We start from the raw sequence: 57,671 nt of genomic DNA, 5'->3' as shown, positions 1-57,671 counted from the left end.
CTTATGGTAAAGATCACCAAGTATTATGGTTAATTGACTAGCCCTCATGACTGTCTAATCCATCCGTTTCATTGTCTGGGAGTGAAAGCTGCTTGTTAGTTTTTGCTCCCATGACTCTTAACCGCTCCGCTCTTGTTAACAAATTACCTCGCCCAATCGTCAGCTTCTTCATTGCTTGCTCATGACTACGAGTCAGTGCGTCGATGCGTGTTCCAATCTCATCCATATCCTGTACAAAACCAGCGAACTTATCGTACATAGCGCCCGCTTGACGGGCGATCTCAAGTGCATTTTGACTTTGTTTTTCGTTACGCCAGATGTTTTGAACGGTACGCAATGTAGCAAGTAAGTTCGAGGGCCCAGTAATAATGATATTTTGCTCAAACGCCTCTGAAAACAAGCCATTTTCGCCTTGTAGCGCTAAAGCATAAGCGGCTTCGATTGGGATGAACATGATGACAAAGTCGAGTGACGTGATGCCGTTTAAATCGTGATAATTTTTCGCACCAAGCTCTTTGATATGACGACGTACTGCCTCTAAATGCTGACGTAAGGCTTGTTGCTTTTGTTGCTCATCTTCGGCTTCCACATAGGCAAGGTAGCTGACCAACACCATTTTTGAGTCGATGATGATTTGTTTGTTTTCAGGCAAGTAAACAATCACATCAGGCTGATAACGCTTCCCTTCTTCAGTAGTCAGTGAAACCTGAATCTCATATTCACGCCCTTTTTCTAATCCAGAACGCTCTAAAATACGCTCTAGTATAACCTCACCCCAACCACCTTGGACCTTATTCTGGCCTTTAAGAGCTTCGGTCAAGCTCATCGCATCATCGCTAATTCGCTGATTAAGCAATTGCAGATTTTTAATTTCCTTCACTAAAGAGAAACGCTCTCGTGCTTCTTGATCGTAGCTTTGCTCAACACGTTGCTGGAAATCATTGATTTTTTGTCCCAGCGGAGACAATAAAGCATGCAACTGACGCTCGTTTTCAGTCGCAAGGCGCGCACCTTGTTGCTGCACGATATCTTGAGCCAGCTGCTTAAACTGAACCTCATTTTGATGCTTTTGCTGTTCGAAAAAATGTTCTTTTTGTTGCCAAATATCCTGAGCGGCGGCGAACTGCTGCTCCAATGTTAGAGCTTCTTTTTCCAATTGATGCACTTCTTGCTGAGAACGTTGCAAAAGTTGCTGTGTTTGAATCAATTCCTGCACAGAATTTTCATGCTCAGCCTGCCACTTACGCTGGATTCTCTGTACAATACCCCCCGCGATGGCGGTCGTGATGACAACACCCAAAACACATCCCAAAGCAATCCAAACAGATTGTTGCATCCAGTCTGTCATTTATTTAAACCCGCCATTTTCGTTGAAAAAACAATCGCTAAGCGAAGTTTACATGGATTACTACCAGAGCCCAACACACGAACAACGCTTTGATCTGGAAATTAAAAATAGCCAGTTCATTACTACGATCCGGCGCACCCGTGGACGAGATGAAGCGAAAGCTTTTATTGCTGACATGAACATGCGCTATCCAGATGCCAATCATAACTGCTGGGCATTTGTGGCTGGGCCACCTAAGAATGTTCATTTATGGGATCAAAGTGATGATGGCGAGCCAAAAGGCACGGCTGGCAAACCCATGCTGAACGTTTTACAGCATTCAAATTTTGGTGAAATCACGGTCGTTGTAACGCGTTATTTTGGCGGCATTAAACTCGGTGCAGGTGGATTAGTCCGCGCCTACAGTCAGGCCGTTGTTGAAGCACTTGATCAATTAGAATGGCAAGAGATATACCCACGTCAAACGGTTTACATAAAAATCGCCTATCCTATGTTAGGTAAGGTTGAGTATTGGTTAGAAAACAGTGATATCGATGTTGAAGACAAACAGTTCTCAGAAAGCATTGATATTTCGCTTGCCGTCATTGAACGTACGTGGCCAGAACAGAAACAGGCTCTGATCGATTTATGTCAGGGTAATATTACGATTATTGAAAACGACAAAGAGTAGTTATGTACCAAATAGGACAACGTTGGAGTAGCCGAAACGAACCAGACTTAGGTATCGGCATGATCATTGAAAAACAGCCTAAATCCTTTGTCTTGTTTTTTTCAGATGCAGAAACTGAGCGAAATTACTCAGTGGAACAAACAAGTTTAGTTCGTCGTACACTCACACCAGGGGATGAGTTATTTTTTGAAGACGAATCCTACAAAGTAAAAGCCGTGCGCGAATATGATCTATTAATGGAATATAACATCGGCGACGAATGGGTGGACGAATCAGAGATTCAATTCCCACGTAACGATAAGAACGAACTGGATTCGATCCTCGCACTGTCGCCTGCTCGTCGCATGTGGTTTGATTTACGCCGTAAAACCCTTGAACATCAAGCTATTCATTCAGCGAGCCCTGTTCGTGGCTTAATGGGATTGAAAGCCGAGCTACTACCGCACCAAATGTATTTAGCTCATGACATTGCTAACCGCCCCGCTGCGCGAGCTTTGTTATGTGACGAAGTTGGTATGGGTAAGACTCTTGAAGCAGGTTTGATTCTTCATCATCGAGTTCTGAATGGACTATCGCGCAGAGCCTTGATTCTAACGCCCACAAACTTGCAGCATCAATGGTTAGTTGAAATGCTACGTCGCTTCCATCAGCCATTCTCGCTGATTAATGAAGCTGTATACGAAGACTACATGGATGGCGACGACAACCCATTTGACGCTCAAGCGTTTGTAATTGCCCCCATTGATTTTGTCTCAACCCATAGCAAAGCAGCACAACATATGCTGCAATCTGAATGGGATATGGTCATAGTAGATGAAGCACATCACTTAGCATGGGATCCAGAAACGCCAAGTATTGCTTACCAACTGGTTGAACGCTTGGCTGGGGCTTCTGAGTCAATATTGCTTTTAAGCGCGACTCCGGAGCAAACCGGTGAACGTGAGCATTTCTCACGTCTACAACTGATTGATCCTGAGCACTATCATAGCTTTGACGTCTATCAAGCTCAGCAACACGAATTCAAACAAGCCGCTGAATTAGCAGAAAAAATTCTGCCATTTACTGAAGTGGATCATGGGCTAACACAGCCTGATTGGCGCGCTGTTTTTGTCGACTATCTGCATGACGTGCAATCTAAAGAGTGGTTTGATAACCTAACGGCGGCCGACGAAGACAAGCAAGTCAACGCTGCACAAGATGCGATTAACTGGCTGATTGACCGCCATGGTACCGGTCGCGAAATGTTCCGTAACACGCGTGCCGCTATTGGCGGTTTCCCTGAGCGTAACTTAAACGTTTATCCACTTGCTGGTAACGACACATACGCAAGCGCAGCCCACCATGTTCTACCTGAATCCGGTATCGACCACGGTTTATGGGAAGCAGACCCGCGCTGGCATTGGCTAAAAGAGTTCTTGGGCGATCAAAAAGTTAAAACCAAAGTACTTGTCATTTGTCACACGGCCGACACCGCTCGTTGGTTGAACGATCAACTGACCTTTGCTGGATTCCAAAGTGCTGACTTCCATGAACAAATGCCTCTGATCCATCGTGACCGAGCAGCCGCCTACTTTGCCGATCCGAGCGGTGCTCAAGTGCTTGTCTGTTCCGAGATTGGCAGTGAAGGTCGCAACTTCCAGTTTAGCCACAATTTGGTGATGTTCGACTTACCTGAACACCCAGACTTACTAGAACAGCGTATTGGGCGCTTAGATCGTCTTGGCCAACGTAACATCGTTCAAGTTCATGTTCCTTATATTGAAGGCAGCGTGCAAGAGCGTTTGTATCAGTGGTATCACCTAGCATTGAATGCTTTTAACCGTACCACTGGGTCTGGCGATAAAGTGAATGCTGCGTTTAAAGAGCCATTGCATGCATTTCTATTTGGCAATGATGATGATCAGTCATTGTTAGATGAAGCACGTGTATATCACGAAGCTTTACTAAAACAAATGGAAGAAGGTCGTAACCGTCTATTGGAAATGTCTTCCTGTCGACCAAACATTGCTAAGTCGCTGATTGAGCAAATTAATGACCAAGCATCGCATGGTCTGCATGATTACATTGAACAAGTGACACACGCATTTAATATACATGCAGAGTGTCACAACGATGCTCCAGACCAAGCCGCATGGTTTATTCGCCCCTCGACGGACATGATGCTAGAAGCACTACCCGGCATTGAAGAGGAAGGCAAAATGCTAATGCTGGATCGCCTTCAAGCGAGTCAGCGTGAAGATGTGGCCTTTGCGACTTGGGAACACCCGTTGATCACCATGCTAATGGACGAAGTACAAGGTTTCGACTCGGGCAAATTAACCTCAGCCATTTTACCAATTGCTGCCCTACCGGAAGGTACGGTATTAGTCGAAAGCATGTTTGTCATTGAAACAGCCGGTCACCCGCGATTAAAGCTGGCTCAGTCACTGCCTATGACACCTATTTGGCAATTGTCTGATGCCAACGGAAAATTCCTTCACAATCAGTTCACTCCTGATAAATGGGCGGAAAAGCTAAAAGGTGTGCCTAATCGTGTAGCCGAGCAATGGGTCGCGGCCCTGCGCCCACAGCTGCTTGAGATTCTTCAAGCGCATCAACTAAGCGCTCAAAATCAAGCTCGTCCAACAGTACATGCGGCAAAAGATGCCTACCAGCGTAAGTGGCAGTCTGAAATTGATCGTCTGCGTGAGCTGCAACAGCAGAATTCAGCGGTAAAAGATGAGCACATAGAACTGTACGAACGCTATCTAGTAGAAGGCCTAACTCGTATCGATGATCACCAAATTCGTTTGGATGGCATCCGCATTATTTTGACCACTAAGCCAGAATAGTAGATAGATGCTAGAGATACTCTATGAAGATCAATGGCTGGTTGTTGTGAATAAACCAGCCAACACTTTGTCTGTGCCCGGTCGCGGGCCAGACAAATACGACTCTATTTTAACGCGAGCGGAGCAACTGTTTGGCGAAGCCCATGCCATTCATCGTTTAGATTGTGCCACGTCTGGCTTGATTTTGATCGCTAGAGATTTGGAGTGTCAAAAGCGCATGTATGCGCAATTTCGTGAGCGTCATGTTGAAAAAGAGTACCGAGCGATTATTCGCGGCAAACTTTTAGGACAGTGGGGAGAAGTGCGTAAACCGCTTCGCTGCGATTGGGATCGACGCCCTCGCCAGATGATTTGCACGCAGTGGGGCAAAGATTCTATCACTCAATGGACGCTTCTAAGCATTGAAGGCAGCCATACACGGGTGAGCTTAAAACCTATCACTGGCCGTTCCCATCAGCTACGCGTACACATGCAAAGCCTTGGTCATCCTATCTTAGGAGACGAGTTTTATGACTCTGTAGAAACATCAGAAAATGATCGATTGTTACTGCATGCGTATCGAATTGAATTTTTTCATCCTTTTACCAACGCTTGGGTGAAATTTGTTGCACCCTGCCCGTTTTAGTTGAATCTTCTTCTACGCATTTCTGACAGATACAAGCCTCACCTTTCAGAGTCTCTGGCACCCTAGCAAGCAAGTTATCTGAGACTAAAACAGTTGAGTCATGACACCAGCAACTGTCAGCGGAATGCCCTAACGTTATGGCACACTGATTTTCAGCTTTGCACAACGGACAAAAAACCACATCAATTCTGGATTGTAGATGACTCAATTATATTACCTCGTATTCAAATAATGACTGATGCAATATCGTCCTGTACTAAAAGAACGATGAGACGAAAAACCTCTATTTCTAAAAATAGAGGTTTTTCCCCTTGTCTATACTACTATCTTACTCAACAGAATCTTTTAAGAATTGACCTATTTTCGAATGATGCTGTATTGAAGAGATTGGTAAAATGTCTTCTGCAGGCCCCCAAGCAAACACATTGACTGGAGTGCTGGTATGCGTCCCAGTTCCCCAAACAGTATTTTGCGCTGTTGCTTGAACACGACCTAACAGATTTCCTCGATCGTTATATGGGAAAAAGGCGTCAAAATCATGGATCGCGGGAATCGTTTCTGCCCCTAGATAACTGTGGCCATGAGTGTGATAGGGGTTTTGCTTGTCATTCAAAACTTCTTCCGCTTGTGCAAGCGTAATATCGAAGTCAGAGTTCTTGTTCACTACTTTACGAAGATTCTCGGCGTTATGATCAGCTTCTGGTAACTTTTCAAATTCCGCTAAAATATTGTAATAACTTTTCTTCTGATTATACAACCCATCAAGAATGTCAAAGCTGCCGAAATTGAATTTTGGCGCGTAGTCCGCAGCTTGGAAAGCAACGCCTGGCTTCTCTTGTGGCGCAGGAATATTGTCAGATGAGTAACTGAAACCAAATGAGCCAGTTTCATGATCAGCTGTCACAACTACAATTGTGTCATCACGATCTTTCGCCCAGTCATAAACAACTTGAATGGCCTCATCAAACTTCAAAAGCTCATGCAACATAGTGCCGGCATCGTTTGAGTGAGCAGCCCAGTCAATCTGACCGCCTTCGATCATCAAGAAAAAGCCATCTTCGTCTTTCTCTAAAATAGAAAGTGCTTTTTCAGTCATTTCCTTTAAGGAAGGCTGAGTTCGTTCAGATGAGTCTTTCGAATTACTGTACTGAATACCGTCCATCATGCCTGAGTACGCAAATAGGCCAAGTAATTTGCCAGATTCTGATGCTTCTAATTGATCTTTATTAAACGCTAAACCATAACCTTTATCTTGCGCTTCTAATAATAGATTTCGCTCATCCTTACGCTTTGATTTCAGGTAGACATCACCACCCGTAAGTGTCTCTAGTGCTGTGTAAGTGTCGCCCTTTTCATTGGTAGATTCAGGTATCCAATAACGCAAACCACCAGACAGCATGACATCAGGACCGGTATTCAGCATGTCTACTGCAATCTCATTTTCTAAAGAACGATGAGGCTGATGTGCAGCAAAAGCGGCAGGTGTTGCATGTGTTAACCGGGTATCAGATACCAAACCTGTCGATTTACCTAAGCGCTTTGCTTTTTCTAATACGGTTTCAACAATATTACCATCTGCATCAATACCAATGACTTCTGAGCCGGTATGCACGCCCGTAGAAAGCTGAGTGGCAGAACAAGCGGAGTCAACGACGATTGCATCACTAGGGTACGTTAATGATGAACCGACAACACCATCATGCGCTAAATTGTGTAATGCGGTTGATCGACCTTGATAAACAGAATGAGGCGCTTTTTGTGCGTAGGTCTCGAGCATACCGACCTGTTGCGGCCCCATACCGTCGCCAATCATTAAGATAACGTTTTTAACTTCTGCTGCAACAGCACTGTATGACGCAAGACAAAGACCGCCCATAACAAGAGTTTTATTGAATATATTCATAGCATTCCTTTTTTTATTAAACGTTCAATTAAAAACGAAATGTTACACTAGCATTACAATCTTTGGAGTAAAAGGGCTTATTTGGCCGTCTTTGAAAGCATTTAAGCGGATATTAAGGGGAAAAAACGCTGTAAGCCGATTAATACAGGCGTTGACAGACAGAACTTAGAAATGAAAGTTTACACATTATCAGGGGATTTTTTCGTTATATGGAGTAAAACGGCGATGAAGGCTGTGGCTCCCTCGCCGCGGTGGCATTACTGCTTTAGCGTTGCGATAAAAGCATCTGACTCTTCAATCGCTTCACTCATTTCGTTAATTAAGCCAGAAATATCGGTTTTTAAACTGGCAAACTCGCCTTTGATTGCACTGATCGCTGACGCATTCAGATTGTGTTTAAGGTACAAAACATTATCATTTAATGTAGCTAAAACAGGCGCCATTTTCGCTTCTGCTTGATGCATGCTGCGTAATAGTTGACTGAATTGGCGTTGCGTCGCCTTCAATTTAGCTTCACTTGTACGACGTAATTTTTCGTTTGAATACTGCGATAACTCGTCTTCCCACTCATCAAACAGGTCATCTGCAACATCTTCCACATCATCAATCTTTTGCGTAACACGATCAGCCGCTTTTTTACTACTTTGATAATCGCTGTTCAACTGATCGTATACGTCTTCAAAATCACCACCATCAAAATCCGTTAGCACAACAAGACGCTGGTAGGCTGTTTGGAACTCTTCTTGGCTGTCTTTTTGACTGTCTCGAACATTCTCTACACGATCAACAAGGATATCTCGCTTATCAATACCAATTTTTTCCATCGCACCATAATAAGCAGTTTGACAACCTGCTAGTGTCATCAACGCCATTGCGCCAATTAACTTCAGTGAAAGAGCTTTCATAGGACTTCCTTTAAAAAATGTTTTAAGCATTGTTGCGTCTCAAGAACATGAATACAACCTTGATCTATGAATAAAGCGTGCATGCCTCACGCTTCACCTTTTCTGCCCCTTTTGGATGCTTAGACACTCGATCTAAGGCCATTAACTGATTAAAATAAGCGTTTATTAAATTAGAGAAGTTGCTACTCATGTCTTTACCACCCTGCCCTCAGTGCAAAGATCAGTATGTCTATCAAGATCATGATAATTTAATTTGCCCTATGTGCTCTTACGAATGGAATCCAGACGAGCCCGATAACAGTGATGATGCAATAATGGTAAAAGACGCCAACGGCTCTTTACTATCTGAAGGAGATAAAATCACGCTTGCGAGAGATGTAAAAGTAAAAGGCAGCTCGCAAGGCATCAAAATAGGCACAAAAGCCATCATTAAACGCATCAGGGAAGGTAAAGATCACCAACTGGACTGCAAAGTTGACGGTCATGGCGAAATGTATATTACGGCGAAGTTCGTAAAGAAAGCCTAATAAGCTTTTTCAGCTTTAAACTATAGAAATATAACTAATGACATTTCCTAGAATCAGAACGTTTGGTTGCAGTAATCATGTTATATTTAGGCCATTATTACATAGCACATTATTGTCAGGAAACATCTGCATGAAACCCGCTTTAAGGTCAATCTTACTTAGCTTGCTTTTTTTGTCGAGCTCTAGTTTCGCAGGAATTGATGCTATCTTCATGCGTGACACATTCTACAATTATGAGTTAGTGAGTGAACCAACACTTCGCAAGATGAAACGCGATAAATTGATGAGTATTCGAGCAACCTCAAAATCAGGACTTGTTAGATACAACAATATTTTACGTATGACTGAAGGCGAGAATTTTGATTTTACACTGCCGAAACTAAATGAATTAGTATTCTCAAAAAAAGACATTATCGAAGACATTGTTCTAGCGACCAAAGCTACGAACCAACTACTCTATCGTCTAAATAGTGTCATTCAAAAAAAGATGAAAGCTGAATCAAACGATGTTTCATTTGATATCATTATCAATGGGGGACATATCAAAAATCGCGGCCAGCAATGTAAGATTGGGCAGCAAACTCTCACTTTTACTCCAGGAGCACTGGCAGTTGTTCGCTTATATTGTGATCTTGACAATTTTGGTTTAGTTGAATCATATAGCACAATGGCGCTTGATTTAAGCTTGAGAGTTCACGTCAATAAAAACACCCATTTAACCTCTTCTGATCGTACCCTGCTGAGATTGAATTCCTATGAAATAGGGTCATATAGCGGGACAATAACTGAAACGTTCCTAAACTACTCTGTTCGACCCTCACAGTTATAGAGTTAAATCTCGAAGTGTAACTTATTTAGTTTATTATAAACGCCTATAGATTACTTTTAAGAGCCTTAAATGCAAAAAGTTGCACTGTTCGTCGACGTTCAAAATGTCTACTACACTACTCGCCAAGCTTATCAACGTAACTTTGATTACAACGCCTTTTGGGCGTTGGCAACCAAGGGGCGAGAGGTTGTTACGGCCATCGCTTATGCAACAGATCGAGGTGATCCAAAGCAAAAGCAATTTCAAAATATATTAAAAGCGATTGGCTTTGAAGTGAAGACCAAGCCTTTTATACAGCGTGCCGACGGTACTGCAAAAGGCGACTGGGATGTTGGTCTCACATTGGATGCAATTGAGTTTGCTGAGCATGCAGATGTTGTTGTTTTAGTATCAGGTGATGGCGACTTTGATTTACTGGCGAAGAAGATTCGTACCCACCTAGGCAAACAGATTGAAGTCTACGGCGTCCCTAAATTAACCGCTGCTGCGCTTGTAAACGCAGCAGATATTTATATCCCAATAGAGCATGAGCTACTCCTAAATTAGAAATTTTTGACCACCCTTTCAAAACATTAGAATTGCATAATATTATTTAGTGTGATCAATTTGTAAAGATAACGCATTAATGTTGCGATAATTTCTTTCATTAAGAATAAAACAACAAAGGATAGGCCGTGAAGTTCGAGAATATTTTTGGCAACTTGCCGTTAGATCCGTCTCAGGAACACTTTACTAAAATCACTAACACTGACTCGGTTCGAATCGAGCGAATCGTTTCGCCAGCTGGATGCGAGCTGGACGGGAAATGGTATGATCAAACAGAAAACGAATGGGTAACAGTGCTACAAGGATTTGGAGCCATTGTTTTTGAAGACGCAAGAGTTATATCCCTGAAACCCGGTGATCATATTTTGATACCTGCGCATGAGAAACACAGAGTTATTAAGACATCAAAGGAAGAAGCGACGGTATGGTTGGCGGTTTTCTACCCATAATCCGCATGCAATTTTAAACCTTTAAGTCAATCAAGGTGCCAAGCATGTCATCTGCGGCACCAATTACCTTTGCATTGGCTTTCGCATTTAGTTCACTGATCTTAATATCCACTAAACTTTCACGGATAACATCATCAGTATTCGCTCCCGTTGAATCTTTTAGAGATGCAATACTCGCATTAGCAATATTTGCACTGGCTTGTTCTAAACTGTTTTGACTTCGCTGCAAGCCCAATTGACCGTAACCAAAGCTGGCGTTATTTGATATCTGCATCGTGCTCACCTGTTCATTATGTAACCATAAATAGATTTTAGCGCTTTCTGCTAATCAATACATGAATTTTACAAAACTAAAACAAATGAATGATCTGAATGACACCCTGGAGTCGTATCTACCCTATGCGATAACTTAAGCCGAGTTATCTTTACAACGCCGAACACCCTTTACAGAGTGTTCGGCATCTTTTTATTGGCAAATACACAGTCTGCTGCTTGATGAAGTAGGCTATGACGAGCGGCCACTACACGGTTGTCGTGGTCATATCCGCCCCCAATAACACAAGCAATCGGTATGGCATGTGATGTGATTTGCTCTATGACATATTGATCTCGCTTAAAAATGCCTGCGTCGGTTAATTGAACGTAGCCTAACCGATCGTCTTGATGAACATCGACACCAGCGTCGTAAAGAACAAAATCAGGACAATGCTCATTCAAAAGCTTAGGTAAATGTTGCTCTAATAGCGTCATATAATGTGTATCTTGAGCACCCTTTGGGATAGCAATATTAATACCGGCAAGCTGTTTCTTAGGTGGAAAGTTCTCCTCACAATGGAACGATATCGTAACAACACTTGGATCATCCTCAAAAAATGCTGCCGTACCATCTCCTTGGTGAACATCGCAGTCAATGATCATCACCTTGCTTGCCTTACCCGAATACACAAGCTCTTTCGCTGTTACTGCCAAATCATTAAAGATACAAAAGCCAACACCGCGGTCAGGAAAAGCATGATGCGTTCCTCCCGCTAAATGACAAGCAAGTCCATACTGTAACGCTAGCTCTGCTGTAAGCAAGGTTCCTGAGACGGCACGCAATGTTCGCTCAACCAGCCAATCACTCCAAGGTAATCCGATCGCCTTTTCCTCATCTATCGTGAGTTGACCTCGAATAAAACGCTGTACATAAGTAGGTGCATGAGCCCTCATCAAAACACTAAGAGACAAAGGAGAAGGTTCATAACAGTTATCATCGGTTAACACACCTAGCTCACGTAAGTACTCAGCGAGAAACTTAAACTTTGCCATCGGGAAGCGATGGCGGCTCGGGAAAGGGATACTGTAATGCGGATGGTAAACAAGCGGTAATTTCAAAGCGACTCAATCTTTTACAAGCAACATAGCGCTACTTTAACGTTAACGTTGCCTTGCAACTAGCAGTTTTCTAACCGCACGATTAAAGGCATCTACCAAATGCGGAGGAATTCCTTTAGCGCTCTCAGAGTTCACTTTTTGAATCGCGCGCATGGCACTTTTCTTGTACTCATCGCCAGACTTTCCCCATACCACATCGATAAAACGTACAGCCATAGACAACACAAAAGCACCTTGCGGAATCATGCCACCGACTAGCCCCTCTGGATAACCGGACCCATCGAATCGCTCTTGATAACTAATCACCATATCAGACGCTTGATCCCAGCCTTCATGTTTACTAAGAAGTTGAGCTCCTACCATTGGGTGATTGTGCTCAGCTCGCTGCTTTGCCGCTTCGTCATCTCCACATTTTAGGGTCATTGCCATCCCCATATTGTGCATATAAGCAGCCGCAGATAGCTGAGTTTTATCAACAGGCTCTGTACACTCTTGATTGATCAGCTGACTAAGCTTCAGAATGCGCTCACCTCGCTCAGGAGAATACCCTAGCAGTTTATTCAGTCGATGACTCAGTTGTCGAAAGTGATCAATGTCTGCTTGCTGAGCATCGTCATACTCCACTTTCACCACTAAACTATCAGACTCTTCCTTGGCTTTTTCTTCCGCCGCGATGGCATCATCATTCATTTGTGCTAGAAAATACTCAGCTTGCTCTATTCGAGTTGCAGCGTCGTCCTCCGCATAGATTTTATCAAGATTTGACTGCATAAAATTAAGCAGTTTCGTATCCGCGCCATGGTGCTGGTGTAACTGTTTTAGCAGTAACAGGATTTGATCCAAGACTTGATTAATTAACTCACCAAGCACTGAATCATATGGAATATAGCCTCCACGCATGCCATCCACTATTTCTTCTAGACGATGTAATGCCCCCACAAGTGGATCAAGAAAACAAACTGAACAGTTTCCTTTCATGCTGTGCAAAGAACGAAACAGTGTATCGAGCTTTTCATGAGTAAAACCCGATGATTCGATATCGTTTACGATTGCTTCAATTTCTTGCTGAGCTTCTAGATAACACTCTAGCAAGTCATCTTTTAGTTCTTTGTCCAAAGCAGAAAAATCTTTACAAGCAAATTGCTCCATATTTCTTCCAACCACACCTTTACAAATGGACTATTCCATACAAGCATCTTAATTGTAGAGGCTATCCTTAGCTTAATGAACAAAATCTATGTATCTTTCTGCAAAATCAGCAACATTGTGACGAGGAAAAATGGCTATTTGGTTAATGAAATCGGAGCCGGATGCGTTTTCGATTAACGATTTGAAGCATCGCCAGCGTGAAAACTGGGACGGTGTTCGTAACTTTCAAGCGCGTAATTACATGCGTGAAATGGCAAAGGGCGATATTATTCTGTTCTACCATTCAAGTTGTAAAGTTCCAGCAATTGTAGGTACCGCAATTGTCTCAAAAACTGCACATCCTGATCCCAGTTGCTGGGACCCTAAAAGTCCATACTATGACCCTAAGTCTACAGCTGAAACACCACGCTGGGTCCAAGTGGAGCTCGCTTTTGAGTCAAAGCTAACAAAGCCGCTCACTCTAACATTACTAAAAAGTTGGCCAGAGTTAGACGGCTTTCCACTGACTAAAAAAGGCAGTCGATTAAGTGTCATGCCGGTTGATGAGCCCTACTGGCATATTCTCAAGCCACACATTCTCAGCCAAAGTTAGACATTAATGAAAGTTTCTATCGCGATTTTTAATCGTGATAGATCGATCAAAGTAGTAACGCATTTCCATACCAATGTAAGGAAATCCAGGTCCATTTCCATTACGCATAATTACACCAAAAGCGACTTGTTGATTATATTTTTCAGGTTGAGTTAAAGCTTCTAAGCGCCACCCCGTGCCACGTTCTTGCTCTTCTACATAGACACCAAAACGTTGCTGTATATCGGGATACCACAACATCCCAGCTTCCATCGTTACGGCACGCTCAAATTTGTTATTATAACCAGAATATTGCCAATCTAACGTTAGGTCTTCCCAATGATAGGCTGCGAGTAGATGGCCCACAAACTTGGATTCTTTACTAAACGAATCATCTCGTGATTTTTTCTGAATGTAGCCTAGACCAGCACCCAACCTCCAATTATCTTTTCGATAAAAGCCTAATGTATTAAATTCCGAAGTTGAGTAATCCTCAAAAGTGGGATCATCAAAGATATAATCACTGTCTAGATTGACTTGCCACGCGATCCTTTGATTGACAGGAATATTCACGGTTAAATCAATATTAAATGCTGGTTCATCTTTTGCCACCCCAGCGCCCAATGCTATCTCGAAGTTTGGCAGTTCAGACGCTGCTGAGGAATTCAGTGAAAAAGCTGCTAAGCCAGCAAATATAAAGGGGTTGACGTACTTCATAGGCAATTTTATTCATCAAGGTTTATGACGATAGGATAGGTTATTTATTCATATCAACCATCACGAATTCGTAATAGATTTTGAAAATCCTGCTCCTGCATTTCCACACCCTATGGGAATCAGACGAAAACCTCAATATAATGTGCGCCAAAGTCCCATGACTCACATTTTTACTAGGTTTACTTTTTACATGGCTAAAAAACTCTTTATCCAAACGCACGGCTGTCAGATGAACGAATACGACTCTTCTCGTATGGCAGACCTTCTCGGCGATTCTCATGAGATGGAACTTACTGACAATGCAGACGAAGCGGACGTATTACTGCTTAACACCTGCTCTATTCGTGAAAAAGCGCAGGACAAGGTGTACCACCAACTAGGCCGTTGGAAAAAATTAAAAGAGAAGAACCCAAATCTAAAAATTGGTGTGGGTGGCTGTGTTGCCTCTCAAGAAGGCGACAATATCCGTAAACGTGCTAAACACGTAGATATGATATTTGGCCCGCAAACGCTGCATAAGCTTCCTCAAATGGTCGATGCAGCCGCTAACTCTATTCCGATTACGGATGTTACATTCCCGGAAATTGAGAAATTTGATCACCTTCCTGCGCCACGCGTTGACGGTGCTGAAGCCTTTGTCTCGGTCATGGAAGGTTGCAGTAAATACTGTACATTCTGCGTTGTACCCTACACACGTGGTGAAGAAGTGAGCCGTCACTTTGAAGACATCATGGTGGAAGTGGCGCAACTTGCTGAGCAAGGCGTACGTGAGATTCACCTACTAGGCCAAAATGTAAATGCTTACCGTGGTGAAAACGCTGAAGGCGATGAAATGGATTTAGCGGATGTTATTCATGCGACAGCGCAAATACCTGGCGTTGAGCGTATTCGCTTCACAACATCTCACCCAGTTGAGTTCACGGATAGTTTAATCGAAGCATTCAGAACTGAGCCAAAGCTGGTAAGCCATCTTCATCTGCCGGTTCAAAGTGGTTCTGACAATGTTTTGTCTGGTATGAAGCGCGGCCATGATCGCCAATTCTACATTGATAAAATCAACCGTATTAAAGCAGCGCGACCGGGTCTAAGCCTATCGTCTGATTTTATTATCGGCTTCCCTGGCGAAACCGATGAAGATTTCATCGATACGATGAACCTGATCCAAGAGATCGGCTTTGATCATTCATTCAGTTTTGTCTACAGCCAGCGCCCTGGTACGCCAGCGTCTAACTTAGAAGACGATACACCAGAAGAGGTGAAGAAAGAGCGCCTAGCGATTCTTCAACGTCGTATTATCCAGCAGGCTTATGATATTAGCTTAAACATGGTGGGTAACATTGAACGTATTTTGGTAAGTGGCTACTCTCCTCGTGATCCAGGTCGACTTCAAGGTCGTACTGAAAACAACCGTATCGTCAACTTCCCTGCCGACGATACTAAACTGATTGGCAAATTTGCTGACGTAGTCATCACTGATGCCTACCCTAACTCATTACTCGGCGAATTCGTCGGCTCTGAGTTGGACGCAGATTTCGAATTAACTAAATAAGGTCTATTTTGGACACAACATCTGTAACATCACAACAAATTCGCTTGGAGCCTTCTGAGGCTCCAGCTCTTGCCGCTTTATGCGGTCAATTTGATGATCATTTAAAACAGATTGAGCAGCGCCTAGGTGTGACAATTTCTCGTCGTGGTGAGCTGTTTGAAATTTCTGGCGAAGACAGTGATCGTGTCGCTGCAACCAAAATGTTGCTGCAAAGCATTTACCGCGAAGCTTTAGCGCAAAAAGAGATCACCAAAGAAACGATTCATCTATACCTTCAAGAATCTGCCATTGAAGCGCTCTCAAAAGGTAAATCAGAAAGCGGTCAAGTTGTTATTAAAACCCGCAAGGCATTCATAAAACCAAAAGGCAAAAACCAACAAGGCTATGTTCAAGAGATCCGTAAAAATGATATCAATTTTGGCATTGGTCCTGCGGGTACTGGTAAAACCTACCTAGCGGTTGCCTGTGCTGTAGAAGCATTGGAAGCGGATCGAGTCGAACGCATCATGCTGGTTCGTCCTGCCGTAGAGGCTGGTGAAAAGCTTGGTTTTTTACCCGGTGACTTATCGCAAAAAATCGACCCTTATCTGCGCCCTCTTTACGATGCGCTATATGAAATGCTGGGATTTGAGTTGGTGGATAAGTTAATTGAAAAAAACGTTATCGAAATCGCACCATTGGCATTTATGCGTGGCCGCACTCTGAACAATTCTTTCATTATCTTAGATGAAAGTCAGAACACTACTCGCGAACAGATGAAGATGTTCTTAACCCGTATTGGTTTTGGTTCTACTGCGGTCATCACAGGCGATAGAACTCAGGTTGACTTACCGCGCGGCACTAACTCAGGCCTCGCGCACGCTCTACATGTGTTAGACAATGTGAAAGGCATCAGCATGACTCACTTTGACTCCTCTGACGTCGTTCGTCATCCATTGGTTCAACGCATCGTTGAAGCGTACGATAAATTCGATGAGGAAGCCGAAGCTGAGCGCAAAGAGAAAGAAGCTCAACATCGTGCCGAACGAGAAGCGCAACAGCAAAATGAGCAAGGTCAATAGTCGTGTCAGAATTCTATCTTGATTTGCAAACAGCAACAGAACAAGAGCAAGGCCTCCCCAGCGAAGATGATTTTCAACGCTGGGCAATCGCTGCTCTGCCTGAGAATGGTGAGTTTGAAATGACCATTCGCTTAGTTGATGAAGCGGAAAGTCACGAGTTAAACTCTGAATACCGTGGAAAAGACAGTGCTACTAACGTATTGTCTTTTCCATTTGAAGTACCAGAAGGTATTGAACTGCCCCTATTAGGAGATTTGGTGATTTGCCGCCAAGTAGTTGAACGTGAGGCAGAACAGCAACAAAAGCCACTACTGCACCATTGGGCGCATATGGTTGTTCACGGCGTATTGCATTTGCGCGGTTATGATCATATAAAAGACAATGAAGCAGAGGAAATGGAAGCTCTCGAAACACAAATTCTTGCAGCGCTTTCTATTCCTGACCCTTATATAGATAACGAGTGAGTTTCACCACTATGAGCGAAGACCGATCGGGAAGTTCTAACGATCAGCAGAAATCTTGGTTTGAGCGTTTGGCACAAGCCTTCCATGACGAGCCGCGTAGTCGTCAAGACATCATCGAACTGCTACAAACAGCAGTAAAATCTGAAGTTATTGACCGCGATGCCTTCAGTATTGCTGAAGGAGCTCTGGCTGTTTCCGAAGTGCAGGCACGCGACATTATGATCCCACCGTCTCAAATGGTGGTTATCAAGTCTGAAGATGACCCTAAAACCTCCATTCGAAAAGTGATTGACTCGTCTCACTCTCGCTTTCCTGTCGTGGGAGAAGACTCGGATGAGATTCTTGGTGTCTTGCTCGCAAAAGATCTACTGCCTTTGTTGTTTAAAGATGGTGATATTACCATCGAAGACATCTTGGATCGCTTACGTCCAGCGAACTTTATCCCTGAAAGCAAACGCCTAAACGTACTACTTAATGAGTTTCGTACTAAGCGTTACCATATGGCCATTGTTCTAGACGAGTATGGCAGTGTGTCAGGATTAGTCACCATTGAAGACGTACTTGAGCAGATTGTCGGTGAGATTGAAGACGAAACCGACCGTTTAGAGAATGAAGACATTCAATTAACTGCCGAAGAAGGCGTCTTCTCAGTTCCGGCGCTAGTCTCTGTTGAAGATTTCAACGAATATTTTAACTCTAGCATTAGTGAAGAAGAATTTGACACTATTGGTGGCATTATCGTGCAGCAGTTTGGGCATGTACCATCACGTGGAGAAGAACTAGCCTTTGAAAACTTTCACTTCAAAGTGGTTAAATCCGATGGGCGTCGTGTTAAAACCTTGCAAGTCTCAAAAGTCACGGAAGAATCTTCACAGTAATTATGAATATAAACGCCACCTTAACAACGAACGTAACGGGGTGGCGTTTACGCCTCCAAAAATCCTTTTCCAAACACCCTAGAAAACAATCAACCGCCCTATTTTTACTCGGTGCGCTGTCTACACTGAGCTTTGCTCCGTTTTATATTTGGCCAATTTATCTATTTGCGATGAGTTATCTGGCATTCGCATGGCAAGGCGCGCAGAGTAACAGGCAGTCTTTCGCATTTGGCTTATCGTTTGCGCTTGGGCTATTTGGCACAGGGATATCTTGGGTCTACGTCAGCATTGCGAATTTTGGCCAAGTAGGCTTGCCCATCGCCATCGGCATTACGTTAGCATTCATTACTACTGCCTCTTTGTATTGGGGCCTTGCCGGCCTCGCCTACTTCCAAACCATGAAACGCTTACCCAAGGTTTGGGCGATTCCCGTTTTCGTTTCCATGATTATGGTATTTGAATGGTTACGCAGTACTCTTTTTACAGGCTTCCCATGGCTATTACCTGGGTATATTAGTGAACAGAACTGGTTATTCGAATTACTACCTATTGGCGGTATTTGGCTAGTCAGTACAGTAGCCGTATTATCTGCCGCGACCTTTGCCAACGTAATATTTTTAAAACAACATTATCGATTTGCTTCGTTTACTTTGCTCTTATGGGTGATAGCTGGGTACCTTAGTTTCATGCCACCTAGCTATGTCACACGAGAAGATCTACACACAGTCACACTAGTACAAGGCAATATTTCACAAGATGAAAAGTGGTTAGCAGAGAATGCTGCACCTACCTTGTCCTACTATCAACAAGCAACAATCGAAAATATTAACAGTGATATTGTTGTCTGGCCTGAAACTGCGATTACCTATGTACTTCATCAGGTTAAACCCTACTTAAAGCCCTTTTCTGAAGACCTTTCGGAACAAAATACCACTCTAATAACAGGCGTACCCGTTTGGGACGAGCAACGAAATAGCTACTTTAATGGCGTTTGGGCAACAGGTAATGGCTTTGGCCTGTACGAAAAACAAAAACTGGTTCCCTTTGGTGAATACGTTCCATTAGCAAAATGGTTTGGTCCAATCTTCGACTTATTTGGCATGCCTATGTCACAATTTCGCAAAGGCCCAACTAATCAGCCAACACTCCAAGCCGGAGAGTTAAGCATCTCACCGTTTATCTGTTATGAAGTGGTGTACCCAGACTTAGTACGATCGATGGTACGAGACAGCGACATATTGCTGACTATTAGTAACGATGGCTGGTTTGGTGATTCCATTGGTCCATTACAACATTTGCAGATCGCCCAATTTCGAGCAAAAGAATCTGGCCGCTATATGATTCGCGCCACCAACACTGGCGTCAGCGCCATTATTAATGAACAGGGGCAGATTACCAGCCAGTTACCACAGTTTGTTCGTGCGACACTAACCAGTGAAATATATACCGTTTCAGGTAATACACCGTATATCATGCACGGTAATCTTAGCCTTTTCGGATTGCTGCTTCTTCTATTTGGCTTAGTACTTTTACCTTGTCGCCGCTCCCAAACCTGATGGCTGAGAGCATGCGAATAGACAGATATTACTCACCTTGGAAATATAAAAGACCATAATGACAGACTTCACAAGGGTTCAAAGGGCCGCCCTGATGGCTATTTTCATGGCCGCAGTCCATACATATATATCGGCCTGCACGTACACCTTGGCCAACGACCGAGCATTTCTCTAAAGGCACGGGGTTGTTATTGGCATGATTAATCAGCCATAGCAAAGCAATGTCTTCTTTTTTATCTAAGTCCACAGCCAGCCCTTCACCCTCATCTTTGACTAAGTGCCAATTAGCATCCACCCACGCTTCGGTGTAGCCCATTTGGTCATGCCAATAGGCTTTCATTAATTCAACATCCTCCAAAAACCAATTCTTGGCCCCCTCAAGGGTTTTTTTCGCTTCTTCGACCAAATCTAGGTCTTGATCAGTATCTTTTTTCATAGATTGTACAACTCCATCGTTATGCGCCTTCTATTGTGCGCCCCATCTATATAAAATAGCGGATATTTCATTTTTATGTTGGCGAAACTCGCTTCAAAGCGATGTACAGTATAATCGTCGCCAAACAAACTTAACGCCTATTACGGGATGATCAAAGCACATGCAAGAACAATATAGTCCGCAGCAGATTGAAGCTGCTGCACAACGCTATTGGGACGAAAACAAAGTATTTAAAGCAGTAGCCGATAACACCAAAGAAAAGTACTACTGCCTATCCATGTTCCCTTACCCAAGTGGCCGTCTCCACATGGGTCACGTGCGTAACTATACCATCGGTGATGTGATTTCCCGCTATCAGCGTATGCTGGGTAAAAACGTAATGCAACCAATGGGTTGGGACGCATTCGGCATGCCGGCAGAAAACGCAGCAATCAAAAACAAAACAGCTCCTGCCAAGTGGACCGATGAAAACATCGCCTACATGAAAGGCCAGCTACAAAAGCTTGGTTTTGGCTATGACTGGGACCGCGAAATTGCCACGTGCAAACCAGAATACTATAAGTGGGAACAATGGTTCTTCACTCAGTTGGTTGAAAAAGGTCTAGCATACAAAAAAACCTCTGCTGTTAACTGGTGTCCAGAAGACCAAACCGTACTGGCTAACGAGCAAGTTGAAGACGGTGGTTGTTGGCGCTGTGGCACACAAGTTGTGCGCAAACACATTCCACAATGGTTCATTAAAATCACCGACTATGCAGAAGAGCTACTAAACGACCTAGATCAACTAGACGGCTGGCCTGAAAAAGTAAAAGCCATGCAGCGCAACTGGATTGGTCGTTCTGAAGGCCTTGAATTTAGCTTCGGTGTCGAAGGCAAAGGCGAGCGCCTATCCGTTTACACGACACGTCCAGACACTATCATGGGGGTGACGTATGTTGCTGTAGCAGCGACACACCCTCTTGCACTTGAAGCGGCAGAAACCAATGCTGACCTTGCGGCATTTGTTGACGAGAGCAAAAATACGTCTACCACTGAAGCAGACCTTGCAACGGTTGAGAAAAAAGGCATGGATACTGGCTTCAAAGCTATCCACCCTGTTACCGGTGAAGCCGTACCAGTCTTTGCAGCAAACTTTGTTTTGATGGATTACGGTTCAGGTGCCGTTATGTCGGTACCAGCCCACGACCAACGTGACTTTGAGTTTGCCGAAAAGTACGGTCTACCCGTTAAGCAAGTTATTCAACCGGCTAACGACGAAGCCATTGACCTCAGCGCCGCTGCTTTCACTGAAAAAGGTATTCTGTGCAATTCCGGCGAATTTGACGGGTTAGAGTTTGCTGCGGCATTTGATGCGATTTCGGCGTTCATGACTGAAAAAGGCATTGGTGAGCGTAAAGTTAACTACCGTCTACGTGACTGGGGGGTTAGCCGTCAACGTTACTGGGGAACGCCTATCCCGACGATCAACCTTGCAGACGGCTCAGTTGTCACAACACCACACGACCAGTTACCCGTTGAACTGCCAACAGATGTTGTTATGGATGGTGTGAACTCACCTATCAAGAACAATCCTGAGTTCTCTGCAACAACATACAACGGTCAGCCTGCTGAGCGCGAAACAGATACATTTGACACCTTTATGGAATCTTCTTGGTACTTCGCGCGTTACTGCTGTCCAGATTCTGATGATGCCATGCTAACTGAAGAAGCAAACTACTGGCTTCCAGTTGACCAATACATCGGTGGTGTTGAACACGCTATCTTGCATCTATTGTACGCACGCTTCTTCCATAAATTGCTGCGTGATGCAGGCTTGGTAACCTCTGACGAACCCTTCAAGCGTCTACTAACGCAAGGTATGGTAAACAAAGACGGTACTAAGATGTCGAAATCTAAGGGCAACACAGTTGACCCTCAAGAGATGATTGAAAAATATGGTGCCGACACCGTTCGCCTGTTCATCATGTTCACTGCGCCACCAGAGCAATCTCTAGAGTGGAACGATGCTGGCGTAGACGGAGCATCTCGTTTCCTACGTCGCCTATGGGCACTTGCTTACCGTCATAACAATGCTGGCACACCGGGCAAACTGGATGTTGAAGCATTGAATGGCGACCAGAAAGCTCTGCGCCGTAAAACGCACGAAACCATTAGTAAAGTAAGCGATGATATTGAGCGCCGCCAAACCTTCAATACGGCAATCGCCGCAGTAATGGAACTTTGTAATGAGGTGAGCAAGTTCGAAGATCAATCTGAGCTTGGCCTTGCAGTAGAACGTGAAGCACTTGAAGCAGCGACGCTTCTACTTGCACCGATCGTACCTCATATTTCACACCAGCTTTGGAGTGAACTCGGTTACGAAGGTAACGTGGTAGATGCTGGCTGGCCTTCAGTCGATGAAGCCGCATTAATTAAAGATGAACTGACTATCGTAGTCCAAGTATTGGGTAAGAAGCGTGCTGAAATTACGGTTTCTGCTAACGCAGACAGTAAAGATGTCGAAGCTCAAGCCCTTGCTAACCCTAACGTTCAGAAATTTATCGACGGTAAAACCGTCCGTAAAGTAATTGTTGTACCGGGACGCTTGGTAAACATCGTCGCAAACTAAGTGACTCAAGGGGTGGCTTAGGCCATCCCTTTTTTATGGGAATTATATGTCTTTGCAACTCCGCTCACTTTGGTTCATTCCAATACTCGTTGTAACTCTGCTGTTGCCTGCATGTGGTTTTCAACTACGTGGCGAACTTAATGTCCCTGCGCAACTGCAAACCTTAGTTGTATCACTAAGTGATCATTCTCAAGACTTCAACCGAGATTTACGTATTGCTTTGGCACAAGCAGGTATCGAGACCATTGATGCCGAACCTAGCGCTAATTTATACGAATTGAAAGTCAATCCATTGAACACCGAAGACACCGTCATGGCTCGCGCCACAGATAATGACATCACCCAAGTCCAACGAAGAATCATTGCAACTTACTTCATTCGCAATGAAACAGGTAAAGCCCTATGGGGTCCTCGTACAGTCAGTACGTCTATCATGTTGAATAACCAAGATGCGGAACAAAGTATTAAGGCCGCTTACAATGCCGAACAAATGCAACGCGTCAGCAGTCAGCTTGCCGAAGAACTGGTATACGACTTAAATTACGCGCCGTTCTAATATGAAAATTCGTCCTGATCAGCTTAACCAGTCTTTAGAAAAAGGGCTGCAGCCTATTTATATTATCTCGGGTGACGAAGTATTACTGTGCCAAGAGGCCTGTGACAGCGTACGTCTGTATGCAACACAACACGGCATAGAAGAGCGCCTAAGATTCGTCGCAGACGCCCAGTTTGACTGGCAAGATGTGATCAATGAAATGCAGGCTTTATCTTTGTTCTCCACAAGACGTTTGTTTGATATCCAAATTGATAAAATGTCTGAAAAGCACAGCAAAGCGCTTGCTCAAGTTGCTCAACACATGAATCTCGATAATATGGTTCTGCTGTCATTACCGAAGGTCGACGCCAAAACTCAAAAAACCAAATGGTTTAGCTCACTGGAGCAAGCTGGGACTTTCGTTCAAGTTTGGCCAATTGATGCCAGCCGATTGCCTACTTGGGTACAGCAACGCGCTAAATCTTTGAACTTACAATTAGACAAAGAAGCGGCTGCCATACTATGCGAACGCGGTGAAGGTAACCTATTAGCACTTTCGCAAGAGCTGGAAAAACTACTCTTGAGCCATGGACCAGGTGCTCAATTATCGCAGCAGACCATTGCCGAAAGTGTGGCCGATTCCAGTCGGTATTCCATCTATGATCTGAGTGATCGTTTGTTAACAGGCAAGCTAAAAGAAGCGCTTCACTGCCTTAACCAGCTGCGTGCCGAAGGCGTGGAAGACAGCATTATGCTTTGGCTTTTTAATCGTGAACTGACCACTTTGGCGCAGCTTGGCCATTTAGCTCAGCAAAAAGGGCTACGTGCTGCCTGCCAGCAATTACGCATATGGGACAAGAGAGTCCCCATTTATGAAAGCGCAAATCAAAGGCTAGCTCTTAATAGTTTAGCTTACATGCAGCGTTATATCGCGCTTTTAGATCAAAGCATTAAAGGGCTAGATGGGCCGGACATAGAGTTAGGCTTTCGAAATTTAACACTGATGTTTTGCGGTATTAAGCCAGTTGCAACCGAGCTAGACGTCTAACCCTCATTCAGTTATGTCATTGACGCGTATCAAAAAGCCACCTAAATTTACATAAACACAATAGGTTTACATTTTAGAGAAGCATACACTGAAACCAAAGTAACGCTTATATTAGGAAATAACACATGGCTTGGTTTAAACGCGAAAAACTCTCTGAACAAGGGCAATCAAAAAGCGAATTTTCTAATGTGGTACAGCTTAACTCAGGAAAAATATCTTCGGAGTCACTGGCTCCTTTGTCTTTTAAGCATGCCGAAACACGTTTGATTCTTGCCTATATATCACCCAATCTGAATTTTGAATCCACCGTCAATAAAATCAAAAGTTGTGTGCCATTCTGTTCAAAAATCATCGGTATCATGACCGCTGGTGAATTGAACAGTGGTCAAAGTAATATGTATCAGCAAGCAAATGGCCAGTGGGATAACATTGTATTACAAAGCTTTAGTAGCGATCTTTTTGACGAAGTAAGCATTCAGTCTATTCCTCTGCACTGTGATGACTTGCGCTCAGGTGATATTAGACTGTCTAAAAAACAACGTATTAAAGCGATTGAAAAGGAGCTTAATCAAGTAAAGCTGCCCTTCCTTGTCCACTTCAACGACACCATCGCCCTCACCTTTATCGACGGTTTATCATCATCAGAAAACTTTTTCATGCAAGCTATGTACGCCACTGGCGAGTTTCCTTGCCATTTCTTAGGTGGCTCTGCTGGGGGGAAGCTCGACTTTCAACAAGCATTAGTTCATGACGGTAAGAAGGTCGCGCACAACTGCGCTGTGGTCGCCTTTGTTAAAATGAAAATAGATACTCGATTTGGAATTCTTAAAACCCATAATTTCGAGTCGACTAATGAATCGTTTGTCATTGCTGAAGCCGATGCGATGCGACGTAATGTCAGCAGTGTTATTTCTAAAAAAACAGGCAAAGTGATCAATATCATTGATCACTTGTGTCACTACTTTCACTGCCAGCCTTCTGACTTAGAAAGCAAGCTAAAGGGGCACACTTTTGCAGTTAACATTCGCAATGAGCTATTTATTCGTTCAGTGGCTGCAATAGACACCAGTGCAGGACTGATTCACTTCTTCTGTGATCTCGATTTTGGTGACGAGCTCGTTTTAGTGAAAGCAAAAGACTTTGCTGGCAGTACCGAACGCGCATTTCAAGACTTTATGAAAGATAAGCCATCCAAGCCTGTGGCTATGATTGCCAATGACTGTATTTTGCGTCGTCTTAACAACCCAAACGATCTCAACAAAGTCACCAGTTTCAAAGACATCAAAGCCGCTGGTTACTCAACTTTCGGGGAAATTCTAGGCATACACATGAACCAAACCCTTACTGGGTTGTTCTTTTTTAAAGTCAGTCAAGGGGATCGCTTTAAAGACTACTTTGTTGATAAGTTCCCAGTGCACTATGCGAATTTCCGTGAATACTTCCTATTGACCCAGCTTAATAGCAGCCGGCAACTGAATAAACTTCAAGAAAACCTTATTCATCATTTATCTGAGTATCGTCCGCTACTACAAGAAGTAACGGGCAGTTTTGAGCGGGTGACAAATTACTCAAATTCAACACAAAATGTCGTGACTGACGTAACCTCTGAATTTTCACAGTTTAGTCAAGCCATTCAAGCGCAAGAGAAAGACCGTACTGAAATGGTCTCTAATGTAAAAGAATTAAAAGAAAATGCTGAACGTGTTCTGAGTATTTTAAAAGTTATTTCAGGTATTGCTGACCAAACTAACTTACTTGCTCTCAATGCTGCAATTGAAGCGGCAAGAGCAGGTGAAGCTGGTCGAGGTTTTGCCGTTGTCGCAGATGAAGTTCGCCAGCTGTCACAAAACACGCAAAAAAGCTTAGACCAAACCGGCGAAACGATTCATGCAGTGGACAGCTCAGTTGGCTCCATTGAGCTTAGCATAGACAAAATTGATTCATTTATGGGTAAATTGTTGGAAAGTACGACAACTCTTTCGAATCAAATCAGTAGCCTGAGTGAAATGTCTGAAATGGCTACTCAAGATGTACAAAGCAGTATTTCTTCTATTGTAGGGATGAATCATCGTGTCGAAGAGATCGATAACGAGGTAGAAATGATTGAACGCTTAAAAACTAGCAACAAGCTCGATATCTAAACTTTCAATGCATTTTAAACAGTATTCGCAAGGGCTACCAATAGATAGCCCTTTTTGCGCTCTATGACTAGCTAGGAGCTAGTTTCTTCAGGGTTAATTTGACTGGTATAGGTTTGTTCTAGCTGATCGCCATCCCAAGACTCTAATCGCACATCAAAACCCCATAAACGCTTGAAATGCTTCACTACTTCAATTGTATCCTCATTAAGCGGGCGCCCATGGTCCATTGTGTGCTTTAGCATTAAGCTCCGATCACCGTAGATATCAACTCTCTGCACTTGAATATTTGGCTCTCGATGACTGAGGTTGTATTGTTGCGCTAAACGTTGACGCAAGCCTTGATAGCCACTGCTGTTATGAATCTCTTTGACCTCAACATAAGGATCTAAGACGTCATTTTCTACGCCAAAGAAATGAAAGTCTCGCATCACTTTAGGAGATAAAAACTGCAGAATAAAGCTCTCATCTTTGAAGTTTCGCATAGCAAAATCCAACACCTCAATCCATGGTCTGCCGACGATATCAGGAAACCATTCCCGATCCTCTTCAGTGGGAGCTTCACACATCCGCTTAATATCCGTGTAAATAGCAAAACCAAGCGCGTATGGATTAATGCCTGAATAGTAAGGCGAATCAAAGCTTGGCTGGCTCACCACATTCGTATGGGATTGCAGAAACTCTAAAATAAAGCCCTCTTCAACTTTACCTCGATTATACAATTCATTCATGAGCGTATAATGCCAAAAAGAAGCCCACCCCTCATTCATCACTTGAGTTTGCCTTTGAGGGTAAAAGTATTGTGCCATTTTACGCACAATACGGATAATTTCTCGCTGCCAGGGTTTTAGTAATGGCGCATTTTTCTCAAGAAAATACAGCAGGTTTTCTTGTGGTTCGCTGGGGAACACAAACTCTTTTCTATGCTGGTGCTCTGATTTTTCCAGAATCGGAATAGTTCGCCACAAGTCATTAACTTGCTGCTGCAAAATATGTTCTCGCTCATCTTGACGGGCTTTTTCCTCAACCATCGATATCGGAACGGGCCGCTTATAACGATCAACGCCAAAATTCATTAGTGCATGACATGAATCTAACGTCAATTCAACTTCTTCAATGCCATACTTTTCTTCGCACTCAAGGATGTATTTTTTAGCAAACACAAGGTAATCAATAATGGCCGTTGCATCCGTCCATGTTTCAAATAAATAGTTACCTTTAAAAAAGGAGTTGTGACCATAACAAGCATGGGCGATGACTAAGGCCTGCATCATCATGTTGTTCTCTTCCATAAGATAGGCAATACAGGGAGAGGAGTTAATAACAATCTCATAAGCCAAGCCCATGCGGCCACGCTTGTAGTTTTGTTCGGTTTGCAAAAATTGCTTACCGTAGGACCAATGGTGGTATCCGAGTGGCATACCTACCGATGCATAGGCATCCATCATTTGTTCAGAACTGATGATTTCGATTTGATTTGGATACGTATCCAAACCAAAATCAGCCGCAATTTTGCTAATTTCTTCGTCGTACTTCTGAATTAATTCAAATGACCAATCAGGCCCTTGAGACAGAAGGTCGGACTCTTTATTGGTTCGACTCATGTTGCCTCCTTTGGAATAGATCTCGGAATACAGGGTAAATATCACCTACCTCTACTATGTTGCGCATAGCAAAACTATCAGGATGATTCGCTTGTACTTGTTCATAGGCATGCCACAGGCTTTGCTGCTCTCTTGGTGTGATCTCTATATAGGTAAAATACTGCACCAGATCAACAATGCTATCTTCCATAATTTTTCGGCAAATACGTGAATCGTCGTCCCAGTTATCCCCGTCGGAAGCTTGGGCTGCGTATATGTTCCATTGATCAGGCGAATAACGATCTTTGACGATCTTTTCCATCAACTTCAATGCACTTGAAACAATAGTTCCGCCAGTTTCTCGAGAATAAAAAAACTCTTCTTCAGACACCTCTTTAGCACTGGTGTGATGACGTATAAACACCACATCAATCTTTTCATAATTTCTAGTTAGGAACAGATACAGAAGGATAAAAAATCGCTTAGCGACATTTTTGGTTTCTTGCGTCATGGAACCTGAAACATCCATGATGCAAAACATCACTGCTTTTGTACTAGGAAGAGACTCTTTTACATGATGGTTATAACGCAAGTCGTAGGTGTCTAAAAAAGGCGTTCGCTCAATTTTTTGTTTCAATAATGTAATTTGCTCATCTAGCCATGCTAGCTTCGCCTTTTCTTCAGGCGCGGAATCACTCGCTAAGATGGCATCACGCTCGGCTTCCACTTCGGCTAACTTCTTACGTGAGCCACTACTCATGACCATACGGCGAGCGTATGCATTGCGCATTGAACGCACGATATTAAGCTTTGAGGGCGTCCCTTCAGACACCACGCCAGCATGTTTTAGACTAAACTCTTTAATTTCTTTGAGGTTCTTACGTACCAAATTTGGCAGAGCTAAATCTTCAAACACAAAATTGAGAAACTCTTCTTGAGAGATTTGAAAAACGAAATCGTCTTCCCCCTCACCTTGATTTGATGCGTCACCTTGACCAGAGCCTTGACCGCCACCACCCTCAGGTTTGGGTATTCGGTCTCCAGTTGCAAACTCTTTGTTACCTGGATGAACTATAGAGCCTATTCCTCCTTCCCCATGACCAAAGTGCGGCTCATGAATATCACGCTTAGGTATCGTGATTTGTTCACCACGATCTAAGTCTTGTATGCTGCGCTGATTTACCGCTTCTTCTACTGCTTTACGAATGTGCTCACGATAGCGGCGCAAAAAGCGTTGACGGTTAACGCTACTCTTGTGCTTCCCATTCAGGCGGCGGTCAATTATATAAGACATGCTCGCACCTCCACTCTCAATCTAGTTTAGGTAACAGCTCAATTCTACCTACTGAGATTTGCGCACACGTAGATACCATTCAGACAATAAACGCACTTGTTTTTCTGTGTAGCCGCGCTCAACCATTCGCTTAACGAATTCATTATGCTTACGTTGATCCTCTGTCGAAGACTTGGCACTAAAAGAAATGACCGGTAACAAATCTTCAGTATTGGAGAACATCTTGCGCTCTATTACGACACGTAGTTTTTCGTAGCTCAGCCAACTAGGGTTTTGACCGCTATTGTTAGCCCGTGCGCGTAAGACAAAATTCACAACTTCATTCCGGAAATCTTTTGGATTACTGATGCCGGCTGGTTTTTCAATTTTTTCCAGTTCATCGTTAATTGCTGAGCGGTCTAAGATATCGCCCGTTTCAGGATCTCGATATTCCTGATCTTGGATCCAAAAATCTGCATAGGTAACATATCGATCAAATATGTTTTGTCCGTATTCTGAATAGGATTCTAAATATGCAGTTTGAATTTCTTTACCAATGAATTCAATATAACGGGGCGCGATAAATTCTTTTAGCGCTCGTAAGTATCGATCATGGCGCTCTTGATCAAACTGCTCTTGTTCTATTTGCTGTTCTAATACATACATTAAATGTACTGGGTTAGCCGCCACTTCCGTTGGATCAAAGTTGAACACTCGGGAAAGAATTTTAAACGCAAAACGTGTCGATAGACCGTCCATGCCTTCATTTACACCCGCTGCATCTTTATACTCTTGGAGCGATTTAGCTTTAGGGTCAACGTCTTTGAGTGATTCACCATCATAAATGCGCATTTTGGAGAAGATACTGGAATTTTCAGGCTCTTTGACACGAGATAATACTGAAAACTGAGCCAGCATTTTTAAGGTATCTGGTGCACATGGGGCATGATTTAAAGAAGAGTGCTCAAGTAACTTCTGATAGATACTCATCTCTTCTGTTACACGTAAGCAATAAGGCACTTTGACGGTATAAACACGGTCAATGAAAGCTTCATTAGTTTTATTATTCTTAAATGCTTGCCACTCTGACTCATTTGAATGGGCTAAGATAATGCCATCAAAAGGAATCCCCCCAAGCCCTTCAGTACCGTTGTAGTTGCCTTCTTGGGTTGCAGTCAGTAATGGATGCAAGACCTTAATTGGCGCTTTGAACATCTCAACAAATTCCATGATGCCACGGTTACCACGACATAGGCCGCCGGAATAACTGTAAGCATCGGCATCACTTTGTTCAAAGAATTCAAGCTTACGAATATCGACTTTACCAACTAACGCTGAGATATCTTGGTTGTTCTCATCGCCAGGTTCTGTTTTAGAGATAGCAATTTGTTTGATTGCTGAAGGATAGATTTTTACGACTCTGAATTTCTGAATGTCACCATTAAACTCCCTTAAACGTTTCGCAGCCCAAGGTGACATAGCACTTTTCAAATAACGATTCGGGATACCATATTCTTCTCGCAAAATTTCACCATCTTCGTTTACATCAAATAACGACAGAGGTGACTCAAAAACTGGAGAATCTTTAATGGCGTAAAATGGAACAGACTGCATCAGTTCTTTTAGTTTTTCAGCTAAAGAAGATTTACCGCCGCCCACCGGGCCCAATAAGTACAGCACTTGTTTGGACTCCTCTAACCCTTGGGCTGCATGCTTTAAAAACGCGACAATTTTTTCAATGGAATCCTCCATTCCATAGAAGTGTTCAAATGTTGGATAGCGTTTAATTAACTTGTTAGAAAATATTCTACTGCTTCTAGAGTCTTTCGATGTATCAATAATTTCTGGCTCCCCAATAGCCATCAATAAACGCTCAGGAGCAGATGCGTAAGCAGCAGGGTTGTTTTTACACAGAGTTAGGTATTCGTCTAGTGACAGTTCTTCTTCTTTTTGAGCATCAAAACGAGATTGGACATGATCAAAAATACTCATCGCGTTATCCCCTTATATACAGTCAGTGGGCGCACACAAGTCATAACGGCTACCCAATACAATCAGCAAAGCGGTCATGAAAAGAGCCGCTAAATAGTCTCTGATGATATTTAAGGTTTAGCATAGTCTGGCGACTACTCAAGTAAGATGTCGGCTGTTTTACAAAAATAAATCTTTGGTAAAACAAAGTGATAAAACTTTAACTTTCTGATAAATAAGCGTTTCAAAGTGGAGATCATAATTAGCTATTGCATTCTCTTAGATATCAAGAAAATGTACACCATGAAGCTTCTTCCCTTCCCAAAAGCTCAACCTTTGTAGTAATTTAACGAAAATAAAGTAGCAATCAGAAATACTTAAGCTGTCCTTCTTCATAATAAAAGGAACAGATTTTGCATCTTTAAAAGACAGTTTAAATCTTTATGTACGGCGACCATCATTCTCTCTGTCACAATTATTAGTCAATATGTTCGTCAGAAATTTTCAACACCAACAAGTCGTCATCAAGGTGGTTTAATGGATTTATCGAACTATGTGAGTGCACTTCCTTTTGCAGAGATGGCCTCAAAAAAAGTCATTCAAACCCTAAATGAGCTTGCCCAATTGAAGGACTTGCATGCCGGAGAAATGCTGGCTCAACAATTTGAAGTTGGACACTCTCTTTATTTTTTAATGTCAGGCGAAATCTCAATTTCCATACCTCTTCAAGAGTCTGGAAAATCCTACCATGTAGGTCTAATCAACCGAGAATTTGCCCCTATTGGTTGGTCTGCATTTCGCCAACCGTCTCGCTATGCAACCAGCTTTCAAGCAACAAAGGCCTGTAAATTACTTAGCTGGCCGATTGTAGAGTTACAAAAAATATTGGATTCTGATGCAGAGTTTGCTGATCACTTTCTAACATTCGTTTACTGCGAATCACTACCTGTTCTAACATCTATTCAGAATCAGACACGACCATTTTTCTCAAATGAATCCTTAGCATTTGAAGAAACGCGACCTTTGATTAATCCAGAATTACAACAGCAATCAATTAAAAAATCTGTTTCTATTTTATCTGACACTGCTTTCTGTGAAGGTTTCACGCAAAATGAGATACATGCGATCGCTAAAAAATCACATATTATATTAGCGCATCAAGGAGATATTCTTTCACAGCAAGATCAACCCGAAGATGGTTTGTATCTGCTCGTTCAAGGTAAAGCCGTTGTCAGCTATCAAACTGAATCTGGAGATATCATCACCACTCGAACCATTTCTCGAGCAGGAACCGTATTAGCGTGGTGTACCAACCATGACGAGCAGCTCAATCGCGCCACGATTATCAGCTCTCGTGATTCAACGGTGCTTTATGTTAGCCGTGATGATCTACTCGAATTGTTTAAACAGACACCCAAGCTAGGTACTAAATATTGGTACCGATTAATATGGTTGATCGGTACTCACCTTGTTTCTGCACGTATGCGTTATTTATCGCAAATAGCTGGAGATGAAGCATTAGCAGTCGACAGTATGATCGAGCAGAATGCGGCTGTATTGCCCGTCAGCTCGCCGCTTTATAAAGTGGGCTCTCTATTGAATAATGCTGTAACGACAGATGAAGCCTTTGGTGTTTTGTACCGCTGTCTTCATTACGGGACACGTATTGAACGAACGGTAGCGGGTATGAGCCTAGATATTCTCAAAGATCTTCAGCGCGAGAATGCCTTCTACAATAAATTGGCTCACATTTACGATAGCGTTAATACTCTCCCAGAAGAACAAAACGATACAGATGTGCGACGCTTTGCGACCGAACAATTCAAGCAAGCCTTCAAACAAGTTCCTTACATAATTAAAGGCATGGAAAATTTACCTAAAAAACAAGGCTGCTTGTTTATTTACAATCATTTACTAGGGTCGAGAAGCACTCAATTAGCAAATGGGTTCCGTTACTCGCTAGATGCTCAGTTCATTAGCTCTATGGTGATTTATAAACAGTACGGAATTGCGGCGCAACGCGTTGTTCGACGTAGCAAAGAGTATGAGTACTGGCGCGATGCTTATTATGAGCGATTTGGGAATATCTTTGTAGATAGCTGGGGCGCGCTGACACCTGGAACAGATGTTTACGAAAAGTTTATTGCTGACGGTCAGGCGACACTGCACTCTGACACGCCTTTGCTTATTTCTCCAGAAGGCAAAAGTTTCGCGACAGATCAGTCACCAGGTGAATTACTGCCTTATGTCTTTGAATTAGCTGGCTCTTTTCCTGAAGATGAAGAGCCTTGGATTGTTCCTATTGCAGTCGCAAACTTCGATAAGCGTGCTGATCATAATATTTACACGGTTGTTATCAAGCCTGCTTTTCGTATTTCAGAGCGAGTCGACATCCATGACAAAGACGCACTGAAACAGTTTTTAGTAGAATACCAAGAAGAGTTTCGTCAAGTGGTCACTGAGGCTCAAGAGCTGGCTAAAGAAATCAAGAAATACCCAGTACTGAGCCGCCGTGAAGGCTGCGTTTCAAACGTAAGCAGCGTTAATCAGATCGACGTGGAGTTTGAATCTGACGTTCGAGAGTTGGAGTTCAGATCCTCTCATCGACGGTTTGAGGAACGCCCTGTAGTTTTTTATGGCAGTTCTACCATTAAGTTTTGGTCTGATTACGATGCACCATTTGATAGCAATGAAACAGTCAATCTGGGCTTTAATGGTGCAACCATTGATGCGTGCGTCTATTACTTTGAGAGAATCATCTTACCTTATCAGCCTCGTTCACTGGTGCTCTATGCTGGTGACAATGATATTGGAAATAAAGACAGCAGTAACAAGGTAATAGATCGATACGTCAGTTTACTCGAAAAAATAGACCGCCACTTACCTAGGATTCCTGTGACCATACTGGGAGTAAAACTTAGTCCCACCCGTTTAGACATGAGCAGTACCGTTGAAAACACCAATAAAATGTTGAAACAGCTGGCACAGACTCGCCCCAATACGCTTTACATAGATACTAATAACGCTATTTTGGACAAACAAGGCAACGTGGATGAAAGTTTATTTGAAGATGACCGACTGCATTTAAATCGCAAAGGATATCAAAAACTCAGCGCTGAACTAGCGCAGTTCAAGACACATATTTTTGATCAAAAATAGTTCTTTACATGGCTCATAGAAAGGACTTGTTGGAGAACCAATACGTCCTTTCTAAAGGCTTATCCGTGATAACATTTGTATTTTATTGGCGATCCATTAGCATAAGTGGTCTTAGATAAACTTGTTCAATATCATGTGCATTTTTAGGCTTCGAGAAGAAGTAGCCCTGTAAATATTTACATCCAAAAGACTGAAGTAAGTCCCACTGTTCTTTGGTTTCAACCCCTTCTGCTACAACATCCATCGACATACTCGCAGCTAATGCAATAATTGCTTTAGCAACATCTCGATCATAGTCATCATTGGTAATGCCATCTATAAAGCTACGGTCAATTTTTAGTGTGCTAGCATTTAGCTTTTTCAAATATCCTAGCGAAGTGTAACCAGATCCAAAATCATCAACAGAGGATTTTACTCCGCAATCACGTAATGTATTTAAAACGACCTTTGCCTTATCAGGATCAGCCATAATAGCGGTTTCCGTAAGCTCAACTTCCAGACAGTCAGAAAAGTATGGGCACTGGTCAAGAACTCCTTTAAACAACTCAACTAAATCTACCCGTGTGACATGAGCAGCTGAGATATTAATCGAGATCTCCAAAAGAGGTAATCCCGCATTACGCCAAATCTCTAATTGCTGAACCACTGCATTTACTACCCAACGATCTAATTCTAAAATCAAATTAGATTCTTCAGCTATACCAATAAAACGATCAGGGTAGACTAGGCCCAAACTAGGATGTTGCCAACGAACCAAAGCTTCCAAGCCATAAACATTACCTGTTACTGCTTCTACTTTTGGCTGAAAGTGCAGTATGAGCTCATTATTTGTAATTGCATCACGTAGCTCTGATTCAAGCTGTACCCGCTCTGGATTCGACCCTTTAAGCAAGGAGCAATCCCAGAAAACATAACACCCTTTACCCATCTTTTTGGCTTGGTACAAAGAAATATCTGCGTAACGCATCGCTGTCACAATATCTTTAGCGTCTGCAGGTAAGTTAACCACTCCGATACTTGCACCAATATAGACTTGCGTTTCAAGAACAATAAATACATCCGATAACTGATTGATAAGGTGTTCAGCTATCTGCTCCTGCTGGCAACGATTTAACTGCCCGGTCAATAGCATGACAAATTCATCGCCACCTTGACGAGCAACCAATGTAGCATTAGGTATAGTAGAAGTAATTCTTTGTCCAACCAAATATAACAACTGATCGCCTGCATGATGGCCTAAGGAGTCGTTCACAAATTTAAAACGATCCAAATCTAGATAAAACAAAGTCATTGGGTGCTTTGAAACACTTGGTTCAGACAGTTTTTGAGCTAAAAACTGTTCAAACTGAAATCGATTTGGCAACGCTGTTTGGGAATCAAAATACGCCATATGATGAAGCTGTTCTTGAGCTTTTTTTGACTCAGTAATATCATTAAAAATAGCAATAAAATTACTAATTTTGCCCTGCTCATCACGTAAAGCTTCTAAAGAAAGCCACAAGGTTTTATCAACTAATTCAGGCGACGTAAAATACACCTCACCAGCCCAACGGTTATGCTCTATTACATGTTTCCAAATATCATTGATCGACATTTCATGTGTCCAAGCAGTCGATAGCCTATCATTAATACGCTCTGCAAAATCCCACTGGTGCAGCTTGAAAATACCACACACTACATCATTGAAATCTAATATAATGCGTTGGCGATCCATCAAAACATTCCCCTGCATGGAGGACTGAAAGAAATGCGCCGAAATCTTTATTAAATGCTCTGAAGTACGTAAGTCAGATATATCTTGCACTACCCCAAGTATATGATCATCGACTCCATTACCTTTGACTTTTAAACGACCACGCATAATTGCGTAATAGTCATGACCGTCTAATGAAAAGCGAACTTCTAATTGAATTGGCGAACCAAGCTTCATACACCTATTAAATTGTTTAATAACGTCTTCTTGACGATTACTATCAATCAAATCAAGGAAATCGTTAAATGCTATTTGGCTATACTCTTTTGACAACCTAAGTAAACCTAATAAATCATCAGAAAAAGTAAATTGCTGAGTATTAAGATCGAATGACCAAGGACCTATTCTGGCAAGCTCGTTAGCACTTTGTAGTTCTTGTTTGAACTCTTCAATCAACCGATTAGACCGTTTTAAGTCAGTAATATCCGACAAGGTCCACAAACGGCCAATCATAATGTTTCCACGCAATCTAGGTTTTACATGATACTTAAGCCAGCGACTATCTTTAAGAAGCAACTCCCCTTCAAATACATCATGATTATCATGACTTTTTTTAAGAAAATTAAGAAAATTACTAGGGTTTTCAATATGATAGGCTAAGTTTTTTAGGAAAGAATTCATGCTAATTTCCCCATCAAAACTCTTGGGAATATTAAGCAATTTGCCTAAGGATTCATTGTAGGTTAGCAAGTCTTGCTCAAAATCCACTAACAGCATTGCTTCTGAAGAAGACAAAAACGTAGTTTCAAATAGCTCAATATGATTTGCGGCAGTATCGTTGCTTTCTATTATGGCATCTGATGCTAAATCCATACTACGCTCAAGAAGCGTGATTTCATTTTCATGCTCTTGAAGTAATTGATCTAATTCTGTAGCAAGCAGTTTTAACTTCCCTGAGCACACTTCTCCTGGAAAGTGCTTATCCAAAAGATCTTTAATTTTTTTATGCATAACTACTATTTAACCATTTATTTCGAATAACAACAGATGACATCAAAAAAACAAGTCAGCCATGCTAAATAATTTTCCCCTTATATACTAATCAAAATAATAAAAAACGATCGTTTAGCAGTTGACTAACACAGTAAAAACCTTCAGCATAATCTGCATCAATATTTTATGTTAAAAACAAATCCAAATGACTAAGATTACAATCACTTCTAAACACAACGGCGATAAACGTAAGGGTAAGAAACCTTGCGACGCTGACGTGTGGATGTAATCTAATAAAATCCCCGGCAGCATGTTTGCCGACGGGATACCTTCAAGCCAACATGCTGTTTACACAATAAATGAGGTAACAGTATGTTTCACGGTGCAATCACTGCTTTAATCACGCCCTTTTCTAATAATCAGCTTGATGAAGATGCGTTACGTCGCATGGTTCGCTGGCAAATTGACTCTGGCATTAATGGCTTAGTGCCCGTTGGCACAACAGGCGAAAGCCCAACCCTAAGTGAAGCAGAGCACAAACGTGCCGTTGAAATAACCGTAGAAGAAACCAATAAAGCCGTCCCAGTTATTGCTGGAGCAGGCTCGAACAACCCAATTGAAGCGGTTGAATATTCGAACTTTGCGACACAAGCAGGAGCCGATGCGACCTTACATGTTGCTGGCTATTATAACCGCCCCAATCAGCGTGGTTTGTTTGCTCACTACGAACATGTTCACAACAACACTGACTTACCCATTATTTTGTACAACATTCCTCCCCGCTCAGTGGTTGGTTTAGAGGTTGCAACCGTAGCAGAGTTGGCAAAATTAGAGCGTATCGTCGGAGTTAAAGATGCAACAGGGGATCTAACACGCCCAATTCGAGAGCGCGCGTTAATTGACAAGCCTTTCAGTTTCTTAAGCGGCGATGATGTAACCTGTGTCGCTTATAATGTTGGAGGCGGTAACGGTTGTATTTCAGTAAGCGGTAACGTAGCACCAGCGCAAGTCGTTGAACTTCACCGTCTGTGCCGTGAAGGAAAGTTTGTTGAAGCCGCAGCCTTACAAGACAAACTGTTCGCGTTACATGCCTCACTTTTCTTAGAGCCCAACCCTGCGGGTGCAAAATACGCCCTATCTTTACTGGGCCTTTGCTCAGAAGAAGCACGCTTTCCTATGATGCCACTTGAGCAAACCAGTAAAGCAGCCATACGTGCAGCGATGCAAAATCTAGGCTTACTTTAACGATAAAAAAATAGGCAGCCACTTGGCTGCCTATTTGTCTATATTCAATGGTTTCATCGAGCTTTAATCGCCAATATGCCAACCGTTGGTCATTGGATAACGGCGATCTCGACCAAAGCCACGCTCAGTAATACGCACCCCTGTTGGCGCCTGACGTCGTTTGTATTCGTTCAAATCCACTAATCGCAAGACACGATAAACAGTTTCACGATCGAATTCATTAGACGCTAAAATCGCCTCTGCACTCATGTCCTGTTCAATGTATTTATGTAAAATTTCATCCAGTACATCGTAGCTAGGCAGCGAATCCTCATCAATTTGATCGGGTGCTAATTCGGCGCTTGGCGGTCGTGTGATAACACGCTCAGGAATCACATACCCTAACGAATTACGGTAACGACAGAGACGAAACACTAGCGTTTTGAAGACGTCTTTCAGTACCGAATAGCCCCCCACCATATCGCCGTATAAGGTGGCATAGCCAACAGCCATTTCACTCTTATTACCCGTAGTTAATACCATGTAACCTTTCTTATTCGAAATGGCCATCAGTGTTACACCACGCGTACGAGCCTGTAAATTCTCTTCTGTCGTATCACGTGCATAACCCTCAAACTCCGACGCCAAAGTCTCCATAAAAGCGGCTACCATGGGTTCGATAGGTAATACGCTGTACTCCACGCCTAGCAACTTAGCTTCTTCCTGCGCATCTTCAAGACTCATTGAGGATGTATAGGTATAGGGCATCATCACTGCCTGTACGCGATCTGCACCGATAGCGTCTACCGCCACAGCTAGTGACAAGGCCGAATCAATACCGCCACTCAAGCCTAAAACAATGCCTTTAAAGCGATTCTTTTCAATGTAGTCACGCAGCCCGGTTACCATCGCTTGATAAACACTGGCTTCCACATCAAGTGTCGAGGCGATGTCGCCACTGACTGGCTCTAAACGTGGCTGGCGGTCTTCCGCAATAGTGAAGTCGACACAATACAAGCCTGTTTCATACCAAGGGGCTTGTATTACTTTGACGCCTTGTGCGTCAACCACAAATGAGCCGCCTTCATAGACCAACTCATCTTGTGCACCCATGTAATTTACATACACAATTGGCAACTGGTTTTCACTGGCACGGCGATGAAGCAACTGCTCACGCACGCCCATCTTTTCAATATGGAAAGGCGAGGCATTCAGATTTAATATCAGCTCAGCACCGGCCTCTTTAGCTTGTGCAATAGGTTCAGGATGCCAAATATCTTCACAAATGCTTAGACCAACTTTGATGCCTTTGATCCTTACAATACAAGCCGTATTACCCTCTTGAAAGTATCGTTTATCATCAAATACTCGGAAATTAGGTAACTTCTGCTTGCAATACTCGCCTAATATTTGGCCTTGATAGAACACCCCTGCGCAGTTAAAAAGCTCACCGTCAATCTCTCTCGGGTAACCGACCACAACATAGATGTCATGAACTTGCTCTAAAATTTGCGCCAATGCAGCTTCGATTCGTGGTCTAAGGCTTGGGCGTAGCAGTAAATCCTCTGGTGGATAACCTGTTAAGGTCAATTCTGGAAAGACAATCACATCCGCATTTTGCTCGTCTCGTGCGATATGAGACTGTGCAATTACAGATTCCGTGTTATTTTTAATGTCGCCAACCAGCATATCCAGTTGGGCCATGGCTACTCGAATGGTCATTTCGTTGCTATCTCAGACGCTCTGTTAGATTATATGGGTGTTATTGTCGTGGAATTACAAGGCTAAGGTAAAGAGCATGATTGTACGTTTATTATTTTTTATTCTAGTTTTTGCTATTGGCTGGGTGATTTATCGACAATTTGCCAAAGCAATCATGGCAAAATCGAAATCAGTCAAGAAAACCAAAGATACCAACCATGAAGAAGCCATGGTGAAATGTGCGACTTGTGGCACCTTTATTCCAAAGAGTCACGCGGTGTATGATCATAATCAAACACCGTTTTGCTCTGTAGAGCATAAACTCGAACACAAATCTCAATGATTCAAGACTGAGGTTGAATAGCGCCCATCATCGTGTATCCACCAGCAACGCATGCGTTGCTGGTCTCGAGTCACACACCAACGCTCTACAGCCAGATGACTGACTCGCTGCTTCTGCAACCACACTTGACCCATAGACGTATTATTTTTAGTCCAATGACCACCTTCTGGTGAGCAAAAATCACTGCACAGGCTCATTGAAGCTGACATAAAAGAGAGCAACTCATAGCTTTCATGCCAAATCGTATGTTCACGAGACAATCTCTGTTGAGTTCGCCATTGCTCACCACTTTGAAGACTAGTCTGATAGCGTACCATCAACATTCCAAACACGATCACCAACATTAACACCGGTACCGACACCCATCCACGATAAACTGTGCTCATCAGTGCTCCCCCCTCACATTGATAAGCAGTTTGCCTACGCGACTACAGACACCATCGTATTGCCATGTATCGCCCCGTAAGGTGTCGTATGAGAATAACTTATCGGTTAACGTGCAATTTAACTGGTAATATTGATATTCAAGCAATAAACCGGCTAATTTACGAATGGGCATGACCCCGAAGTCAACACGCACTTCATCTGCTACACCATCTTCGTCGTAATCGATTACAGGGTACATTCTCATATGCGAAACATTCGGTGAAAGTTCTAAAGCATTACCGGATAAAGCAGGACGGCGCCACAGAGCATTAGCTCCTGATTTACCTAGTTTAATGAACCAATAAAATGGCGTATCTCTACTTACTAGCACGCTGTCCGTCAAAACTTGAGGAGGTACCTGAACCTTAAAGTCAGATGCAGACACTGAAAGCACTTGCCCCTGCTCAATGTAAGAGCAGTTGCTGACCGACATCCAATCCCCTACGTTTAACCCATCACAAGTATGGTCCACTTGCACTAACGAACCAGAGACAGAACCATAACTTGCACAGGCACCAATATCACTGGCTTGAAGCCAATCAGACTCTGCATCCAAAGAGTAGTGGTTGAGCCTCATGGGTTTGAATGCGCTGGAGCCAACTTCGACTTGAGACGTACCTGCTAAACACCCATATTCACCTAGACGAGAAAACTGAGCTCTAAACTGATCTTGAACAAAGGTCTCTAGCTCAGCAAGCTGAAGAACCTGCTGGCGGACCGTTAACTGGGATTCAAATCGATGAATGGCGGGGAGTATCAAAACCATCAGGCCCGTTAAAATGGCGATTGCTACAAGCACTTCCAATATCAGAAAACCTTGCTTAGCTCTTTTGCTATTGAGCGTTCCAGTCATTACCATTGGTTCAACTCATAACTCAATAAAGCACGAAGCTCCCCTGCGCGACACCGCTGACACAAAGGCCGATTGAATGAATTTTCAGCGATCGGAATGTTTAATTTAAACAATGCTTTAGCCTGATTCTGAAAACGTTTTTTAGACGAGTCTTTGTTTTCGTTTAACAATGTATGTAGCTGTTGATCAAGCTGTGCCTGTTGTCTTTGCGCTGCCGATAAAACGAATGCTACGCAGGCTGATACAATAAGCACTTCAAGCAATACCCAACCTTTTTGTTTTCTATGTTTTAAAGACACTTGCTTACCTCATAGCTTTGATCATCCAGATAAGCGCGACCACTTTGATTCATTAATAGTCGCTGTGCCTGACTGCTTTCACTGCAAATGTAAAAAGAGCCATTTTGATAACTGGATAAGCCAGTTGGTAAAAATAAGATATAACGTCTTTTAGAAGGGAAACCTTGCCAGCGTATGCGAGTATTTTGCCGAAAGAAATGACGCTCAACAGTAGACTCTGCAAAGCGCAATGACGCTTGTTCAGACCAATTGCCGTCACAATGCTCGCCACCACATAGGCGAACCTCTTTACCGGACTGGACAGATAAACTTCGAGCACGCTCGATAAGCGTTAAAAGCCCGTCAACTTCTTGTTGATTGGCCTGCCTTGCTAACCAGATATCAAAGAAGCTGGGGGAGTCACTGTTTAGAAACGCAGACGATACGATTGAGATCATCGCGATCACAACCAGTAGTTCTGGAAGAGAAAATCCATGAAGAGAACAGCGCAAGACACACTCCTTATGTCTAAGTAAGCCAGCATCCTTGCCAGCTTATTGCATCATTTTATTGGGTAAAACCGAATCAAGCGTTACTAGAAGGCTCCTCATTTGTACCTTCAACACCTTCAGACTCAGCGCTTTCACTACTGTCAGGCGCGGTAGTTTCTTCAGGCATTAACCATTGGCTAATTCGCTCAATCATTTCTTTCTGATATTCGAATACTTGCCTCATATCATCCATTTTCTGCGATTGTTCTTCGCGCATACTCATAATGTCTGTCATGGTGGACTCTACAACATTACGAAAATCATCGAATAAATCCGATGCTTTTTTAACCGTTTCCTCTAAAGCTTGACGGTAGTCAGACAAAGGTTCCTGAACTGAGCGCATGCCTGGGTTTTGACCGTAAGCAGACACCGCTTGAGAGGATTTCATAGTTTGGCTGGTTTGCAGTGTCATCGAAAAGTTGGCTAACTGAGTCGAATCAAAGCCCATATCAAAACCACGCTGTAACGCCCCAGCTACATCGCCATCAAAGAACAAATCTGACACTTCCCCTGCAGAATTCATCATATCTTTAATGGCAGCAAGTTCATCTTCATTCAAGTCACCTTCGACACTGAAATCAAAAGCGAAGGCTTGATTGGCGCTTTCATAGCGCGCATAACTCATACCATTGTCACTAATGCTTGCCGCTTCGCCTTGTTCGCTTGCACTTAATGAGTACAAGTTAAGACTTACCACATCACCTTCCTGAGTCGTCATTTGAATCTGAGAATAGTCTTCACGACGATAGCTTGATGAAGTCGTCATAGCGGCTACTTGGGAAACGGCCTCCGTGTCAGCAAAAAACGCTTTGTCCAATGCATCAAAGCCTTCAGATAACAGATCTTCAGTTTCAGTGATGCCTTGTTCCACCCCTGGATTCATGAGCCAACCTAGCGCATCCAACTTCTCTTTTGCATCATCCATCCCTTTTTGTACCGCTTCTTTCGCGGTTTCTAGTACCGACGCTAAACGCTCGTCATCCGCGCCTTTGTTTTGCAAGTTTTCCATGTAGTTGCCAACATGGGACAAAATACGCTGCGCTACTTTTTCAGGAGAAAAATCATTTTCCGAACTTTCTTTTGTATTGGTTGCTTGCTCGGCAGCATTCGCGTTAGATGAACCAAATGATGCAGTAAACTTAGCAGACAGAGATTGCTGAACAATGCCCATTGAGCGATACGATGCCGAAGAAGGACTATAGCCGTCTGAGCCCCACTGCTTCAGTGCTGTCGCACCGCCAGATTGACTTTCTTGACTGCGGTGGTTTGGTGTATAAGTAGGCACTGAGCTACCTAAACCTTTTAATGGATCAGACATAACCCTTCCTCGTAATAATTTTACCGTTGATCAGTTATCGACCAAAACCTCTTAAGCTTGAGCAATAAAACAACATTTATTTACAAAAACCATGAATCTAAGTATTTTGCGATCTGTCTAGGCTTTTGAAACGGTAACGAATGATCGCAACCTGAAAGAGATGTATGCTGCCAGCCCTCGCTTCTCGCAGCTAAAACATCGTAATGCTGACGCAATAATTCATGACTTAATTCCCCTGATAACAAATACACCTGATCCGCAGCGTTAAGTAAATCATCACGAAGGCTGACATTAATAGACACTTTTTCGACCCAATCAGTCACTGCATCCAAAGCATAACTAAAACCCAAAGGCCGATGCGCTAAACGGCTTTGAGTGGTTGCTTCAGCTACTGGGTGCTTACGACGATTAGGGGAGACCCCCTCCATAAAGTGCGCAATCCCCAATTCTACATCCCCTGTTTCACGTATGGTTTGAGACGCAAGGCGATAACGCTGGCGAACCTCAGCTAGGGTTTCCACACATTCACGTTCTAATGACGCAGGTTCCATCAAAGCTAATCTATGGGATTTTCCATGTGTTGCCTTTAATTCGGCATTTATGTACAGAGCAACTAACCCACCAAGCGAGTAGCCAACAATATCGAACTCGCGCCAATTTAATTCTGCAAGTAAGCTTTGAATATCGCCTGATAAAGACTCTATCGTTAAAGGTGCTTCAGAGGGTTCATGATAAAAAGATTCTCCCATACCATTTAAATCGGGTAGGAGAATCCAACGCCAATGAGTAAGATACTCAAGCATTGGGCCATACGTCAGCTCGCCAGCAACACCAGCACCATGAAGCATTAAACAACACTCATCTGTTTTGCTATTGGGCACCTCAATTAATCGATACGACAGCTTTGTATCGATCAGTTGCAATTTTTTTCTCTTGGACACTTTAAATCTTCCTACTCAAAGCCAGATTTCGGGTAAAATAGCGACACTAAACGCTTGATAACACTTTAAATATACGTGGTTCTTAATTATGGCAGAAGTCAAACTCATTAGTTTGCCTTATGAAAGCACTCTTGCTCGACTGTTCCCAAAGTTCAGCGATCTTTCTTATCCTATTTTATTTGATAGCAATCATGCGTCATTCAGTGACACACGCTGGGATATTTTAAGTGCAGCGCCGTTAGCGGTAGTTAATGCACAGGGTTCAGATTTCTCCTTAGAATGGTTCGTTGAACCATTGGTGCAAACCAATGTAACGGACAATCCTATGAATCTATTGACTGAGCTTGTTGAGTTTATTACGAGCCAACCTTGGTCAACAGACACGTCTCTCGCCTTCAATGGTGGACTGCTAGGCTACTACAGCTACGAAGCTGGCCGTTACGTTGAAACATTGCCACAAAATGTGATTGAAGATGTTCAACTGCCTCATATTTTATTAGGTTTATATGGTTGGGCACTAATTACTGATCATCATAAACAGCTCACGACACTTATCATCACACCGTGGTGTCAATTCAGCGAAGCAGAACTCAAAGAACGCCTGACAAGGGATGACGATCCATCACTGAATGCTGAATTTGCTTTGCATGACACCTTCAAAGCAAACATGACGGCTGAAAGCTATGCCAAACGCTTCCAGAAAGTACAAGACTACATTCAAGCTGGCGACTGCTATCAAGTCAACTTAACGCAACGTTTTAGTGCCTCGTACCAAGGCCAAACTTGGTCTGCTTACTTAGCACTTAAAGAAACCTGCCCGACCCCCTTTGGCGCTTACTTCCAGCTACCGGATGGACGCGCGGTCCTGTCCCATTCTCCCGAACGTTTTATTCTTTGTGATAACGGACGAGTTGAATCAAAGCCAATCAAAGGAACTCGACCACGTGGCGGCACAACGGAAGAGGATCAAGCTTTAGCCGATGAACTTTTGGCCTCCCAAAAAGACCGTGCCGAAAACTTGATGATCGTCGATTTATTACGAAATGACTTAGGCAAAAACTGCGTAACAGGAAGTGTAAAGGTACCAAAGCTATTTGCACTCGAAAGCTACGCCAATGTTCATCATATGGTCTCGACCGTTGAAGGCCGTATTGAAAAAAAAGGCGATGCTTTAAAAGTTTTTCAAGAAAGCTTTCCTGGCGGCTCAATCACTGGTGCGCCCAAAGTACGAGCTATGCAGATCATCGATGAACTAGAACCCCATGAGCGCAGCGTTTATTGTGGCTCAATGATCTATTTTGGTTGTAACGGTCAAATGGATTCTAGTATTACCATTCGAACACTCATTGCAGATGGGCTAAAATTACACTGCTGGGCAGGAGGTGGACTTGTTGCAGACTCTGTCTGCGAAGAAGAGTATCAAGAAACCTTTACCAAAATAGGCCGTTTAACCCATACTTTAGAGAAGCTCTTTCTCAGGTAACGATATATGGTTGATGTCTCACGCTTTTTAGAATCTCGTGCTATTACACCGACAATCGATGAAATTCGAGCAGCTTTGGGCGGTGAGACGCCAACTAAAATCTACAACCCGGATCAGAAAATTGCTCCGCACGCTTATCGTCACGTCTACCGTGCAGCAGCAGTACTTATTCCTATTTACCATTGCCCTATCGAAAATCAACTTCAAGTACTGCTTACTCAGCGTTCTTTGAATATGCGAAACCACCCAGGCCAAATTGCTTTTCCTGGTGGCAAACACGACGCTGAAGACGCCAGTATCCAATACACCGCGTTGAGAGAAACATTAGAAGAAGTTGGTCTTGCCCCTGACTGCTTTGAATTGCTTGGTGACCTTGGAGAATACTGTTCAATCTCTGGCTTTTGCATCAAACCCGTCGTCGCGGAAATGACTCGAATGAGTGAATTAAGTTTGAGTGAAGTCGAAGTTGAGCAAGTGCACTGGGTACCTTTAAATCACTTATTAGACCCCAGTAACTTCCGCTACATCGAAAAAGAGATAGGCAACTTAAAACGCGGCTATTTTGAAATTATATATAATGGTTTACAAATATGGGGGGTTACCGCCGGCATTATTTTCGGCCTCTACCAGGTGATTGAAAATCATTCTCGCAAATAACCTTATTGCATTATAAGGATAGGCAGCTTTTGTATTTTATCTCCCCTGCTTTACTTGCTATGGTACAGCCAAATTTGCTCAAGACTAGGATAGGAAACGATGTCCAACTTTGACCTAGAAGCCTTCATTGATAACCACAAAGCCGATGAGGCTCAAAAAATTATTCACAGTGCGATAAAAGAATTCGACAATATTGCTATCTCTTTTAGTGGTGCTGAAGATGTTGTATTGATTGATATGGCTGTAAAAGCTAAGAAAGACGTAAGTGTATTTTCTCTCGATACAGGCCGCTTGCACTCAGATACGTACCGTTTTATTGAGCAGGTGCGTAAACATTACAATATTGAAATTGACATCATGTCTCCTGATGCAGAAAAACTAGAAGCCTTTACCAAAGAAAAAGGTTTGTTTAGTTTCTTCGAAGATGGTCATAAAGAATGTTGCGGCATACGTAAAGTAGCCCCCCTTCGTAAAAAGCTTGCAACATTGGATGCTTGGATTACGGGACAGCGTAAAGATCAAAGTCACGGTACACGTAACCAACTGGATTTTGCCGAGCTAGATAGTGCATTCAGCTCTGAAGCTAACCCTCTTTACAAGTTTAATCCATTGGCAAACTGGTCATCTGAAGACGTTTGGAACTACATAAAAGTATTCGAAGTGCCTTTTAACGAATTGCATCATAAAGGCTTCACCAGTATTGGTTGCGAACCTTGTACACGTCCCGTATTACCGAACCAACATGAACGCGAAGGACGCTGGTGGTGGGAAGAGTCAGAGCATAAAGAATGTGGTCTGCATGTTGGCAATATCATCCCAACAAAACAAGCTTAACTGAAAGCGCCTAAAGATCACTCCTTAGGCGCTTTTTCTTGACTGCTGCTCTTCAGGGCTTTTTTGAGCAATGTAATTTTGCCACTTGCCCACAAACTTCTCGTAGCAGCTTCCTAAATCCTGAACATGTTTATACAACACTTGTCCAGCTTCAGTTAATTCGGTCGACCGACCGTGACGAATCAACAGCGATTCGCCAAGCCCTTTTTCTAGCTTTTGAATATGCTGACTCACTGCAGGCTGGGTTAACCCAAGCTTACGAGCCGTCTGCGTGAAACTACCCGTTTCTACTAGCGTTCTAAATGTAATGAGGTGTTGTGTGTTTAGCATAATGTTTCCTTATGATGATGAACATTATGCCTACTCCAGCTGAGTCAGGCATTGACCTATATCGTATTTTAATGAAAGACTGATTAGACAATATTGGTAGAGCAATGAAGTATGATAAACGACAATTTTGATCTAACCGAATGGATGGTCCGTCGATCGGGCCCTCGTGTTGAAAGAAGTAATGACCATCGTGATGTATATCAAAGAGACCGAGCGAGGATCATTCACAGCGCCGCCTTTCGTCGACTTCAATCCAAAACCCAAATCCTTGCTATACGTCAAAATGACTACAGTCGAACACGCCTCACACACTCGCTTGAGGTTGCTCAAATAGGCGGTGGCATTGTCTACCAGCTGCAATTGTCAAACCCAAGTCACGCCCCATTCCAACCTTGGCTAGCGAGTGATTCTCTTATGGAGACCATTTGCTTGAGCCATGATATCGGTCATCCACCTTTTGGACACGGTGGTGAAGTGGCTCTCAACTATATGATGACGGAATACGGAGGTTTTGAAGGCAACGGTCAGTCATTGCGCATTTTAGGTAAACGCGGTTCTTATTCTGAAACCTATGGTATGGATGTTTCTCGTCGAACTATGTTGGGCGTTTTAAAGTACCCGGCTCTATATCAAACAGTTGTTGGTAGCTATCCAAATAAACCCGATAATTTTCGTCAGTTTAAAGCCAAAGATTGGCATCCACCTAAATGCATTTATCAAGAAGAAAGTGAACTTTTAGATTGGATCCTCGAACCCTTTGAACAAACTGATCGGGACACTCTAAGCCAAGTAACACGTCCACATCCTAACGCTCATGGCAGAACAGCGTATTGTGGTTTCGATACTTCCATCATGGATCTAGCTGACGATATTGCCTACGGCGTTCATGACATGGAAGATGCTATCGTATTAGGCATGGTGACTCGTGACATGTGGCAACAGTATTTAAAGCCCAAGCTTAACGCGATTGACAGTGATTTTCTAAACCACAATCTTGAACGCATAGAATCTCAGCTGTTCAGCAAACAAAGTCACTTACGCAAAAAAGCCATTGGAGACTTAGTTAGCTGGTTTATCACATCATGTTATGTCATAGAAAAAAAAGAATTTAACCATCCTCTACTTCGATTCCAAGCCGATTTACCTGATGCTGAGCGCGAAGCTCTGAATCTATTTAAAGAGTTTGAGATGCAACACATCATTATGCGTCCAGAAGTGCAAATATTGGTTTACAAGGGCCAACAAATGTTGCTTGAAATGTTTGAAGCACTCGCAGCAGACCCCGCACGCTTATTGCCTAAAGATTTAGCTAAAGAATGGCATCAAGATACTGAAAAGGGAGGTCATGGTTATCGCATTATTTGTGACTACATGGCGTCGATGAGTGATGATTACGCAAGTCGAATGTACAAAACACTGTTCGTTCCTAGCTCAGGCTCTGTGTTTGAGCCAATTTAGTTTCGCTACTCAATCAAGCTGGCGGCCTAACAACTTTAGGTCGCTGACAATATCACCGCTACGAACCACTGACGGTAAACTGCCCCACTGCTTGAAAGCATTTTGGAAAAAGAACTGCAGGCTATTGTTATTATCAGACACAACATAAGCGACTAAAGAATGCCTTTTGTGATTAATGGCATGCTGTTCCAATAACGCTAAAAGCTGACTCCCGAGGCCTTGGCGTTGATGCTGCAATGCAATGTAGATCGCCACTTCGGCTACACCCTCTAATGCAGGTAATCCGTAAAACGCTTCTAATGCACACCAAGCAATGATGTCATTGTCTTTTTCTAGCACCCATAAAGGATACTGGTCATTTGCATTGTCGATCCAGTCGACAACACTAAGGAGGTTGATTTCCCCTTTTACGCCAGTTTGCTCTACTGATTCAAGAAAAATTGAAAGAATAGACGGCGCGTCGTCTATAATAGCCGCACGCGCCGTATTAGCTAAATCGCTCAAGATTTATTAGCCTTGTTTCAACAACCTAACTAGGTCGATGATCTGTGCATTCGCACGAGACATGTAAGACGCCATTACCAATGAGTGGTTAGCCAACAAACCAAAGCCACTGCCATTCAATATCATAGGCGACCATACTGTTTCTTGCGTTGCTTCTAGCTCACGAATAATTTGACGTAAACTAACCATGGCATTTTTCTTCTGTAGCGTCTGTGCAAAATCAACCTCTACAGATTTAAGAATATGAATCAATGCCCAGCTTGCACCACGTGCTTCATAGAACACATTATCGATCTGTGTCCATGGCGTCTTAACATTCTGGTAAGAACCGTTTGCCGTTGATTGACGAGCTTCTGCATCACCCGCTAAATCTGTATTCTCGCGCTCTTTTACCACACTGGCAGACAATCGCTGAGACAAACTACCCAGACGCGTCGAAGCATCAGATAAGTAATCCGCTAAATTGTCAGCGCGAGAGTAGAACTGAGCGTTGTCCGCTTTATTAGCCAAACGATCTAGGTATTTAAGCAATTCAGCGTTACCACGGCGATACTCACTTTCACTCGACGGAAGGGCCCAGCTGTTGGTATCAAAGTTATACTGCGGCTCTGCAATTTTAAGGTTTACATCCTCAGTAGATTGAGATTGGCTCCGGCTAAACTCTTTTCGTAAAGCACGCGCTAAATCACGAACCTGTACCATGACACCAAACTCCCAAGACGGCATGTTATCCATCAATACCCCCGGAGGCATAATATCATTGGAAATAAAGCCGCCTGGTTTCTCAAGTAACGTATCAACCAAGCTGTAAAGCGTATTAGTCATCGTGTAACCAGTAACCAACTGCTTACTGTTATTCAAGTAGCCACGCTCTTCAGCACGCTCTTTTGCCACTGCAACCACATCAAACTGATCTGGTTCAGAGTTCCAATAAATACCCAAAGCAAACAAGAAAATGACCAGTACAACGACAGCTGCAAAGGCAGATCTACCTACTTTAGGCAGGCTTGTTTTCCAGAAGGCTATCTTATCGATAAATTTCGCCATTGATGCGTTCCCATGTTAATTAACTAAAACTTCAACTGTGTGTTCCGAACTAAGAAAAGTCATGGCTCGAACACGAAAATTTGGTGTTCTACTATTAATAATTTGATATAGCAGTCGACCTTCTTTATCTCTTGGCCAATGAATCTCGATTGAGCCTTGTGTCTTTTCAACTCTATCAATAATAGGCTGAATATGAGAAAGAATTTTTTCTTCACTCAATTGAAAAAGATCATCGGGTAGATGAAATATATCTTCCGAGGCAAACTGTTGATCTGCTTGCGAAGCGTGGTCATCAACGACCTGCTTCTGTTCTACCCGTACCTCAATTTCTTGAATGTTTGGATCTCTTGGGTTAACTCGTTTAGCTCGCTCAATAAATTGCTCAGCACTTTTAAAATCAGCGGCATTTGCTGATTGGATGGCCCAAGCCAAGTATTTGTCCACAATCGCAGCGATACCAATCGTTGCATCGTAGTTTCCTGGGTCACGCCCTAACGCAATCTGAAAGTACAAATTTGCATTATCCCCTTCTGGGGTCAACAAGCGATTTTCCGATAAAGCCATTTGCCCTTCACGGATAATATTCGCAGTCACTGCTTGCGCTCGCGTCACCTTAGACTGGCGCTTAACACTAACCTTATTGTCAGTTCTCTGCGTTACAGGTGCTTGCCTATACGCGCCATCTTGCTTGTTAGATGTCTCAACAGGCAGATCAGTGTGCCACCAATTATCACTCGATAACGTTGTACAACCCGACAAAAACATTGTCGAAGTAAGTAAGAAAAGCGCTTTTTTTATCAAGAGAACTCCTAGACATTTGGAAACTTTCACGCCCGTTGTTAGTCTATAGCGCCTTTGGGACTGAAGAAACCTCTCTCGCAACAATATGAGCTATATTCTATGATGCGATTTATCGCTGTGTTTACGACTCTACTTTTATCCAACGTCGCCATGGCGTTCAACTTTAGCTCGCCTTTTAACTCCGAGCCGGAGTTTCTTCCTGTTGATCAAGCTTTTAGTTTGTCAGTCAACAGTGACTCTGAGGGGCAAGTATGGGCCACATGGCACATCACCGATGGCTACTACTTATATCGCCATCAACTAAACGTCACAAGCGACAAAGAACCTTCGTTAGGTTTCGCCAACATTCCAAACGGTGAACTGAAACAAGACCCTTACTTTGGTGAAGTCGAAGTCTACCATGAACGTTTAAAACTCCCGCTTTCTTTGGATAACCAAGACACGTCCAAACAAGTCGACTTTATCATTAGCTATCAAGGTTGTGCTGAAAAAGGGCTATGCTATCCACCACAGAAAGTGCCAATGTCAGTGGAGTTTCCGCAACAGGCTATAACCACAACGAGTAACAGCACTGACACAGCCTCTTTTAGTACATTTGAGCTTTCAGAAGCACAACAAGTAACAAACCTTATTAGCCAAGCATCCTTTGTCAACATGCTGCTGATTATGTTTGGAATAGGTCTACTACTATCATTTACACCATGCGTACTTCCTATGATACCGATAGTGAGTACTATCGTCGTGGGCAGTAAAGCAAAAGGCTGGTCTGGGCTCTATCTTTCAGCCATCTACGTCCTTGGCATGGCGGCGACTTACGGCTTTATTGGCGCGCTGGCAGGCTGGTTTGGAACTCAACTAAACCTTCAAGCAGCACTTCAAAGCCCATCCATTCTGTTCATCAGTGCCTTACTATTCGTTGCACTCTCACTGGCAATGTTCGGTGTTTATGAATTGCGTTTACCCAGTGGCCTTCAAGCTCGCCTCAACACTCTTTCTAATAAATCTCAAAACAATCGCTCACGTACACTCGGTATCTTTTTCGCTGGCGTATTTGCAACATTGGTTGTTTCCCCCTGCGTTTCCGCACCACTAGCAGGAGTAGTACTGTATATCAGCACCACGTCAGATGCGGCCTATGGTGCATTGGCATTATTCACTATGGGGCTTGGCATGGGTATGCCACTGCTGCTTGTGGGCGCACTGGGAAGCAAGGTGTTACCCAAAAATGGCGCTTGGTTAGAAGATATTAAAAAACTGATGGGATTTGCCATGCTAGGCCTTGCGATCTGGCTTGCCAATCGCTGGCTAGCAGAGACCTACCATCTGTTCATGTGGGGGTTACTAAGCCTGTCCCTGGCAGCATATTTCTTTCACCGTATCAATACCGGCACGTCTCATCCGGTACGATGGTTTATTGCTTTGCTTACCTTTATTGTTGGATTTGCAGAAATAATAGGCGGTTTTACGGGCAGTCATAACCCAACAACGCCACTTAATAGGCTAACTGCTTCGCCAAATAACGCTCAACAACAAAGTATTAGCGTACCCTATTATGAAACCATTGGTTCTTTGGAGGAGCTAAAGCTCATTCAGCAAAGTAGCACATTGCCTGTTGTCATCGATCTTTATGCCGATTGGTGTATAAGCTGCAAAATCACAGAAGAAAAAGTGTTTAAACACCCTGACATATTGCCACTTTTAAACATGGTCACCTTTGTTCAAGTCGATGTCACAGAGAACAACGCGCAAAATCAAGCACTACTTAAACAATTTCAGCTGTTTGGCCCGCCTGCAATGTTGTTTTTTGATACTAAAGGACGACTATTAGACAACTATTCTTTAGTAGGTGAGCCGACCAAAGAAGAAGTCAAAGCACGCCTTGACGCCTTATTGTCAAATAACCCAACCAAGACAGTTTACTAGAGGTTGTTTTTTAACCTCTTTTATAAAATATAGGTTTTTTATCTACAAAACTGGACAATATCGCGCTTTTTACTGATAATTTCCCGTTAATTGGATTTCTTACTGAGTTCTACTTTGCAGCGTAAGCGTTGCTTTTAGCTCTTAGTGCCGCCTGCCCTGTCGTTTCATCACAGGACAGAACTAGACTGAATACATAGACAGAGAAAAGAGAGTCAACATGGACATTCGCAAAATTAAAAAACTTATCGAGCTACTAGAAGAATCTAACGTATACGAGATCGAGATCAAAGAAGGCGAAGAGGCAGTTCGAATCAGTCGTGGCGGCGCTCCAGTTGCAGCCCCTCAATACTACCCAGCGCCAGCACCTACAGCAGCGCCAGCGCCTGCAGCAGCACCAACCGCTGACGCAGCTCCAGCAGAAGCCGCTTTTTCTGGCCACTCTGTAAATTCTCCAATGGTCGGTACTTTCTACGCGTCTCCAGCACCTGGTGCTAACGCATTCGTTGAAGTTGGCCAGAAAGTAAACGTTGGCGATACAATCTGTATCGTTGAAGCCATGAAAATGATGAACCAAATTGAAGCTGACAAAGCTGGTACAATTGGCGCTATCCTAGCAACTGATGGTGAGCCAGTAGAATTTGACCAACCGCTAGTTACCATCATTTAATCCACTGCCATAGGTTTCATCATGCTAGATAAAGTATTGATTGCTAACCGAGGCGAAATTGCACTGCGTATTCTTCGCGCTTGTAAAGAACTCGGTATTAAAACAGTTGCGGTTCACTCTAAAATTGACCGTGAATTATTACACGTACGGCTTGCAGACGAATCGATCTGTATCGGCCCGAACCCATCAAAAGACAGCTATTTGAATATTCCGGCGCTAATCAGTGCTGCAGAATTAACTGATACATCTGCGATTCACCCTGGTTACGGCTTTCTTGCAGAAAACGCAGACTTTGCGGAACAAGTTGAACGCTCAGGCTTTGCATTTATCGGCCCTAAAGCGGAAACGATTCGCTTAATGGGTGACAAAGTGTCTGCCATCAAAGCAATGCGTGAAGCAAACGTACCAACAGTTCCTGGCTCTAATGGTCCAGTTCCATCTGATCCTGAAGCTTGTATGCGTATTGCTCGCGAAATTGGCTACCCAGTTATTGTTAAAGCTGCGGCTGGCGGTGGTGGTCGTGGTATGCGTGTTGTTCACAACGAAGGTAGCCTTCTTAAGTCAATCAGTATTACCCAGTCTGAGGCAGGTTCTTACTTTGGCGATAGCACGGTTTACATGGAGAAATTCCTAACAAACCCGCGTCACGTTGAAGTCCAAGTCCTAGCCGACGGCCAAGGCAATGCTGTACACCTTTACGATCGCGACTGTTCTTTACAACGTCGCCATCAAAAAGTATTGGAAGAAGCACCAGCGCCTCAACTTGATCCTGAGTCTCGCGCACAATGCTTAAAATCTTGTGTGGATGCGTGTATCAAAATTGGTTACCGCGGCGCAGGTACATTTGAGTTCCTTTACGAAGACGGTCGTTTCTACTTCATTGAAATGAACACGCGTGTTCAAGTCGAACACCCTGTGACCGAAATGGTAACAGGCATAGACATCGTAAAAGAGCAGCTGCGAATTGCCAGCGGCTTACCTTTGTCAATTACACAAGCAGACGTGAAGCTTAATGGTCATGCAGTTGAAGCTCGTATCAATGCTGAAGACCCAAAAACCTTCATGCCTAGCCCTGGTAAAGTTAACTACTTCCATGCGCCTGGCGGTATGGGTGTGCGAGTAGATTCCCACCTTTACAGTGGCTACACCGTTCCACCAACGTACGACTCTATGATCGCAAAAATCATTTGTTTTGCGAACACACGTGAAGAAGCACTTAAACGTCTAGAAGTTGCATTAGATGAAACGTTCGTAGACGGTATCAAAACCAATATCGATCTACAAAAAGATCTAGTAACGGATTCCAGCTTCATTGCTGGTGGCGTAAACATCCATTACTTGGAAAAGAAACTGGGCCTATAATGCGCTCAATTACTACACCTCCGCTCGGAGGTGTAGTACCCTCCTCTAAACATCAGAATTAACCGACTTACGATAGTCTCAACTGGACCTTACTCCCATGCCTTGGTTGCAAATCCGCGTTCATACAACGCCAGAGCACGTACCCACTTATGAAGATGCTATGCTAGAATGTGGCGCATTAGTCGTCACTTTTGAAGATGTTCATGATGACCCTGTCTATGAGCCGGACTTAAACACCACCCCTCTTTGGAAACACACTCGTGTCACAGGACTTTTTGATGCGGATGCAGACCTAGAACAGATTCGTAATGTTATTGAGCACAAAGCTCAACACTTAGGTCAACCTAACGTAGATCTTAAAATCGAAATACTTGAAGACAAAGACTGGATTCGTGAATGGATGGACAGCTACCACCCAATTCAGTTTGGCAAGCGTCTTTGGGTTTGCCCGAGTTGGCGTGATGTGCCAGACGACAAAGCAGTGAATTTAATTCTAGACCCAGGTCTAGCCTTTGGTACGGGCACTCACCCAACCACTGCTCTGTGTCTTGAGTGGTTAGATTCAATTGAGTGTCAAAATAAGAGCATTATCGATTATGGCTGTGGCTCAGGTATTTTAGGCATCGCTGGCTTACTACTTGGCGCTGATAACATGGTGGGGATTGATATTGACCCTCAAGCAGTACAAGCCACTCAAGCAAATGCCGAACGCAACAACATCACTCCTGATCGTTATGAAGTGAAGTTGCCACCTTACGACAGTGATGTTGAAGCAGATATTGTCGTGGCGAATATTTTAGCGGGGCCTTTGGCTGAGCTGTCCGACACTATTTCAAAGTTAGTAAAACAAGGTGGATTACTGGCACTTTCTGGTATCCTTGAGTCTCAAGCTCACTCTGTTGTCGAAGCTTACAAACCTTGGTTTAAAATTGAGTCCATCGTCGAAAAAGAGGAATGGGTTCGAATTGTGGCAAAAAAGCTGTAGCCAGTTAAGGAAATACCGCGCTTATGTCTGAAAGCATGATCACACGCTGCCCTAAATGTTCCACTACTTTCCGTGTCACTCAGGAAGTCCTGAGTATGGCAAAAGGCAAAGTCCGTTGTGGTCAATGCTTTCATATTTTTACAGCAGCGCCAGCACAAGGCTCAGCCCCTGCACCCGACAAAGTCGCTGTCACGAAACCGGCACCTAAACCCACTCCTGCATCAGCGACAACTCCCAAAGTAACAGAGCCGACAACTAATACACCTGAACAACAACCAACTGAGCCATCCAAACAAAAAACAGCAAAGCCATCTAGACCTATACAGCAAGTTAAAGAAAAGGCATCAAAACCCGAAACTGTTAGTAATGACGGCAGTGTTAACCCTGATTGGCTAAACACTCTGTTTGATGAGGACGATCTTACGCCCTACTCGCCACCCAAAGGTACTGATGAGCGCTTTGTAGAAAGTATGGAAGAGGACGATCTCTTTGGCGATTTAGACGCACCTAAAACCAAACCTACTCCAGCTGCATCTAAACCCAAGCAACCAAAATCGTCACCTACTCAACCTGCACGCAAAGAAGAATTGGCACCA

General features: G+C 43.3%; 54 protein-coding genes (2 of these 54 cut by a window edge). 30 read left to right on the top strand and 24 right to left on the bottom strand.

Annotated features, from left to right (window positions below):
• Positions 1-41, top strand: the 3' portion of a protein-coding gene (locus AYW75_RS06495) for a cation diffusion facilitator family transporter (protein WP_067097125.1). It extends 1,120 nt beyond the left edge of the window; the window shows 41 of its 1,161 coding nt (coding positions 1,121-1,161); the start codon falls outside the window, past its left edge; it ends in the stop codon at positions 39-41.
• On the opposite strand, the gene AYW75_RS06490 is transcribed toward AYW75_RS06495, so the two are convergent.
• Positions 38-1,348: a DNA recombination protein RmuC gene (locus AYW75_RS06490; RefSeq protein ID WP_067097122.1), complete on the bottom strand. Its 1,311-nt coding sequence runs from the start codon at positions 1,346-1,348 to the stop codon at positions 38-40. The genes AYW75_RS06495 and AYW75_RS06490 overlap by 4 nt on opposite strands.
• A 52-nt stretch (positions 1,349-1,400) precedes the next feature.
• Between AYW75_RS06490 and AYW75_RS06485 the strand changes: the two genes are divergently transcribed.
• The 3 genes from AYW75_RS06485 to AYW75_RS06475 are packed head-to-tail and all read left to right on the top strand — an operon-like array spanning position 1,401 to position 5,474.
• Positions 1,401-2,018, top strand: a complete 618-nt coding sequence (locus AYW75_RS06485) for a YigZ family protein (protein ID WP_067097119.1) — start codon at positions 1,401-1,403, stop codon at positions 2,016-2,018.
• A gap of 2 nt (positions 2,019-2,020) precedes the next feature.
• Positions 2,021-4,849, top strand: a complete 2,829-nt coding sequence (gene rapA / locus AYW75_RS06480; protein WP_067097116.1) for an RNA polymerase-associated protein RapA — start codon at positions 2,021-2,023, stop codon at positions 4,847-4,849.
• A gap of 7 nt (positions 4,850-4,856) precedes the next feature.
• Positions 4,857-5,474: an RluA family pseudouridine synthase gene (locus AYW75_RS06475; RefSeq protein ID WP_067097114.1), complete on the top strand. Its 618-nt coding sequence runs from the start codon at positions 4,857-4,859 to the stop codon at positions 5,472-5,474.
• On the opposite strand, the gene AYW75_RS19210 is transcribed toward AYW75_RS06475, so the two are convergent.
• From AYW75_RS19210 to AYW75_RS06465, 3 genes are all read right to left on the bottom strand, one after another.
• Positions 5,431-5,655 carry a cysteine-rich CWC family protein gene (locus AYW75_RS19210; RefSeq protein ID WP_407943036.1) on the bottom strand — a complete coding sequence of 75 codons (225 nt, stop codon included), beginning with the start codon at positions 5,653-5,655 and terminating at the stop codon, positions 5,431-5,433. The genes AYW75_RS06475 and AYW75_RS19210 overlap by 44 nt on opposite strands.
• Before the next feature lie 147 nt (positions 5,656-5,802).
• Positions 5,803-7,377, bottom strand: coding sequence for an alkaline phosphatase (locus AYW75_RS06470; protein WP_067097111.1), 1,575 nt, complete (start codon positions 7,375-7,377; stop codon positions 5,803-5,805).
• 257 nt (positions 7,378-7,634) lie between these two features.
• Positions 7,635-8,282 (bottom strand): DUF2959 domain-containing protein, encoded by a 648-nt coding sequence (locus AYW75_RS06465; protein WP_067097109.1) that lies wholly within the window; start codon positions 8,280-8,282, stop codon positions 7,635-7,637.
• 188 nt (positions 8,283-8,470) lie between these two features.
• Here AYW75_RS06465 and AYW75_RS06460 point away from each other — a divergent pair, with 188 nt between their 5' ends.
• The 4 genes from AYW75_RS06460 to AYW75_RS06445 all read left to right on the top strand — a co-directional run bounded on the left by AYW75_RS06460 (position 8,471) and on the right by AYW75_RS06445 (position 10,633).
• Positions 8,471-8,809 carry a zinc ribbon domain-containing protein YjdM gene (locus AYW75_RS06460; protein ID WP_067097106.1) on the top strand — a complete coding sequence of 113 codons (339 nt, stop codon included), beginning with the start codon at positions 8,471-8,473 and terminating at the stop codon, positions 8,807-8,809.
• 130 nt (positions 8,810-8,939) lie between these two features.
• Entirely contained in the window at positions 8,940-9,638 is a 699-nt protein-coding gene (locus AYW75_RS06455) for a hypothetical protein (protein WP_156490820.1), read from the top strand.
• A gap of 69 nt (positions 9,639-9,707) precedes the next feature.
• The gene (locus AYW75_RS06450) at positions 9,708-10,184 is read left to right on the top strand and encodes a LabA-like NYN domain-containing protein (protein ID WP_067097101.1); all 477 of its coding nucleotides are present in this window, start codon (positions 9,708-9,710) and stop codon (positions 10,182-10,184) included.
• A 128-nt stretch (positions 10,185-10,312) separates the two neighbouring features.
• Entirely contained in the window at positions 10,313-10,633 is a 321-nt protein-coding gene (locus AYW75_RS06445) for a cupin domain-containing protein (RefSeq protein WP_067097098.1), read from the top strand.
• 13 nt (positions 10,634-10,646) lie between these two features.
• On the opposite strand, the gene AYW75_RS06440 is transcribed toward AYW75_RS06445, so the two are convergent.
• The 3 genes from AYW75_RS06440 to AYW75_RS06430 all read right to left on the bottom strand — a co-directional run bounded on the left by AYW75_RS06440 (position 10,647) and on the right by AYW75_RS06430 (position 13,156).
• Positions 10,647-10,907 (bottom strand): hypothetical protein, encoded by a 261-nt coding sequence (locus tag AYW75_RS06440; RefSeq protein WP_067097096.1) that lies wholly within the window; start codon positions 10,905-10,907, stop codon positions 10,647-10,649.
• Positions 10,908-11,077: 170 nt separating this feature from the next.
• A complete protein-coding gene (locus AYW75_RS06435) occupies positions 11,078-12,007 on the bottom strand; it encodes a histone deacetylase family protein (protein WP_067097093.1) in 930 nt (309 codons plus the stop codon).
• A gap of 42 nt (positions 12,008-12,049) precedes the next feature.
• Positions 12,050-13,156: an HD-GYP domain-containing protein gene (locus AYW75_RS06430; RefSeq protein WP_067097091.1), complete on the bottom strand. Its 1,107-nt coding sequence runs from the start codon at positions 13,154-13,156 to the stop codon at positions 12,050-12,052.
• 130 nt (positions 13,157-13,286) lie between these two features.
• Between AYW75_RS06430 and AYW75_RS06425 the strand changes: the two genes are divergently transcribed.
• A complete protein-coding gene (locus tag AYW75_RS06425; RefSeq protein WP_067097088.1) occupies positions 13,287-13,748 on the top strand; it encodes an EVE domain-containing protein in 462 nt (153 codons plus the stop codon).
• A 3-nt stretch (positions 13,749-13,751) separates the two neighbouring features.
• Here AYW75_RS06425 and AYW75_RS06420 read toward each other — a convergent pair whose 3' ends face one another.
• On the bottom strand, positions 13,752-14,444 hold the full coding sequence (locus AYW75_RS06420) for a hypothetical protein (RefSeq protein ID WP_067097085.1): 693 nt from the start codon (positions 14,442-14,444) through the stop codon (positions 13,752-13,754).
• Positions 14,445-14,634: 190 nt separating this feature from the next.
• On the opposite strand from AYW75_RS06420, the gene miaB reads away from it, so the two are divergent.
• Genes miaB through lnt form a run of 5 tightly spaced genes read left to right on the top strand, consistent with a single transcriptional unit; the run spans position 14,635 to position 19,952 of the window.
• The gene (gene miaB / locus AYW75_RS06415) at positions 14,635-15,993 is read left to right on the top strand and encodes a tRNA (N6-isopentenyl adenosine(37)-C2)-methylthiotransferase MiaB (protein WP_067097082.1); all 1,359 of its coding nucleotides are present in this window, start codon (positions 14,635-14,637) and stop codon (positions 15,991-15,993) included.
• An 8-nt stretch (positions 15,994-16,001) separates the two neighbouring features.
• On the top strand, positions 16,002-17,054 hold the full coding sequence (locus AYW75_RS06410) for a PhoH family protein (protein ID WP_067097080.1): 1,053 nt from the start codon (positions 16,002-16,004) through the stop codon (positions 17,052-17,054).
• A 2-nt stretch (positions 17,055-17,056) separates the two neighbouring features.
• Entirely contained in the window at positions 17,057-17,518 is a 462-nt protein-coding gene (gene ybeY / locus AYW75_RS06405) for an rRNA maturation RNase YbeY (RefSeq protein WP_067097077.1), read from the top strand.
• A gap of 11 nt (positions 17,519-17,529) precedes the next feature.
• Positions 17,530-18,396 (top strand): HlyC/CorC family transporter, encoded by an 867-nt coding sequence (locus AYW75_RS06400; protein WP_067097075.1) that lies wholly within the window; start codon positions 17,530-17,532, stop codon positions 18,394-18,396.
• 2 nt (positions 18,397-18,398) lie between these two features.
• Positions 18,399-19,952 carry an apolipoprotein N-acyltransferase gene (gene lnt / locus AYW75_RS06395; RefSeq protein ID WP_082856420.1) on the top strand — a complete coding sequence of 518 codons (1,554 nt, stop codon included), beginning with the start codon at positions 18,399-18,401 and terminating at the stop codon, positions 19,950-19,952.
• A gap of 28 nt (positions 19,953-19,980) precedes the next feature.
• Here the strand turns inward: lnt and AYW75_RS06390 are convergent, their stop codons facing one another.
• Positions 19,981-20,388 (bottom strand): hypothetical protein, encoded by a 408-nt coding sequence (locus AYW75_RS06390; RefSeq protein WP_067097072.1) that lies wholly within the window; start codon positions 20,386-20,388, stop codon positions 19,981-19,983.
• Between the two features lie 160 nt (positions 20,389-20,548).
• Between AYW75_RS06390 and leuS the strand changes: the two genes are divergently transcribed.
• From leuS to AYW75_RS06370, 4 genes are all read left to right on the top strand, one after another.
• Complete coding sequence (leuS, locus tag AYW75_RS06385; protein WP_067097070.1) at positions 20,549-22,996, top strand: leucine--tRNA ligase; 2,448 nt, start codon at positions 20,549-20,551, stop codon at positions 22,994-22,996.
• 46 nt (positions 22,997-23,042) lie between these two features.
• Positions 23,043-23,552 carry an LPS-assembly lipoprotein LptE gene (locus AYW75_RS06380; RefSeq protein WP_067097067.1) on the top strand — a complete coding sequence of 170 codons (510 nt, stop codon included), beginning with the start codon at positions 23,043-23,045 and terminating at the stop codon, positions 23,550-23,552.
• Position 23,553: 1 nt separating this feature from the next.
• A complete protein-coding gene (gene holA / locus AYW75_RS06375; RefSeq protein ID WP_067097065.1) occupies positions 23,554-24,579 on the top strand; it encodes a DNA polymerase III subunit delta in 1,026 nt (341 codons plus the stop codon).
• A 125-nt stretch (positions 24,580-24,704) separates the two neighbouring features.
• A complete protein-coding gene (locus AYW75_RS06370; protein WP_067097062.1) occupies positions 24,705-26,720 on the top strand; it encodes a methyl-accepting chemotaxis protein in 2,016 nt (671 codons plus the stop codon).
• A 71-nt stretch (positions 26,721-26,791) separates the two neighbouring features.
• Here AYW75_RS06370 and AYW75_RS06365 read toward each other — a convergent pair whose 3' ends face one another.
• Genes AYW75_RS06365 through AYW75_RS06355 form a run of 3 tightly spaced genes read right to left on the bottom strand, consistent with a single transcriptional unit; the run spans position 26,792 to position 31,565 of the window.
• The gene (locus AYW75_RS06365) at positions 26,792-28,321 is read right to left on the bottom strand and encodes a SpoVR family protein (RefSeq protein ID WP_067097059.1); all 1,530 of its coding nucleotides are present in this window, start codon (positions 28,319-28,321) and stop codon (positions 26,792-26,794) included.
• Positions 28,305-29,594, bottom strand: a complete 1,290-nt coding sequence (locus AYW75_RS06360) for a YeaH/YhbH family protein (RefSeq protein WP_067097056.1) — start codon at positions 29,592-29,594, stop codon at positions 28,305-28,307. Before AYW75_RS06360 ends, AYW75_RS06365 begins: the two co-directional genes overlap by 17 nt.
• A 48-nt stretch (positions 29,595-29,642) precedes the next feature.
• The gene (locus tag AYW75_RS06355) at positions 29,643-31,565 is read right to left on the bottom strand and encodes a PrkA family serine protein kinase (RefSeq protein WP_067097053.1); all 1,923 of its coding nucleotides are present in this window, start codon (positions 31,563-31,565) and stop codon (positions 29,643-29,645) included.
• Positions 31,566-32,081: 516 nt separating this feature from the next.
• Between AYW75_RS06355 and AYW75_RS06350 the strand changes: the two genes are divergently transcribed.
• Complete coding sequence (locus tag AYW75_RS06350) at positions 32,082-34,703, top strand: cyclic nucleotide-binding domain-containing protein (protein ID WP_067097051.1); 2,622 nt, start codon at positions 32,082-32,084, stop codon at positions 34,701-34,703.
• A gap of 82 nt (positions 34,704-34,785) precedes the next feature.
• On the opposite strand, the gene AYW75_RS06345 is transcribed toward AYW75_RS06350, so the two are convergent.
• The gene (locus tag AYW75_RS06345; protein ID WP_067097048.1) at positions 34,786-37,407 is read right to left on the bottom strand and encodes a bifunctional diguanylate cyclase/phosphodiesterase; all 2,622 of its coding nucleotides are present in this window, start codon (positions 37,405-37,407) and stop codon (positions 34,786-34,788) included.
• 354 nt (positions 37,408-37,761) lie between these two features.
• Between AYW75_RS06345 and dapA the strand changes: the two genes are divergently transcribed.
• Positions 37,762-38,634 (top strand): 4-hydroxy-tetrahydrodipicolinate synthase, encoded by an 873-nt coding sequence (gene dapA / locus AYW75_RS06340; protein ID WP_067097045.1) that lies wholly within the window; start codon positions 37,762-37,764, stop codon positions 38,632-38,634.
• A 63-nt stretch (positions 38,635-38,697) separates the two neighbouring features.
• On the opposite strand, the gene AYW75_RS06335 is transcribed toward dapA, so the two are convergent.
• A complete protein-coding gene (locus AYW75_RS06335; protein WP_067097043.1) occupies positions 38,698-40,335 on the bottom strand; it encodes an NAD+ synthase in 1,638 nt (545 codons plus the stop codon).
• A gap of 76 nt (positions 40,336-40,411) precedes the next feature.
• Between AYW75_RS06335 and AYW75_RS06330 the strand changes: the two genes are divergently transcribed.
• Complete coding sequence (locus tag AYW75_RS06330; protein WP_067097040.1) at positions 40,412-40,657, top strand: PP0621 family protein; 246 nt, start codon at positions 40,412-40,414, stop codon at positions 40,655-40,657.
• Here the strand turns inward: AYW75_RS06330 and AYW75_RS06325 are convergent.
• The 6 genes from AYW75_RS06325 to AYW75_RS06300 form a co-directional block, all read right to left on the bottom strand.
• Positions 40,651-41,043, bottom strand: coding sequence for a hypothetical protein (locus AYW75_RS06325; protein WP_067097037.1), 393 nt, complete (start codon positions 41,041-41,043; stop codon positions 40,651-40,653). The genes AYW75_RS06330 and AYW75_RS06325 overlap by 7 nt on opposite strands.
• The gene (locus tag AYW75_RS06320) at positions 41,043-41,942 is read right to left on the bottom strand and encodes a type II secretion system protein (protein WP_067097034.1); all 900 of its coding nucleotides are present in this window, start codon (positions 41,940-41,942) and stop codon (positions 41,043-41,045) included. Before AYW75_RS06320 ends, AYW75_RS06325 begins: the two co-directional genes overlap by 1 nt.
• Positions 41,936-42,235, bottom strand: a complete 300-nt coding sequence (locus AYW75_RS06315) for a hypothetical protein (RefSeq protein WP_067097031.1) — start codon at positions 42,233-42,235, stop codon at positions 41,936-41,938. The genes AYW75_RS06320 and AYW75_RS06315 overlap by 7 nt, the downstream gene beginning before the upstream one ends.
• Entirely contained in the window at positions 42,226-42,726 is a 501-nt protein-coding gene (locus AYW75_RS06310) for a GspH/FimT family pseudopilin (protein ID WP_067097029.1), read from the bottom strand. The genes AYW75_RS06315 and AYW75_RS06310 overlap by 10 nt, the downstream gene beginning before the upstream one ends.
• A 73-nt stretch (positions 42,727-42,799) precedes the next feature.
• Positions 42,800-44,083 (bottom strand): DUF5610 domain-containing protein, encoded by a 1,284-nt coding sequence (locus AYW75_RS06305; RefSeq protein ID WP_067097026.1) that lies wholly within the window; start codon positions 44,081-44,083, stop codon positions 42,800-42,802.
• A gap of 80 nt (positions 44,084-44,163) precedes the next feature.
• Entirely contained in the window at positions 44,164-45,024 is an 861-nt protein-coding gene (locus AYW75_RS06300; protein ID WP_067097023.1) for an alpha/beta fold hydrolase, read from the bottom strand.
• Positions 45,025-45,112: 88 nt separating this feature from the next.
• On the opposite strand from AYW75_RS06300, the gene pabB reads away from it, so the two are divergent.
• The 3 genes from pabB (at position 45,113) to AYW75_RS06285 (ending at position 47,998) form a co-directional block, all read left to right on the top strand.
• Positions 45,113-46,507 (top strand): aminodeoxychorismate synthase component I, encoded by a 1,395-nt coding sequence (gene pabB / locus AYW75_RS06295; protein WP_067097020.1) that lies wholly within the window; start codon positions 45,113-45,115, stop codon positions 46,505-46,507.
• Positions 46,508-46,513: 6 nt separating this feature from the next.
• Positions 46,514-47,164: an NUDIX hydrolase gene (locus AYW75_RS06290; RefSeq protein ID WP_067097017.1), complete on the top strand. Its 651-nt coding sequence runs from the start codon at positions 46,514-46,516 to the stop codon at positions 47,162-47,164.
• A 99-nt stretch (positions 47,165-47,263) separates the two neighbouring features.
• A complete protein-coding gene (locus AYW75_RS06285) occupies positions 47,264-47,998 on the top strand; it encodes a phosphoadenylyl-sulfate reductase (protein ID WP_067097014.1) in 735 nt (244 codons plus the stop codon).
• Between the two features lie 24 nt (positions 47,999-48,022).
• Here the strand turns inward: AYW75_RS06285 and AYW75_RS06280 are convergent, their stop codons facing one another.
• The gene (locus AYW75_RS06280; protein WP_067097011.1) at positions 48,023-48,328 is read right to left on the bottom strand and encodes a LysR family transcriptional regulator; all 306 of its coding nucleotides are present in this window, start codon (positions 48,326-48,328) and stop codon (positions 48,023-48,025) included.
• Between the two features lie 111 nt (positions 48,329-48,439).
• Here AYW75_RS06280 and AYW75_RS06275 point away from each other — a divergent pair, with 111 nt between their 5' ends.
• Positions 48,440-49,786, top strand: a complete 1,347-nt coding sequence (locus tag AYW75_RS06275) for an anti-phage deoxyguanosine triphosphatase (protein WP_067097008.1) — start codon at positions 48,440-48,442, stop codon at positions 49,784-49,786.
• Positions 49,787-49,795: 9 nt separating this feature from the next.
• On the opposite strand, the gene AYW75_RS06270 is transcribed toward AYW75_RS06275, so the two are convergent.
• From AYW75_RS06270 to AYW75_RS06260, 3 genes are read right to left on the bottom strand one after another with little or no spacing between them, the layout of a single operon-like run.
• Positions 49,796-50,290, bottom strand: a complete 495-nt coding sequence (locus AYW75_RS06270) for a GNAT family N-acetyltransferase (protein WP_067097004.1) — start codon at positions 50,288-50,290, stop codon at positions 49,796-49,798.
• A 6-nt stretch (positions 50,291-50,296) separates the two neighbouring features.
• Positions 50,297-51,337 (bottom strand): DUF2333 family protein, encoded by a 1,041-nt coding sequence (locus AYW75_RS06265; protein ID WP_082856418.1) that lies wholly within the window; start codon positions 51,335-51,337, stop codon positions 50,297-50,299.
• 15 nt (positions 51,338-51,352) lie between these two features.
• On the bottom strand, positions 51,353-52,138 hold the full coding sequence (locus tag AYW75_RS06260) for a hypothetical protein (RefSeq protein ID WP_067097001.1): 786 nt from the start codon (positions 52,136-52,138) through the stop codon (positions 51,353-51,355).
• Positions 52,139-52,237: 99 nt separating this feature from the next.
• On the opposite strand from AYW75_RS06260, the gene dsbD reads away from it, so the two are divergent.
• The 5 genes from dsbD to AYW75_RS06235 form a co-directional block, all read left to right on the top strand.
• Positions 52,238-54,061, top strand: a complete 1,824-nt coding sequence (gene dsbD / locus AYW75_RS06255; RefSeq protein WP_231886157.1) for a protein-disulfide reductase DsbD — start codon at positions 52,238-52,240, stop codon at positions 54,059-54,061.
• A 217-nt stretch (positions 54,062-54,278) separates the two neighbouring features.
• On the top strand, positions 54,279-54,728 hold the full coding sequence (gene accB / locus AYW75_RS06250) for an acetyl-CoA carboxylase biotin carboxyl carrier protein (RefSeq protein WP_067096998.1): 450 nt from the start codon (positions 54,279-54,281) through the stop codon (positions 54,726-54,728).
• A gap of 21 nt (positions 54,729-54,749) precedes the next feature.
• A complete protein-coding gene (gene accC / locus AYW75_RS06245; RefSeq protein WP_067096995.1) occupies positions 54,750-56,090 on the top strand; it encodes an acetyl-CoA carboxylase biotin carboxylase subunit in 1,341 nt (446 codons plus the stop codon).
• Positions 56,091-56,187: 97 nt separating this feature from the next.
• Positions 56,188-57,075 carry a 50S ribosomal protein L11 methyltransferase gene (gene prmA, locus AYW75_RS06240; RefSeq protein ID WP_067096992.1) on the top strand — a complete coding sequence of 296 codons (888 nt, stop codon included), beginning with the start codon at positions 56,188-56,190 and terminating at the stop codon, positions 57,073-57,075.
• Positions 57,076-57,098: 23 nt separating this feature from the next.
• Positions 57,099-57,671, top strand: the start of a protein-coding gene (locus tag AYW75_RS06235; protein ID WP_067096989.1) for a zinc-ribbon and DUF3426 domain-containing protein. 819 nt of this gene lie beyond the right edge of the window; only the first 573 of its 1,392 coding nucleotides appear in the window; the start codon lies at positions 57,099-57,101; the stop codon falls past the right edge of the window.

This window comes from Marinomonas atlantica, assembly GCF_001639725.1.
GTDB classification, from domain to species: Bacteria; Pseudomonadota; Gammaproteobacteria; order Pseudomonadales; family Marinomonadaceae; genus Marinomonas; species Marinomonas atlantica.
Note: the sequence above shows the minus strand (reverse complement) of the source record. Positions and strands in the feature narration are given on the sequence as shown.

Bases quoted from the DNA above. Each gene is read 5' to 3' on its own strand.
- dapA (WP_067097045.1), top strand. From the start codon at position 37,762: ATGTTTCACGGTGCAATCACTGCTTTAATCACGCCCTTTTCTAATAAT.
- accB (WP_067096998.1), top strand. From the start codon at position 54,279: ATGGACATTCGCAAAATTAAAAAACTTATCGAGCTACTAGAAGAATCT.
- AYW75_RS06370 (WP_067097062.1), top strand. From the start codon at position 24,705: ATGGCTTGGTTTAAACGCGAAAAACTCTCTGAACAAGGGCAATCAAAA.
- AYW75_RS06475 (WP_067097114.1), top strand. From the start codon at position 4,857: ATGCTAGAGATACTCTATGAAGATCAATGGCTGGTTGTTGTGAATAAA.
- AYW75_RS06465 (WP_067097109.1), bottom strand. From the start codon at position 8,282: ATGAAAGCTCTTTCACTGAAGTTAATTGGCGCAATGGCGTTGATGACA.
- AYW75_RS06280 (WP_067097011.1), bottom strand. From the start codon at position 48,328: ATGCTAAACACACAACACCTCATTACATTTAGAACGCTAGTAGAAACG.
- leuS (WP_067097070.1), top strand. From the start codon at position 20,549: ATGCAAGAACAATATAGTCCGCAGCAGATTGAAGCTGCTGCACAACGC.
- AYW75_RS06320 (WP_067097034.1), bottom strand. From the start codon at position 41,942: ATGGTAATGACTGGAACGCTCAATAGCAAAAGAGCTAAGCAAGGTTTT.
- AYW75_RS06455 (WP_156490820.1), top strand. From the start codon at position 8,940: ATGAAACCCGCTTTAAGGTCAATCTTACTTAGCTTGCTTTTTTTGTCG.
- AYW75_RS06450 (WP_067097101.1), top strand. From the start codon at position 9,708: ATGCAAAAAGTTGCACTGTTCGTCGACGTTCAAAATGTCTACTACACT.
- AYW75_RS06335 (WP_067097043.1), bottom strand. From the start codon at position 40,335: ATGACCATTCGAGTAGCCATGGCCCAACTGGATATGCTGGTTGGCGAC.
- AYW75_RS06325 (WP_067097037.1), bottom strand. From the start codon at position 41,043: ATGAGCACAGTTTATCGTGGATGGGTGTCGGTACCGGTGTTAATGTTG.
- accC (WP_067096995.1), top strand. From the start codon at position 54,750: ATGCTAGATAAAGTATTGATTGCTAACCGAGGCGAAATTGCACTGCGT.
- dsbD (WP_231886157.1), top strand. From the start codon at position 52,238: ATGATGCGATTTATCGCTGTGTTTACGACTCTACTTTTATCCAACGTC.
- miaB (WP_067097082.1), top strand. From the start codon at position 14,635: ATGGCTAAAAAACTCTTTATCCAAACGCACGGCTGTCAGATGAACGAA.
- holA (WP_067097065.1), top strand. From the start codon at position 23,554: ATGAAAATTCGTCCTGATCAGCTTAACCAGTCTTTAGAAAAAGGGCTG.
- AYW75_RS06345 (WP_067097048.1), bottom strand. From the start codon at position 37,407: ATGCATAAAAAAATTAAAGATCTTTTGGATAAGCACTTTCCAGGAGAA.
- lnt (WP_082856420.1), top strand. From the start codon at position 18,399: ATGAATATAAACGCCACCTTAACAACGAACGTAACGGGGTGGCGTTTA.
- AYW75_RS06420 (WP_067097085.1), bottom strand. From the start codon at position 14,444: ATGAAGTACGTCAACCCCTTTATATTTGCTGGCTTAGCAGCTTTTTCA.
- AYW75_RS06485 (WP_067097119.1), top strand. From the start codon at position 1,401: ATGGATTACTACCAGAGCCCAACACACGAACAACGCTTTGATCTGGAA.
- AYW75_RS06440 (WP_067097096.1), bottom strand. From the start codon at position 10,907: ATGCAGATATCAAATAACGCCAGCTTTGGTTACGGTCAATTGGGCTTG.
- AYW75_RS06425 (WP_067097088.1), top strand. From the start codon at position 13,287: ATGGCTATTTGGTTAATGAAATCGGAGCCGGATGCGTTTTCGATTAAC.
- pabB (WP_067097020.1), top strand. From the start codon at position 45,113: ATGGCAGAAGTCAAACTCATTAGTTTGCCTTATGAAAGCACTCTTGCT.
- AYW75_RS06285 (WP_067097014.1), top strand. From the start codon at position 47,264: ATGTCCAACTTTGACCTAGAAGCCTTCATTGATAACCACAAAGCCGAT.
- AYW75_RS06290 (WP_067097017.1), top strand. From the start codon at position 46,514: ATGGTTGATGTCTCACGCTTTTTAGAATCTCGTGCTATTACACCGACA.
- rapA (WP_067097116.1), top strand. From the start codon at position 2,021: ATGTACCAAATAGGACAACGTTGGAGTAGCCGAAACGAACCAGACTTA.
- prmA (WP_067096992.1), top strand. From the start codon at position 56,188: ATGCCTTGGTTGCAAATCCGCGTTCATACAACGCCAGAGCACGTACCC.
- AYW75_RS06360 (WP_067097056.1), bottom strand. From the start codon at position 29,594: ATGTCTTATATAATTGACCGCCGCCTGAATGGGAAGCACAAGAGTAGC.
- AYW75_RS06350 (WP_067097051.1), top strand. From the start codon at position 32,082: ATGGATTTATCGAACTATGTGAGTGCACTTCCTTTTGCAGAGATGGCC.
- AYW75_RS06430 (WP_067097091.1), bottom strand. From the start codon at position 13,156: ATGGAGCAATTTGCTTGTAAAGATTTTTCTGCTTTGGACAAAGAACTA.
- AYW75_RS06390 (WP_067097072.1), bottom strand. From the start codon at position 20,388: ATGAAAAAAGATACTGATCAAGACCTAGATTTGGTCGAAGAAGCGAAA.
- AYW75_RS06365 (WP_067097059.1), bottom strand. From the start codon at position 28,321: ATGAGTCGAACCAATAAAGAGTCCGACCTTCTGTCTCAAGGGCCTGAT.
- AYW75_RS06490 (WP_067097122.1), bottom strand. From the start codon at position 1,348: ATGACAGACTGGATGCAACAATCTGTTTGGATTGCTTTGGGATGTGTT.
- AYW75_RS06460 (WP_067097106.1), top strand. From the start codon at position 8,471: ATGTCTTTACCACCCTGCCCTCAGTGCAAAGATCAGTATGTCTATCAA.
- AYW75_RS06400 (WP_067097075.1), top strand. From the start codon at position 17,530: ATGAGCGAAGACCGATCGGGAAGTTCTAACGATCAGCAGAAATCTTGG.
- AYW75_RS06305 (WP_067097026.1), bottom strand. From the start codon at position 44,083: ATGTCTGATCCATTAAAAGGTTTAGGTAGCTCAGTGCCTACTTATACA.
- AYW75_RS06380 (WP_067097067.1), top strand. From the start codon at position 23,043: ATGTCTTTGCAACTCCGCTCACTTTGGTTCATTCCAATACTCGTTGTA.
- AYW75_RS06330 (WP_067097040.1), top strand. From the start codon at position 40,412: ATGATTGTACGTTTATTATTTTTTATTCTAGTTTTTGCTATTGGCTGG.
- AYW75_RS06355 (WP_067097053.1), bottom strand. From the start codon at position 31,565: ATGAGTATTTTTGATCATGTCCAATCTCGTTTTGATGCTCAAAAAGAA.
- AYW75_RS06470 (WP_067097111.1), bottom strand. From the start codon at position 7,377: ATGAATATATTCAATAAAACTCTTGTTATGGGCGGTCTTTGTCTTGCG.
- AYW75_RS06265 (WP_082856418.1), bottom strand. From the start codon at position 51,337: ATGGCGAAATTTATCGATAAGATAGCCTTCTGGAAAACAAGCCTGCCT.
- AYW75_RS06275 (WP_067097008.1), top strand. From the start codon at position 48,440: ATGATAAACGACAATTTTGATCTAACCGAATGGATGGTCCGTCGATCG.